42 protein-coding genes (1 of these 42 running past the window's edge) are annotated in these 43,462 nt (G+C 57.8%); 25 read left to right on the top strand and 17 right to left on the bottom strand.

Annotation, left to right across the window (positions count from 1 at the left end):
• Window positions 1-107: 107 nt before the first annotated feature.
• From ACSSVV_RS17635 to ACSSVV_RS17595, 9 genes are all read right to left on the bottom strand, one after another.
• Entirely contained in the window at window positions 108-860 is a 753-nt protein-coding gene (locus tag ACSSVV_RS17635; protein ID WP_014421941.1) for a response regulator, read from the bottom strand.
• A gap of 148 nt (window positions 861-1,008) precedes the next feature.
• Window positions 1,009-1,689, bottom strand: a complete 681-nt coding sequence (locus ACSSVV_RS17630) for a sensor histidine kinase (protein WP_014421940.1) — start codon at window positions 1,687-1,689, stop codon at window positions 1,009-1,011.
• A complete protein-coding gene (locus ACSSVV_RS17625) occupies window positions 1,686-3,326 on the bottom strand; it encodes a tetratricopeptide repeat protein (protein ID WP_014421939.1) in 1,641 nt (546 codons plus the stop codon). The genes ACSSVV_RS17630 and ACSSVV_RS17625 overlap by 4 nt, the downstream gene beginning before the upstream one ends.
• The gene (locus ACSSVV_RS17620; protein ID WP_454106662.1) at window positions 3,323-6,841 is read right to left on the bottom strand and encodes a PAS domain-containing hybrid sensor histidine kinase/response regulator; all 3,519 of its coding nucleotides are present in this window, start codon (window positions 6,839-6,841) and stop codon (window positions 3,323-3,325) included. The genes ACSSVV_RS17625 and ACSSVV_RS17620 overlap by 4 nt, the downstream gene beginning before the upstream one ends.
• A gap of 27 nt (window positions 6,842-6,868) precedes the next feature.
• A complete protein-coding gene (locus ACSSVV_RS17615) occupies window positions 6,869-7,375 on the bottom strand; it encodes a hypothetical protein (protein WP_014421937.1) in 507 nt (168 codons plus the stop codon).
• Between the two features lie 97 nt (window positions 7,376-7,472).
• Window positions 7,473-9,239, bottom strand: coding sequence for a sodium:solute symporter family protein (locus tag ACSSVV_RS17610; protein WP_022991676.1), 1,767 nt, complete (start codon window positions 9,237-9,239; stop codon window positions 7,473-7,475).
• A 6-nt stretch (window positions 9,240-9,245) separates the two neighbouring features.
• The gene (locus tag ACSSVV_RS17605; RefSeq protein ID WP_011784417.1) at window positions 9,246-9,509 is read right to left on the bottom strand and encodes a DUF4212 domain-containing protein; all 264 of its coding nucleotides are present in this window, start codon (window positions 9,507-9,509) and stop codon (window positions 9,246-9,248) included.
• A 210-nt stretch (window positions 9,510-9,719) separates the two neighbouring features.
• Entirely contained in the window at window positions 9,720-10,427 is a 708-nt protein-coding gene (locus tag ACSSVV_RS17600) for a 3'-5' exonuclease (RefSeq protein WP_454106661.1), read from the bottom strand.
• A gap of 15 nt (window positions 10,428-10,442) precedes the next feature.
• A complete protein-coding gene (locus tag ACSSVV_RS17595) occupies window positions 10,443-12,359 on the bottom strand; it encodes a putative nucleotidyltransferase substrate binding domain-containing protein (RefSeq protein WP_014421935.1) in 1,917 nt (638 codons plus the stop codon).
• 182 nt (window positions 12,360-12,541) lie between these two features.
• Between ACSSVV_RS17595 and smrA the strand changes: the two genes are divergently transcribed.
• The 8 genes from smrA (at window position 12,542) to ACSSVV_RS17555 (ending at window position 19,150) form a co-directional block, all read left to right on the top strand.
• Window positions 12,542-13,123 (top strand): DNA endonuclease SmrA, encoded by a 582-nt coding sequence (gene smrA / locus ACSSVV_RS17590; RefSeq protein WP_014421934.1) that lies wholly within the window; start codon window positions 12,542-12,544, stop codon window positions 13,121-13,123.
• A 53-nt stretch (window positions 13,124-13,176) separates the two neighbouring features.
• Complete coding sequence (locus ACSSVV_RS17585) at window positions 13,177-13,368, top strand: hypothetical protein (protein ID WP_023011386.1); 192 nt, start codon at window positions 13,177-13,179, stop codon at window positions 13,366-13,368.
• 59 nt (window positions 13,369-13,427) lie between these two features.
• A complete protein-coding gene (locus tag ACSSVV_RS17580; protein WP_121208672.1) occupies window positions 13,428-13,916 on the top strand; it encodes a (2Fe-2S)-binding protein in 489 nt (162 codons plus the stop codon).
• A 1-nt stretch (window position 13,917) separates the two neighbouring features.
• The gene (locus ACSSVV_RS17575) at window positions 13,918-16,116 is read left to right on the top strand and encodes a xanthine dehydrogenase family protein molybdopterin-binding subunit (protein WP_121208673.1); all 2,199 of its coding nucleotides are present in this window, start codon (window positions 13,918-13,920) and stop codon (window positions 16,114-16,116) included.
• A gap of 89 nt (window positions 16,117-16,205) precedes the next feature.
• A complete protein-coding gene (locus ACSSVV_RS17570) occupies window positions 16,206-16,832 on the top strand; it encodes a methylthioribulose 1-phosphate dehydratase (RefSeq protein WP_022991682.1) in 627 nt (208 codons plus the stop codon).
• Window positions 16,829-17,386, top strand: coding sequence for a 1,2-dihydroxy-3-keto-5-methylthiopentene dioxygenase (locus ACSSVV_RS17565; protein ID WP_454106660.1), 558 nt, complete (start codon window positions 16,829-16,831; stop codon window positions 17,384-17,386). Before ACSSVV_RS17570 ends, ACSSVV_RS17565 begins: the two co-directional genes overlap by 4 nt.
• The gene (mtnC, locus tag ACSSVV_RS17560; RefSeq protein ID WP_183581344.1) at window positions 17,386-18,078 is read left to right on the top strand and encodes an acireductone synthase; all 693 of its coding nucleotides are present in this window, start codon (window positions 17,386-17,388) and stop codon (window positions 18,076-18,078) included. Before ACSSVV_RS17565 ends, mtnC begins: the two co-directional genes overlap by 1 nt.
• A 10-nt stretch (window positions 18,079-18,088) precedes the next feature.
• Window positions 18,089-19,150, top strand: coding sequence for a DUF3080 domain-containing protein (locus ACSSVV_RS17555; RefSeq protein WP_023011381.1), 1,062 nt, complete (start codon window positions 18,089-18,091; stop codon window positions 19,148-19,150).
• A 13-nt stretch (window positions 19,151-19,163) separates the two neighbouring features.
• Here ACSSVV_RS17555 and ACSSVV_RS17550 read toward each other — a convergent pair whose 3' ends face one another.
• Genes ACSSVV_RS17550 through arsC form a run of 4 tightly spaced genes read right to left on the bottom strand, consistent with a single transcriptional unit; the run spans window position 19,164 to window position 22,372 of the window.
• Window positions 19,164-20,957 carry a GspE/PulE family protein gene (locus ACSSVV_RS17550; RefSeq protein ID WP_413771517.1) on the bottom strand — a complete coding sequence of 598 codons (1,794 nt, stop codon included), beginning with the start codon at window positions 20,955-20,957 and terminating at the stop codon, window positions 19,164-19,166.
• Window positions 20,958-20,995: 38 nt separating this feature from the next.
• Window positions 20,996-21,355: a DUF2069 domain-containing protein gene (locus ACSSVV_RS17545; RefSeq protein ID WP_014421925.1), complete on the bottom strand. Its 360-nt coding sequence runs from the start codon at window positions 21,353-21,355 to the stop codon at window positions 20,996-20,998.
• Between the two features lie 42 nt (window positions 21,356-21,397).
• Window positions 21,398-22,003 carry an NAD(P)H:quinone oxidoreductase gene (wrbA, locus tag ACSSVV_RS17540; RefSeq protein ID WP_454106659.1) on the bottom strand — a complete coding sequence of 202 codons (606 nt, stop codon included), beginning with the start codon at window positions 22,001-22,003 and terminating at the stop codon, window positions 21,398-21,400.
• A gap of 15 nt (window positions 22,004-22,018) precedes the next feature.
• Entirely contained in the window at window positions 22,019-22,372 is a 354-nt protein-coding gene (gene arsC, locus ACSSVV_RS17535) for an arsenate reductase (glutaredoxin) (protein WP_023011378.1), read from the bottom strand.
• Window positions 22,373-22,439: 67 nt separating this feature from the next.
• On the opposite strand from arsC, the gene ACSSVV_RS17530 reads away from it, so the two are divergent.
• The 17 genes from ACSSVV_RS17530 (at window position 22,440) to ACSSVV_RS17450 (ending at window position 41,199) form a co-directional block, all read left to right on the top strand.
• Complete coding sequence (locus ACSSVV_RS17530) at window positions 22,440-22,916, top strand: TlpA family protein disulfide reductase (RefSeq protein WP_141067926.1); 477 nt, start codon at window positions 22,440-22,442, stop codon at window positions 22,914-22,916.
• Between the two features lie 2 nt (window positions 22,917-22,918).
• A complete protein-coding gene (gene dnaE, locus ACSSVV_RS17525) occupies window positions 22,919-26,401 on the top strand; it encodes a DNA polymerase III subunit alpha (protein ID WP_454106658.1) in 3,483 nt (1,160 codons plus the stop codon).
• Window positions 26,402-26,503: 102 nt separating this feature from the next.
• Window positions 26,504-27,457: an acetyl-CoA carboxylase carboxyl transferase subunit alpha gene (gene accA / locus ACSSVV_RS17520; protein ID WP_011784433.1), complete on the top strand. Its 954-nt coding sequence runs from the start codon at window positions 26,504-26,506 to the stop codon at window positions 27,455-27,457.
• A complete protein-coding gene (gene tilS / locus ACSSVV_RS17515; RefSeq protein WP_454106657.1) occupies window positions 27,441-28,778 on the top strand; it encodes a tRNA lysidine(34) synthetase TilS in 1,338 nt (445 codons plus the stop codon). Before accA ends, tilS begins: the two co-directional genes overlap by 17 nt.
• Before the next feature lie 88 nt (window positions 28,779-28,866).
• Window positions 28,867-30,495, top strand: a complete 1,629-nt coding sequence (locus ACSSVV_RS17510; RefSeq protein ID WP_011784435.1) for a CTP synthase — start codon at window positions 28,867-28,869, stop codon at window positions 30,493-30,495.
• A gap of 2 nt (window positions 30,496-30,497) precedes the next feature.
• Window positions 30,498-31,343 (top strand): 3-deoxy-8-phosphooctulonate synthase, encoded by an 846-nt coding sequence (gene kdsA / locus ACSSVV_RS17505; RefSeq protein WP_114435083.1) that lies wholly within the window; start codon window positions 30,498-30,500, stop codon window positions 31,341-31,343.
• 218 nt (window positions 31,344-31,561) lie between these two features.
• Complete coding sequence (gene eno, locus ACSSVV_RS17500) at window positions 31,562-32,857, top strand: phosphopyruvate hydratase (RefSeq protein ID WP_454106656.1); 1,296 nt, start codon at window positions 31,562-31,564, stop codon at window positions 32,855-32,857.
• A gap of 199 nt (window positions 32,858-33,056) precedes the next feature.
• Window positions 33,057-33,329: a septum formation initiator family protein gene (locus tag ACSSVV_RS17495; protein WP_011784438.1), complete on the top strand. Its 273-nt coding sequence runs from the start codon at window positions 33,057-33,059 to the stop codon at window positions 33,327-33,329.
• 144 nt (window positions 33,330-33,473) lie between these two features.
• Window positions 33,474-34,175 carry a 2-C-methyl-D-erythritol 4-phosphate cytidylyltransferase gene (gene ispD / locus ACSSVV_RS17490; protein WP_114435082.1) on the top strand — a complete coding sequence of 234 codons (702 nt, stop codon included), beginning with the start codon at window positions 33,474-33,476 and terminating at the stop codon, window positions 34,173-34,175.
• Between the two features lie 34 nt (window positions 34,176-34,209).
• Window positions 34,210-34,689: a 2-C-methyl-D-erythritol 2,4-cyclodiphosphate synthase gene (gene ispF / locus ACSSVV_RS17485; RefSeq protein ID WP_222448260.1), complete on the top strand. Its 480-nt coding sequence runs from the start codon at window positions 34,210-34,212 to the stop codon at window positions 34,687-34,689.
• Entirely contained in the window at window positions 34,686-35,741 is a 1,056-nt protein-coding gene (gene truD, locus ACSSVV_RS17480; RefSeq protein ID WP_014421916.1) for a tRNA pseudouridine(13) synthase TruD, read from the top strand. Before ispF ends, truD begins: the two co-directional genes overlap by 4 nt.
• Window positions 35,742-35,761: 20 nt before the next feature.
• On the top strand, window positions 35,762-36,532 hold the full coding sequence (gene surE / locus ACSSVV_RS17475; protein ID WP_014421915.1) for a 5'/3'-nucleotidase SurE: 771 nt from the start codon (window positions 35,762-35,764) through the stop codon (window positions 36,530-36,532).
• A complete protein-coding gene (locus tag ACSSVV_RS17470; protein ID WP_014421914.1) occupies window positions 36,529-37,185 on the top strand; it encodes a protein-L-isoaspartate(D-aspartate) O-methyltransferase in 657 nt (218 codons plus the stop codon). Before surE ends, ACSSVV_RS17470 begins: the two co-directional genes overlap by 4 nt.
• Window positions 37,185-38,174 carry a DUF368 domain-containing protein gene (locus tag ACSSVV_RS17465; RefSeq protein ID WP_023011373.1) on the top strand — a complete coding sequence of 330 codons (990 nt, stop codon included), beginning with the start codon at window positions 37,185-37,187 and terminating at the stop codon, window positions 38,172-38,174. The genes ACSSVV_RS17470 and ACSSVV_RS17465 overlap by 1 nt, the downstream gene beginning before the upstream one ends.
• Before the next feature lie 275 nt (window positions 38,175-38,449).
• Window positions 38,450-39,235: a peptidoglycan DD-metalloendopeptidase family protein gene (locus ACSSVV_RS17460; RefSeq protein WP_023011372.1), complete on the top strand. Its 786-nt coding sequence runs from the start codon at window positions 38,450-38,452 to the stop codon at window positions 39,233-39,235.
• Window positions 39,236-39,429: 194 nt separating this feature from the next.
• Window positions 39,430-40,428, top strand: coding sequence for an RNA polymerase sigma factor RpoS (gene rpoS, locus ACSSVV_RS17455; protein WP_011784446.1), 999 nt, complete (start codon window positions 39,430-39,432; stop codon window positions 40,426-40,428).
• 195 nt (window positions 40,429-40,623) lie between these two features.
• Window positions 40,624-41,199: a chalcone isomerase family protein gene (locus ACSSVV_RS17450; protein WP_011784447.1), complete on the top strand. Its 576-nt coding sequence runs from the start codon at window positions 40,624-40,626 to the stop codon at window positions 41,197-41,199.
• A gap of 71 nt (window positions 41,200-41,270) precedes the next feature.
• Here the strand turns inward: ACSSVV_RS17450 and nth are convergent, their stop codons facing one another.
• The 4 genes in view from nth to rsxD are tightly spaced (at most 16 nt apart) and all read right to left on the bottom strand, a layout consistent with a single transcriptional unit that may run on beyond the window.
• On the bottom strand, window positions 41,271-41,909 hold the full coding sequence (gene nth / locus ACSSVV_RS17445; RefSeq protein WP_014421910.1) for an endonuclease III: 639 nt from the start codon (window positions 41,907-41,909) through the stop codon (window positions 41,271-41,273).
• Between the two features lie 16 nt (window positions 41,910-41,925).
• Entirely contained in the window at window positions 41,926-42,642 is a 717-nt protein-coding gene (locus ACSSVV_RS17440) for an electron transport complex subunit E (protein ID WP_022991700.1), read from the bottom strand.
• A gap of 2 nt (window positions 42,643-42,644) precedes the next feature.
• Window positions 42,645-43,346, bottom strand: a complete 702-nt coding sequence (gene rsxG, locus ACSSVV_RS17435; RefSeq protein ID WP_031211407.1) for an electron transport complex subunit RsxG — start codon at window positions 43,344-43,346, stop codon at window positions 42,645-42,647.
• Between the two features lie 2 nt (window positions 43,347-43,348).
• Window positions 43,349-43,462 carry the 3' portion of an electron transport complex subunit RsxD gene (gene rsxD, locus ACSSVV_RS17430; RefSeq protein ID WP_031211406.1) on the bottom strand. 939 nt of this gene lie beyond the right edge of the window, so 114 of the gene's 1,053 nt are visible here — the last part of the coding sequence; its start codon lies off the right edge, out of view — the gene reads right to left on this strand; the stop codon is at window positions 43,349-43,351.

Raw genomic sequence — 43,462 nt, 5'->3', positions numbered from 1 at the left:
TAGTGTGGCGTTGCCCATGTGAGAGTAGGTCATCGTCAGGCGCCTAATGCCTAAAAACCCCCGACAGCTTCGCTGCCGGGGGTTTTTTATTTCTGCCTTTATGGTCACTAGCGACCGATTAATTCAATAACGCCGCCAACAATGCTGTGCAGCAAACTGAATTGTTCATCGGTGCGCGCAATATACTCGTCCAGAACCCCTCCCTGCCATGTGACAAGCCAAACCAGTGCCACCAAACCCGCAATGGATAAGCCGCCGAGCCAGCGCATTTGCCGTTGTTGCTGGTCTAACTTCTGAACCTGTTGTAGCTGACATTCGGTAAAGGCAGCGCGCAACTCACGGATTTCTTCCTCCAGCTCTTCATAGGCAATTTCCAGCGTGGACAGGCGCCCGGTCATGCCCCGGGAGTTCTGTTCCGTTGCTTCCAACCCGTGATGTCCTCCTTCCTCAACGGCCAGGCGGATGGCTTCACTTTGTTCCTGATCAGGCACGTTAGACAGAATGATATCCAGAGTTCGCATCAGCTGGTCCCGGTCAACCTGCTTGCGAATGACGCCGGCAGCACCGAGGGCTCTGGCTTCCTGTAGGTAACGCTCTGCGTTCTGGGAGGTATACATGAATACCGGGATGTCCCGCGTCTCCGGCTGCTGCTTGAGTCTCTCCAGTGCCTGAAAGCCATTCATACCCGGGAGGAGATGATCAAGGAAGATAAGGTCGAAATGTTCCTGCTGAAGCAGGGGAAAGGCCTGCTCTGCAGTGGCAACCCCTTTGGTAGAGATATCCGCCCGTTCAAGCAGCCGGGACAACAGAATACGGGCCGTTGACGAGTCTTCGATGATCAGTGCGTGCCCTCGCGGCATGAGAGAGCTCCTCCCTGGAAGTGACAGACGTTGTTACGCCGTGATGAATCAGTCCGAAAGACTCGGGCACTATAAGTGCAGCTCAGAAAATATGCAGTGGGTTGGCGGGCCCGGGTTCCGTTTTTGAGACTCCCATTTCATTTTTGCGTCAGGGCAGCCAGATTTCGAATACACCCCCACCCAGGCTGCCGCCGTTGTGCAGTTTGATGGAGCCGGTTCGCTCGCCTTCGCTATGCAGTGCGGCCACAGACGAGGCGAAGAACAGCCCCAGGCTGGTACTGCCGGTATTGAAGTCCAGCGACTTGAAACTCAGGGTACCAGTATGTTGCATGCTTTCCGGGTAGCCCTGGCCATCATCTTCAACCCCCAGCACCAGATAACCGTCTTCTTCGCGCGCAATAAGCCGTATCTGGCTTTTGGTATAACGGATGGCGTTGTTGATGGTGTTGTTGAGTACACCGGTCAACAGGTCCTCGTCGAAAAAACCATTGATGTCATCTGCGGCAATTGAATATTTGAGGCCGAGTCCCTGCAACAAAGGGATGTGCCTGGCGAGGTGCTCCTCCAGGAAATCTGGCACAAAATGCTCGTCAATGTGCGCAGAGAGATTGTTTTCTCCCAGGCGATAGATACCGAGTAACTGAACCAGATCGTTATGCATACGCTCGGCTTCGTACTGGAGCATGTTGAATTTGTCGGAGCCAGCAAGGGATTGCTCATGTTCACCACGAAGTTCGTCGAGGCTGTTCAGTAACATGCCGAGAGAATTTTTCATGTCGTGCACGGCAGAGGCCAGCACCATCGAAAAGTCGATGTTTGGGTCGGTCATGCGGTCAGTCCTTTCAGTTTTCGGGTGAGGGCCAGGTATCGACGGTGTTGACGATGCTGCTCTGGCAGCTTGCTCAGACGGTCCAGGCGCTGTTGGCAGGCAGCCAGTAACGCAGGCTCCGGGTTCTGGTCATATTGCTTCATCAACACCTGAACCAGGTTCAGGTTCAGGGCAGCATGGTCCGGAACGATCGCCAGGGCTTTGTTGAAGGCTTCCACTGCAGCGTCGAGGTCGCCTGCCTCAAACGCTTTGATGCCATCCCGGTTCATGCTGCGTGCTTCCAGTTTCTGACGGAAGCCAACGGGCTCGTCCAGGAGGTTTTCAATTTTCTGCAAGGTGTCGGGGTCGTTATCAAATCGTGAGGCCAGATCGCCGAGGATTCTCTTTGCCTGATCTTCCCGGCCCATCCGGAACAGGGTTTTTGCGAAATCCAGCCCCATATCGGCCGGGAGTTCCTCCAGGCTCTCCAGCTCCGAGCTGACCGCGGTAAGAATCTTTTCGGCCTCCCGGTGGCGGCCTTGTCCGGCATGGAGACGGCACTGCACGATCCGGCTTTTGAGCCCGATGGTTTCATCGTTGTCGAAGCGTTTCTCCATTTTCGTAAGCACAGAGAGGGCTTCTGACGAGCGCGCCGCGCCTTCTTCGTCCAGATCGCCCTCGCTCAGATCGGACAGGCTCTGGGCGAGCGACAGGTAATGCTCTGCATTGTCGTGTATGGAATAGGTGCCCAGAGACACCGTCTGTCGCCACGCCTGGGAGGCGGTGTCAATATCCTGGTTTGCGCCGGCCAGTTCAGCGAGATGCTTCTGGCGGAGCAGAGCGTTGGGGGAATGTTCAGCCGCTTTCTCAAGAACCTGTTGGGCCTGGGCCGATCGTCCCTGTTTCTGAAGGCCTTCGGCCAGCAGGTCGTAGGCTTCCATATAGTCCGGGTGTTTTTCAATCAGAGCTTTGAGGCCGTCGACGGCCTGATCAAAGTTCCGGTTGGCCAGCAACACCTTGCACCGGCCTAGCCGGGCCCAGGACAGCTCCCGCTGATTCAGAACATCATCGTAGACTTTCTGGGCGTGGGCCAGGTCGCCGACCATGAAGTAGAGTTCTCCGAGTGTCTTCATCAGCCAGGTTTTGTAGCGCGGCTGTTTGGGCAGCGTTTGCAGGCAAAGACTGATGGCTTCCGGGTAGTTTTCCCGGTCGATCTCCCGGGTGATGGGGAGCAGGGCGTTGCGCTGTTTGATCAGACTGCCCAGACGTTGCTCCAGCATGGCACGGTTAATGGGCTTTGTCAGATAGCCGTCAGGCTGATATTCCCGTGCCCCCATGACCATTTCCTTGGAGGTTTCCGCGGTTACCATCAGGAACAGCGATGAGCGTTTGAGGAGTTTCTTGTGCCTCAGCTCTTCCAGTACGTGCTGGCCGTTTTTGCCTTCCCCCAGGTTGTAATCGCACAGCACGACATCGACGTGATTGTAGGTACAGTACTGGATGGCGGGCGTGGCGTGAGCAACCAGCTCAATCTTGTCGGCACCACAACTGCGGAGCATCTGCCGCATGGATAGCCGAAAGTTCTCGAAGTCGTCGACAACAAGAAAAGTAAGCTTGCCAAACGGATTTACTGCGTCTTTCCGGTCGGATGGATTCATGGCCGCTTCTGTTTAAGTAGTTTGTTTACGAGCGCTCGCAGGGCTGCAGGCTTCACTGGCTTGTACAGTACCTGGTAGCCCCGGTTGCCTGCGTCGTCACGTACCTCCGGCGCCATATAGCCGGTAATGAGGATGCCGGGAATGTCGCTTCCCAGATGTTCCCTTATGCTGTCCATGGCATCCAGTCCATTGCGGTTATCATCCAGCTGATAATCAGCAAGTATAATATCGGGCCTGCGTCCGTCCAGTTTGTCCAGGGCATCGTCCAGGCTTTCGGCGGCAGTGACATCACACTGCCAGTTGCCCAGCAACGCGACCATGCCTTGCAGAATGGCTGCGTCATTGTCGATGCACAGAACGTGCAGGCCCCCGAGATTGGAGACCCGCCTTGAACTGCTGCCGCTTTTCTGGGAATCCAGCCGGCTTTGATCGGCCGGGGCGACCGGAACCGTGATCCCGAATACGCTGCCTTTGCCCTGGATGGAGTGCACGGTGACGGGGTGGTTAAGCATGCCGCTGATACGATCAACAATGGCCAGGCCAAGCCCCAGCCCCTTCTTGTCGCGACCATGCTGGAATCGGCGAAACTCCTCAAAGATGTGATTAAGCTGGTCATCTGACATACCTGGTCCGGTGTCCCAGACTTCAATGCGCAGATAGCCTTTCAGGCGTCGGCAGCCCATCAGAATCTTGCCGCTTGCGGTGTAGCGGATGGCATTGGAAAGGAAGTTCTGTACCACACGACGCAGAAGTTTCGCATCGGAACGGACCCAGGCGGTACTGGGGACCACATGCAGTTCCAGCCCCTGATCCTTGGCGATGGCTGAAAACTCGGTGGCCAGATGCCTGAGCAACTCGTTGACCGGAAACACGCCGATATCCGGCTCAAGTGCCCCGGCATCAAGCTTTGAAATGTCCAGCAGTGTACTGATGATCTCCTCAGCCGCGCCCAGCGAGCTGTCGATGTGGTCTACCAGATCTCGGGTTTCGCCCTCGTTCACTTTGCCGGACAACGCGGAGGTAAAGAGTCTTGCTGCGTTCAGGGGTTGCAGCAGGTCGTGGCTTGCAGAGGCAAGGAAGCGGGTTTTACTCTGGTTCGCCTGCTCGGCTACCGACTTGGCCTTGAGCATCTGCTCATTGATCACCTGCAGTTCCTGGGTGCGCTCGCGGACCCTTTGTTCCAGATAGATGTTGGTTTCCTTCAGGGCCTGCTCGGTCCTGCGCATGGCGGTAATGTCCTGGAATGTAGTGACATAGCCGCCGCCTGGAATCGGACTGCCATCCACCCGGACGACCGTGCCATCGGGCCGCTGACGCTCGTAAGACATGGGTTTGCCTTCGCGCATGCTGTTGCAGCGGTTCTCGACGATGTCGTCAATTCGCCGGGCAGACAGGTTGGCGTTGGTGAGGTTGTAGCGCATCAGGTCTTCAACCGGCCGGCCAACCCGCACAAACCCCTTGGGATAGTTGAACAGTTCAAGATAACGATGGTTCCAGACGACAAGTTGCTGCTGATGGTTGACCACGGACACGCCCAGGCTGATGTTCTCGATGGCAGACTGCAGTAACTCTCGGCTGAAGGTCATGGCCTGGGAGGCTTCATCGACAATGCTGACCACGTCCTCAATCTGCATATCGCGGCCAGTCAGGGTCGACTCCAGAACCACGCGGGCGGTGGAGGCTCCAATCACCGATGCCAGCTGGCGCTCTATGTACTTCATCAGGTGGGTGGAAGCTGGCCGCTGAGGATAGAGCCGGATGGCATTACGTCGTTCGTAGTTCCTGAAAATGCTTTCGGAACGTTCTTCCCCCATGAACCGGTCGGTCAGGGCCTGCAGGTCGGAGGTAAGAATCTCACCCTGCCAGCTCTGGTGCTGGGCATTCTCGGCTTTGGGCTGCGCATCGTGGAAGAACGCGGCAATCTGAATCTTCTCCCGAATACGTTGCCGGGTAATCAGGGAGAGCAGAATATAGGCCCCGGTGTTTACCCCCAGACTCCAAAGAATGCCATGGCTAATCTGATCCAGATCGGAACCGAACAGGGCTGTTGGTCGGGTCCAGTTCCAGCCAAACAGGCCGTGCTCAATCAGGGTATCCGCAACCCACCCGGTGGACACCAGCGCGGGCAACAGCAAGGTGTAACACCACATCAGGAAGCCCAGCCCAAGGCCCCAGGCAGCTCCGGTGAAGTTACCCTGGCGCCAGAGAATACCGCCTACGAGCGCGGGACCAAACTGGGCCGCTGCGGCAAAGGACAGTAAGCCAAACGCCGTCAGGCTGTAGTCTTCGCCAGCCATGCGGTAGAAGCCGTAGGCGGTCAGCAGTACTACAAAGATGGCAACCCGCCGGATCTTCAGCAGCAGGAAGCTGAGATCAGTTCGTCGGTTCATGCCTGGTCGGAAGAACTTGAGCAGGCCTGGCATGATGATTTCATTACTCACCATGGTGGCTATGGCGACGGAACAGACAATCACCATGGCGGCCGCCGCTGATCCACCGCCCAGAAACGCCAGTACGGCAAGCCAGTGTTCCCCTGCCATGATCGGCAGTTGCAGGATGACGATGTCCGGATCGCTGCCCGCCAGGTGAGTGCTCAACAGTCCGGCGGCGGCAATGGGAATGACGAATGCGCTGGCGATGATCAGATAGATCGGCATCGCCCAGCGAGCGACCTCAAAATCCCGGTGATCGGTGTTCTCCACCACCATCACGTGAAATTGCCGTGGCAGGCAGATGATGGCCAGCATGGCAACCAGCGTCTGTGTGAGGAACGCAGGGGCTTCCAGCGACTCTGTGGTAAGCGTGCCCATCAGGTCAGCTTCGCGGACTCGGGTAAACAGGTCCCCGAAGCCATCGTACAGCCCGTAGCCAACAAACAGCCCCACCGCCACAAAGGCGATGAGCTTGATCAGTGATTCAAAGGCAACGGCCTGGATCATGCCCCGATGATGTTCTGTGGACTCCAGGTGCCGGGTTCCGAACAGCACGGTAAAGACCGCCAGAGCCAGGGTGATGTACCAGGCAGAGTCGTTCCAGGCCGCTGTACTCAACTCCTGATAACTGTCACCGGTGCCCGAGAGGACATTAAACCCCAGGGCAATGGCTTTGAGCTGAAGGGCAATGTAGGGAACGCTGCCGATCAGGGCAAAGATGGCCACCATGGCCGCCAGCACCTGGGATTTGCCGTAACGCGAGGCAATAAAGTCGGCAATGGAGGTGCTGTTGTTGCGTTTACTGATGTAGATGATGCGCCGGAGCAGCGGCGCAAAGAAAATGAATACCAGTAACGGGCCCAGGTAGATGGGGAGAAATGCCAGACCTTCCTGGGTGGCCCGACCAACTGCGCCATAGAAGGTCCAGGACGTGAAATAGACGGCCAGGGACAAACCGTAAATATGGGTTCTGGCCAGACGGCGCTTGTAGAGCCCCGGGTGCCGGTCACCTGCCCAGGCGATCAGGAACAGCAGTGAAATGTAAGTGATCGATATAAGGACAAGCAGCCAGGCGCTAATCATGGGGTCTTGTTATCCGCTCCTGTGGTCTCAGCTTCTGCAAATGATGGTATAGAGTGGATCGTCGCTCTCCAGCAACTTCATGTTATCTACTCTCGGCGCCCCGTCGGAACCCAGTGGTACCAGCTCCCGGCTGCCACAGTTAATGAGATGAATCCGGTGCGAAACCGCATCGGTGACCGTCTGCTCGAAACGATAAAGGGTGAAGCGAACAATGTTCTGATCACCGGTATCACGGCTGATACTTTCCTTGTCGACCGCAGAGAATGAGGTCACGTAGGGAAACACAAAGGTCCAGGGGCGAAAGAAAATTCTCTCCTGTTCGGTGGCCACAACCACAGCTTCTTCCGGCAGCATGGCTCGTTTGTGGTCATACCAGGTGTATTCTCCATAGATCAGATAACCCAGCATGCCCGCACCGGCAAAGACCGGAATCAGCCACTTCGGGGCTTTTTTGGCGGTGGCCGCGCGAATACCCATGGCAATGCCAGCGGCACCAAGACCGCAAAAAACGGTGGCTACAAAAGTCCAGAACATACAACGGTTTCCTCAAAAAAGAACGGGCTCCCTCACTGAGGAAGCCCGTTCGGTTTCAACCTGTCATCAGGTGCGATGAATCAGATTGTCTTTCGCTTCAGTGATCCTGGGCAGTACCGGCACCACGCGGGTAGCGGACGCTTTCAACCAGTTCCTGAATTTCAACGGGCGGCTCTGCAGTCACCTTGGATACTGCGAAGGCTACCGCAAAGTTGACGATCGCACCAATGGCACCGATAGACAGCGGGGAAATACCCAGCACCCAGTTCTCGGGAGTGTCTGCCAGATTGTTGGTGCCCGGGATGAAGAACCAGCCTTTGTACACGAAGATGTACACCAGAGTGAAGATCAGGCCGGACAGCATGCCCAGGGTCGCGCCCACGTTGTTTACGCGTTTGGAGAAGATACCCATCATCAGTGCCGGGAACAGCGAGGCAGCCGCAATACCGAAGGCAAGGGCAACCACCTGAGCCGCGAACCCTGGCGGGTTTGCACCGAGATAGGTGGCGACCACAATGGCAACGGCCATGGATATCCGGGCAGCCATCAGTTCGCCCTTATCACTGATACTGGGGTTGAATCGTCCCTTGATAAGGTCGTGACTCACCGCCGAGGAAATCGCCAGCAGCAGGCCGGCGGCTGTCGACAGCGCGGCTGCAAGACCACCGGCTGCGATCAGGCCAATGACCCAGCCTGGCAGGTTGGCGATTTCGGGGTTGGCCAGTACCAGGATGTCACGGTTAACCACCAGTTCGTTGCCGTTCCAGCCGCGGGCCTGGGCTTCAGCTTCAAACGCAGGTACGTCGTTGTAAAGCTGGATACGGCCGTCTTCGTTTTTGTCGGTAAACTGAATCAGACCCGTTACTTCCCATTCCTTGACCCAGTTCGGGCGCTCATCATATTCGATGGGAGCGGCCTGGGTTCCGTCCGGGTAGATAGTGGTCATCAGGTTCAGGCGAGCCATGGAAGCGACAGCAGGAGCCGTCAGGTACAGCAGGGCAATGAAGACCAGAGCCCAGCCGCCAGACCAGCGCGCGTCAGCCACCTTGGGCACAGTGAAGAAACGAATGATAACGTGTGGCAGACCGGCAGTACCGATCATCAGGGACAGTGTGAACAGAACCATGTTCAGTTTGTTGTCCACATCAGCGGTATACTCGTTGAAACCGAGATCAGTGATGACCTGGTTCAGCTTCTCAAGCAGCGGCAAGCCAGAGTCGGTATGGGTAGAGAACATGCCCAGGCCCGGAATCGGGTTGCCTGTCAGTTGAATGGAAATGAATACTGCGGGAATCGTGTAAGCGACAATCAGTACACAGTACTGTGCTACCTGGGTGTAGGTAATGCCTTTCATGCCACCGAGTACCGCATAGACGAATACAACAACTGCTGCGATGATCAGACCGGTGGTGGCATCCACTTCCAGGAAGCGGGAGAAGGCCACACCAGCGCCAGCCATCTGGCCGATAACGTAGGTTACCGAGGCAACGATCAGACAGATAACGGCTACCAGTCGCGCGTTTGCGCTGTAGTATCGATCCCCGATGAACTCAGGAACCGTAAACTTACCGAACTTCCTCAGGTAAGGAGCCAGCAGCATGGCCAACAGGACGTAGCCACCGGTCCAGCCCATAAGGAACGTGGAGTTGGCATAGCCACCGGCCGCGATCAGACCAGCCATGGAGATAAACGAAGCGGCAGACATCCAGTCAGCACCGATTGCGGCGCCGTTGGTGATAGGATGCACACCACCGCCCGCAACGTAGAAATCGCTGGTACTGCCGGCCTTGGCCCAGACAGCGATGGCGATGTAGAGGAGGAACGAGCCCCCTACGAACATAATGTTGATTGCAAATTGGCTCATTTGTCCTTACTCCTCATGCACGCCGAATTTTTCGTCGATCTTGTTCATGCGCCATGCATAGTGAAAGATCAGAACAATGAAGGTAAGGATGGAGCCTTGCTGGGCAAACCAGAAGCCCAGATCGGTGCCGCCTACGGGGATTCCCGCCAGCATCGGGCGTAACAGAATAGCGAAGCCGTAAGATACCAGGGCCCAGATAATCAGGCTCCCGAATATCAGGCGTAGATTCGCCTTCCAGTAGTTTTCAGCGTCGTAGCTATGACCTGACATACAATCACTCCTGTATTGTTGTTGTGGAGATTGGGTGTTTTTTTGGTGAGGTGTTGCGGATAGAGAATTTATTATTCATGTAGTACTTCTCCGACTTGTTGTCTCCTCCGACTTTACCGGTCAATGGATTTATGGATATTGGCAAATGGTCTAACTCTCAGTAACTTGCCTTGTATTTGGTCAAGGACATCGCCAGTAGATCCTGTTCCGCTAATAGCGGTGCATATGCTGTAAACGGCGTTGATAATGCAGCTTTTCACTGAGTTCTTTGAGAGTTTTGACGTCGTTTTTCCGGGCTTTATTGAGGGCTATCAGTGCCAGTTCTGCGGTAACCAGCGCGTCGGCTGCGGCGTGATGGCGTTCACTGATTTCCAGGCCAAATACATCCGCCCAGTCGTCCAGACCGCGCCCTTTGTTCGTTGCTTTCGGGAAGAACGCCGGCATCAGCTCGGCAACATCCATCCAGACGTGGGGCAGGGTGTAGCCCAACTGGCTTTTCAGTGTCTTTTCGAGGAACTTCTGGTCGAAGGCGGAGTGGTAGGCAAGAATCGGGTCCCCGTTCATCCATTCCAGAAGGTAGAGCAGTGCATCCTGGGTTTCGTAGCCCTGAGTAAGGGCTTCTGGGCCGATGCCATGGATCAGCACGGTTTCCCGAATGTCCAGTTCAGGGCGACGCAGTATCAGGTCAAACTGGTCATTCAGGTGGATGACACCACCTTCGATGGCAACCGCTCCGATGGCAATCACTTCATCTTTGGACGCGTTCAGGCCGGTGGTCTCAAGGTCAAGGACAATCAGCCGGCTCCGGGACAAGGGCTGGTCGCCAACCGTTTTCGGGCTGGGCAGATTGGCGGCATCGTGTTCGCCGACCGTTCCACCGCGCCTTCTGGCCAGCCACTGTTTGATGTATTCCAGCATGTTCTGTGCGCAGACCTATAGTTGATACGTAACTTCGAGTTTCTGCTGGAGCCGCTGGGCCTGGCGGAAAGACTCGCGAAGTATGCGCCGGTCCAGAGGATTCAGGTCGTCCGGATCGATGTAATTGGTCAGCTCCTCGCCCCGGTCGAGCATTTCCTGATGAGCACGCATACGGATGGCCTGAATCAGGCTGTAGGCTTCCTTCCAGGCGTTGGCGTCCTTGGCGTCAAAGATGTCTTTTCTGGCCAGGGCGTCAATGCGCTCCAGGGTATTGGCGGCTTCCACCCCATGGGCCAGTGCGAACACCCTTACGGATTCCACAAATGGCGCCAGGCCCTGACGTTTCAGATCCAGCGAGTGTTTCTTCTCGTCGTTCAGATAGCGGAAGTTCCGGAACATGGTCAGGGGCGGTTTTCTCTGCAGCGCGTTGCCAGCGAGCATTTTCTGGAACAGGGCGTTCTTGCGGATGCGTTGGAGCACCTTCTCCAGCAGACGATGGAGTGGCTCAGTGGGGCCGAAGACCGCTCTCATATCCAGGAATATCGACGAGTAGACCAGGTTCTGGGGGGTTGAGGCATCAATAAAGCGGATAAACCAGTCGTCCCATTCCCGGTCACTCAGGCAGAGTTTGGGGTTGCTGGCCATAATGTTGCCTTTGCACAGGGTGAACCCGCACTCCGCCAGTTCGTCGTTGACCTTGCGGGCAAAGGGCAGCAGTTTCTCACGCACCTGGTCTTCGGTCATGCCCTCTGGTGTCTCGAACAAAATGCCGTTGTCCTGGTCGGTCAGCAGGGTTTGCTCCTGGCGGCCTTCACTGCCAAAGGTAAGCCAGGTAAACGGAATGCCAGGGTCGTTTTTCTTGAGGTTAAGTTCGAGTACCCTGCGCACGGTGACATCGTTCAGGGTGGTAATGATCTTCACCACCTGGCCAGAATCCGCGCCGTGGGCCAGCATGGCGTCGACCAGCCTTGAGACATCGGAGCGAAGGCTGACCAGGGTGCGCAAGTGGGTGGCAGTGCCAATGGTTCGAGCCAGGTTCACCAGGTCTACCCGCTGAAGAGAGAACAGATCCCGCTCGGATACCACGCCAATCAGGCGGTCCTCTTCGTCGACCACACACAGATGGGCAAAGTGGTGTTCCGCCATCAGCATTGCCGCCTCAAAGGCGTCCGCTGTGGCGGGCAGGCGACAGGGATTGCCTGTCATCACCTGGCGAATGGGCGTGTCGAGGGGGCCTTTTTCCTCAGCGATCATGGTGCGCAGGTCGCGCAGCGTGAAAATGCCGGTGGGATGACGATTGTCATCGGTGATAATGATGCTGCCCACATTATTCTCGTGCATCCGGGCTACGGCCTTGCGAACCGGCAGATCCGGTGAGCACACAATCGGGTTGCGCAGCGCGTAGCGCTCCAGGGGGGTGTCCAGGCTGTTGCTGGAGCCAATGGAAGCCATGGCCTTGGACTGGATGCGCTGATTGACCTGATCCAGCAGGCTGCTCACGCCCCGCAGGCAGAAATCGCGAAAGGATTCGCTTTCGGAAAACAGGGTGATGAAGGCGTTCTGTTCAATACTGAGGCAGAAGGTATCGCCGGAAGCCCTGTGTAGCGTTCGGGTCGGGCGCTCGCCAATCAGTGCCGCAAGCGGAAAGCACTCACCCTGGCTGATTTCAAAGGTGGTTTCTGCCCGGTCTTCTTTTTCATTGTGGCGCTCACCCCGGATACGTCCCTGCTTGACCACATAAAACCGTTTGACCACTCCATCGTCGGGCGAGAGCACTTCGTCGCCATCGGCGTAAAACCTCAGGGTCGCATGCTCGGCAAAATGGGCCAGATGGGTGTCGTCCATGCTGGAGAACGGGGCATGTTCCCTCAGGAATGACATAATCGCTCGGGTGTTCTGAGGGCGGGTAGTGTCCTGATTTGCTGCGGCCATATCGCGATCCGTAAGCTTGGGAGCCAGGTTCAGGAGAGCTCCATCGTTATTATTCTCCGCTTGCAGTGTAGTTCAGCGGAACCCGGAGGGGCTCTACGATTTTCGTCGCAGAGCTTTTCTTTATGGTAGACCGGTGCGGTGATAGAGTTCTGATACTCGTCAAACCGGAATCAGTTAGTGTCATGACCAGTAAAGATGAACGCCTTGCCTTCCTCGAAGAAATGAAGGATGTGCAGCGGATACGCAAACCCAATCGGGCCGAGGTATCGGTGCCCAAGGAGCTGACGCCCGGGCACCTTGAACGCCAGAGGGCGGCGGTTGAAAAACCGGTGCGAGACCTGAACCCGCTGACATCCGATATGGTAGAGCCGCTAACGGCACACGACATTCTCAGCTGGCAACGCCCAGGCGTTCAGCACGGGGTTTTCCGCAAGCTGCGTCTTGGTCAGTACCCGATCGAGGCCCGGCTGGATCTGCATCGCATGACGGTGGAAGAAGCCCGGCGGGAAGTGTTCGGTTTTATCAACGACTGCGTACATTACGGTTTACGCTCGGTGATCATCCTGCACGGCAAGGGAGAACGCAATCCTGATGGCATCGCCCAGCTCAAGAGCTACCTGGCGAAGTGGTTGCCAGAGCTGGACAACGTTTTGGCTTTCCATTCGGCAAAGAAACACCACGGTGGCACCGGCGCGGTTTACGTAATGGTCAGGAAAAACGATCGGGAAAAACAGCATAATCGGGAGATCCATGGTTCCAGATAAGGAATCGTCTGGATCATTCGCTACGACGGAAACATCGAATCGGGAGAATTAAGATGCGTTTGATTTTTGTGGCTTTGATTTCTGTACTGACATTGGCCGGCTGTAAAGACCGGGTAATCTGGAACGATAACGGCAAAGTGGAAAGTGCCACCCAGAACCGTGAAGTGTGGGATTCCAACGGCAAGCTGGAAACCGGTGAGCGCAAAATCTGGGTAAACAAGGATGGTGAAGACGTCGTCAAGTAAAGGCGTGGCGGTAAAACGCGCCGAACCTGCCAAAACAATAACATGATGAGGAGCACGGAATGGCTTTCACGCTGACTGTGAACGGTCGCCAGCATTCGCTGGATGTCGAACCCGATACCCCGTTGTTATGGGTGCTGCGGGATGAACTTGGGCTCAAAGGGACCAAGTTTGGCTGCGGTGCAGGCCTCTGTGGCGCCTGCACTGTGCACCTGAACGGTCAGCCCGCCCGTTCCTGCTCTACGCCGGTGGAGATGGCTGAAGGTGCCGAAATCACCACCATCGAAGGCCTGTCCGCTGATGGCGAGTTGCATCCGTTACAGAAAGCCTGGGTGGAACAGGGGGTGCCCCAGTGTGGTTATTGCCAGTCTGGCCAGATCATGACGGCCGCGCACCTGCTGGCCAACAACCCCTCTCCGGATCGCGAACAGATCGTCACCGCCATGACCGGCAACCTGTGTCGCTGCGGCACCTATCCTCGCATTGTGGCTGCGGTTGAGTCCGTCGCCGGTGGTGTGGGTCAGTACCAGCCGGCCGGGGAGGATGCGTAATATGGCGATGAATCGACGGGATTTCCTGAAGGTCAGCACCTCGGCTTCCGGTGGACTGCTATTGGCGCTGAATCTGCCTGGTTGTGCCTCTGTGCAAACCGGCTATGAGCCTGAAACCGGTGAATGGAAACCGAACGCCTGGCTGGAACTCACCCGGGACAACGACATTATTTTCACCCTCGATCGGGTTGAGATGGGCCAGGGCACCTACACCGGTCTTACCACTTTGATAGCGGAGGAGCTGGATGTAGCGCCGGAGGCCATTCGCGTGGAATTTGCCCCGGTTGCTCCGGAGTATCGTAACCCGTTGTTCGGGCTTCAGCTTACCGGTGGCAGCACCAGTGTCGCCTCCAGTTGGCAGCCCCTGCGGGAGGCCGGAGCTTCGGCGCGACTGATGCTGGTGATGGCCGCCGCCCGGGTTTGGCGGGTCGAGCCGGGACAATGCAAAACGGAGGGCGGGTACGTACGCCACCCCAACGGCCTGGATTCCATGCCCTATGGCAAACTGGTGGAGTTGGCGGACAAAGAGGTGATTCGTGGTGATGTGCCACTGAAACCCCGTTCCCAGTGGAAATACATCGGCCGACAGGCCGGAAGGCTGGATGCCGAGGCCAAGTCCACCGGCCAGGCGATGTACGGGATAGACGTAGAGCTGCCGGATATGGTCTATGCCGTTATGACCCGGAGCCCCCGCTATGGCGGACTGGCGGTCAGTTTCAACCGCGATCAGGTTCGGGCCATGCCGGGCGTGCTTGATGCCTTCATCACCGAGCGCGGTGTGGCCGTAGTGGCAGATCGCTACTGGCGAGCCCGCAAGGCTCAGGAAGCGCTGGCGGTTGAGTGGGATTTTTCCGAGGCCGTCGGGTTATCCAATCCGGACGTGTTCAAACACTATCGTCAGGCCGCCGGTGACGATCCCGGCGAGGACGAACGGGTGGACGGTGACCCCGAGGCTGTTCTGGAGAAAGCGGGTACCCTGGTGGAGGCTGAATATGAGCAGCCGTACCTGGCCCACGCCACCATGGAACCAATGAATGCGACCGCCTGGTATCGGGACGGTGGCATGGAAGTCTGGGCGCCGACCCAGGCGCCGGATCTGGGCCGCATAGCCGCCGCGCGACACACCGATCTCTCTCCGGATGACGTGACTATCCACACGACCTTTCTTGGCGGTGGCTTCGGCCGCAGGTTGACTCAGGACTACATTGAGGAAGCGGCCCTGGTCGCCTACCGGGTGAAAGTGCCGGTCAAACTGATCTGGTCCCGGGAAGAAGACACCCGCCATGGCTTTTTCCGCCCGGCCATGTTGCATCGTATGGCGGCCAGTCTGGAGGATGGGCAGTTGACGGGCTGGGATCATCAGATTGTTGGCCCGCAGATACTTGACTGGTACGTCCGGAACGCTGCACCAGCCCAGTACCCCTGGGCACCAAAATTACTGTACGGAACATTGGGCAGGGTTGGCCTGATGGTTGAAGGTATCGCAACCCCGAAAGACATTTCGGCCATTGAGGGGGCTATTGGCTATCCCTACGCGGTACCCAATGTCCGGGTTCGGCATACCCATACTGACCCGGGCGTGCCAATTACCTGGTGGCGATCCGTGGGCTATTCCCACAATGGTTTCGCGGTCGAGACCTTTATGGATGAACTCGCCAGCCAGGCCAACGAAGATCCGGTCAGTTTCCGGCTGAAACTGCTGGAGAGTGAGCCCCGTCATCGGCGGGTTCTGGAGCGGGCTGCCGAGCTGGCGGGCTGGAACCAGCCGGTGCCAGAGGGCAGGGCGCGCGGAGTGGCTTTGTTCAAGAGCTTTGGTACCTATGTTGCCCAGGTGGTGGAAGCCAGTATTGAGCAGGGCGGAATTCGCGTTCACAAGGTCACCTGCAGCGTGGACTGTGGTCAGGTGGTTAACCCGCGAATTGTCGAGGATCAGATGACCGGCGGCATTGTCTTTGGCCTGACGGCGGCGCTGAACGGGGAAATTACCCTGGACGGCGGCGAGGTGCAGCAAAGTAACTTCCACGATTATCGTCTGCTGCACATGCATCAGGTACCGGAGATGGTGGTGGATATTGTCGACAGCGAAGAGCCGCCCACCGGCGTTGGGGAACCTGGCGTCCCGCCGGTGATTCCGGCCCTGGGCAACGCCTTGTTTGCGCTGACCGGCAAGCGCCAGCGCCGTCTGCCCCTTAAAGCCTGAGCGGAATCGGTTTTACCCGGGCTGGGGTGGTTCTATAATGGCGCCAGATTCGCGCCCGGGCAGGGCTCGTACCAACCCGGAGGATGCCTGTGTTTGATGTAACCCGCTACGCCACCGCCGCCCAATCCATCGTCGAGGCCGGCCGCTTTCTTTACGACCGCGGCTGGTCGCCCGCCACCAGCAGTAATTATTCGGCTCGTATCGATGGCGACCATGTGGCGATAACGGTATCTGGCCGGCACAAGGGCCAGTTGGGCGCAGGCGACGTCATGGTGGTGGATCTGCATGGCCAGGCGGTACAAAGCGATTGCCGCTCGTCGGCAGAAACCCTTCTGCACACGGTGATCTATCAGCTTTATCCCGAGGTTGGCGCCGTTCTGCATACCCACTCGGTCAAGGCTACCGTGCTTAGCCGCCTGATCCCGGCGGGGCAGGCACTGGAGCTTGAAGGCTATGAATTACAGAAAGCCTTCAATGGCGTGCAAACCCATGAGGGTAAGCTGATTGTTCCCGTGTTCGACAACACCCAGGATATTCCGGCACTGGCTGAGGAAACCCGGGACTGGTTTGCGCGTCACCCGGAACAGCCTGGATACCTTATCCGCGGCCATGGTCTTTACACCTGGGGCCGCACCATGGCCGATTGCCTGCGCCATATTGAAGCGTTTGAATTTCTCTTTGAATGTGAACTCGAAACCATGAGGGTACGCCGATGACCACCCTGAGCATTTTTCATCAGAACCAGCCCGAGCAGGCCCAGACGGTCGTAACAGATCCGGACACCATCCGGAATAAACTGAGTGCCCACGGTGTGCATTTCGATCGTTGGGCAACCCGCGATCTGCCGGCCGACGCCACCCAGGAGGAGATTCTTGAGGCCTATGCCGACGAAGTGGCACGGCTCAAGCAGGATTGGGGGTTTCAGACCGCCGACGTGGTCAGCCTGACCGCGGATCACCCCCATAAAGACGCGTTCCGCCAGAAATTTCTGGATGAGCACACCCACAGCGAGGACGAAGTGCGCTTCTTCGTTCGTGGTCAGGGGTTGTTTTACCTGCACTTCGGTGACCAGGTATACGCGCTGCTGTGCGAGAAGAATGACCTGATCAGTGTGCCTGACGGCACCCGGCACTGGTTTGATATGGGGCCGGAGCCTGAGTTCACCTGTATCCGGTTATTCAGCAACCCGGAAGGCTGGGTTGCGAGCTTTACCGGTGAGGATATCGCTTCCCGGCTGCCACGTTATGAGAGCCTGGCGGGAGGGGCCTGATGATTCGAGTGATCCTGACGGACATCGAGGGCACCACCAGTTCGATCTCCTTTGTACACGATGTCCTGTTTCCCTACGCCAGCGAGCACTTGCCGGAGTTTATCCGGGCCAACCATCACACCTTGCCGGCGGTGGCGGAACAGCTGGCTCGGGTGGCAGAGATCAGCGGTACCGACCGGAAAGACATCGATGGCCTCATCGATGTACTGCAAGGGTGGATTGCCGAAGACCGCAAGGAGGGTTCACTAAAGGCGCTGCAGGGCATGGTCTGGGAGCAGGGGTATCACAGCGGTGAACTGAAAGGCCATATCTATCCGGATGCCGCGGATTATCTCCAGCGCTGGCATGATCGGGGCCTGAGACTGTTCGTATATTCTTCCGGGTCCGTCAAGGCCCAGAAGCTGATCTTCGGTCATAGCAATGAAGGCGACTTCACGGTTTTCTTCTCTGGTTATTTCGACACGGCCGTCGGGGGCAAAAAGGAGTCCCAGTCCTATCGCAACATTCTTGCGGAGCTGGGGGTAGACGCGGGCACAGTGCTGTTTCTGTCCGATGTTGAGGAAGAGCTGCGTGCGGCCGAGGAAGCGGGCCTGAAAACCGCCTGGCTGGTACGAGAGGGCGAACTGCCGGATACCGCTCGGGTCGTGGCCAGGGATTTTTCGGAGGTTGATGCGCTGTTGCGCAAACGATAGGAGGTGATTCATGCCCGGGCGCCGCTGGTATTCATGGCTGTTACCGGCTGTGTGTACACTCAGCCTGCTCGGGTGCAATCCCTTTTCAGACGCTGAATCCCTCACTGATGAGTACCTGGAACGTTTGGCCCGGGTACTCGATACCGCGGCCGTTCCCAGGGCCGAGCTGCCCGCCGGCTCCATTCCCCCCAGGCGGCGAGAGCGGATACTTGCCCTGCCGGAGCTGGATCTGGGCATGCTGGATTTTCTGTCGCTTTACGGCTGCGAGCTCCAGTATGTGGTGGGCGAACGCAATTCCGTGATGGGCAAGGTGATGCAGCCCATCAATCAGTTACGCTACGAGATTCGTTTTATCCGAGCTGCGGAGGCCTGTCTGCCCGAGGTGGATGACGAGGAGCTCACAGACGCTCTGGAATCCGCCATTGAAAGCAAACGGGGCAGTCTGCCGCTGGCGGTCTGGAATGCCACCTGGGGGACCGAAGAGGTGGAGCGCCAGTTCACACTGTCCAAAGGCTATTATCCGGTGGCGGAAACGGGCAATCCCGCGTCGGATCTGGTCCGGGATCTGCAGCAGTTGAACCGCCAGGTGGAAGCCTTACTGGCTCAGAAGCTCGAGATCTCCCTGGAGAATCTCGGCCAGATCCATCAGCGCTGGCAGGCGGATGTGCTGGCGGGCCAGACTATTAACAGCGCGCGCTTGCTGATCAGCACCCTGAATGCCGGCACCGAGCTGCTCGGCACTCGATTGGAGGGCAGGCCGCTGTGTCTCAACGGCCAGCCCAATAACCAGTCGGAAATTGTTCAGAACTTCTTCTTCAGTATCTATATCGGAAAAATCCAGCCGTACATGAGTGACGTCAGCCGGGCACGGGATTCGCTGATTGCGGGCTTTGAGGAACTCGCCAGACAGCAGCAAGCCGTGATGCCAGAGAGTTTTACGCCCTGGTACCAGCGTCATCTGGCGGCTGATACCCAGAATAGCCTCTGGCAGGAACTGGATCAGGCCATGATGCGCCATACCCGGCACTGGCAGGATCTGTTGGGGCAGTGCGGGCTTCGTCCGGGCGCCTGATTGTCCGTTTTACTCAACGTTGGCTTTCCGGCGTTACCCTCAGAATTTCCTCCACCGTGGTCAGTCCCGCGGCCACTTTCTGGGCGCCATTGAGCCGCAGTGACTTCATGCCTTCTTTGTAGGCATCCAGCCGAAGCTGTTCCAGCTCGCAGTGATCGGTGATCTGGCGGGTGAGTTTGTCTGACAGTGCCATAATCTCGTATACCCCGGCTCGGCCCATGTAACCGGTGTTCCGGCATTCCAGGCAGCCGACCGGCTGGTAGAACTGCCGGGGCAGCAGTGCCTTCCACGGCCGGGTCAGCGTCTGCCAGGCGTGAGCATCCGACTCCCCGGGCTGCTTGCAGTGCGGGCAGAGCGTACGCGCCAGTCGCTGGGCCATCACGCCGAGTACCGTGGCCCGGATCAGATAGGGCGGAATGCCCAGCTCCATCAGGCGGGTGATGGCGCTGGGGGCATCGTTGGTATGCAGTGTTGAGAGAACCAGATGCCCGGTTAGCGCTGCCTGCACTGCCATTTCAGCCGTTTCCAGATCCCGGATCTCACCGATCATGATGATGTCCGGGTCCTGCCGCAGCAGGGCACGCACACCGTGGGCAAAGGTCAGGTCGATATTGGTTTGCACCTGCATCTGGTTGAATGCGGGCTCCACCATCTCGATCGGATCCTCAATGGTGCAGATGTTGAGCTCCGGAGATGCCAGTTGTTTGAGCGTGGAATACAGCGTGGTGGTTTTACCGGAACCGGTGGGCCCGGTTACCAGCACGATACCGTGGGGCCGCGAGGTCATGGTTTGCCAGCGTTCCCGGTCTTCCTTGCTGAAGCCCAGTTGCTCGAAGGATTTGAGCAGTACCTCCGGGTCAAAAATCCGCATCACCATTTTTTCGCCGAACGCCGTTGGCATGGTGGCCAGGCGCAGCTCCACTTCGCTGTTGTCGGGTTTGCGGGTTTTGATGCGGCCGTCCTGGGGCCGACGTTTTTCGGCCACGTTCAGGCGCCCGAGGATTTTCAGGCGGCTGGTCACGGCCACCCCAACATGTTCCGGGAATTCGTAGACGTTGTGCAGTACCCCGTCGATCCGGAACCGCACCTGGGTAACCGTACGCCGGGGCTCTATATGAATGTCGGAGGCTCGTTGCTCGAAGGCATATTGCAGCAGCCAGTCAACAATTTTGACTACATGCTGGTCGTTGGCGTCCGGATTCTCGCTGGCGCCGAGGTCCAGCAACTGTTCGAAATTCTGATTGCCGGTACCGCTTGACGACTGGCCGCCACTGGCCTTGCTGACCGAGCTTGCCAGTTGATAGAACTCGACCGTGTAACGGCGGATATCCTCTGGATTGGCGACCACCCGGCGAATGTCCTTGCGTACCGCCTGGCGGAGGTTGCTTTCCCATTCCCGCTTGAAAGGTTCGGTGCTTGCAATCACTACTTCATCCGGGGTGATCTCCACCGCGAGAATGCCATGGCGCTGGGCGAAGGCGTAGGACATCACCCGCGCGATGGCCGGCGTGTCGATCTTGAGCGGATCGATATGGTAGTAGTCCTGTCCACCCCAATGGGCAAGCCAATGGGTCAGCCGCTCCAGATCAAGAGTTCGGCCGTCCCGCTGGCTGGTCAGTGCGGCAATTGCCACCAGCTCGAGAGGATGTCGTTGTGGCGTATGGCCGCCACCCGAGGCGGCACCGAGATTGGCCGTCAGTACTTTTTCAGCATCTCGCTGGGCGATCTCGCCGCTTTCCACCAGCGCTGAACAGATGTCCCTCAGGGTCAGGGTCTGGCGATGCGGCGGTGCCGGCATGGTCACGATGTCATTCGCCATCTATGTGCCTCCGGGAGCCATCAGCATCAGTTTGCGACTGGTCTATTGACCTTGAGGTGCACCATGGCAACGGTAAACAACAGGAATGTCAGAATAGTCAGTGTCACCGGGCCAGCCGCGCCCTCCGACAGCCAGGCCGAAACCACGGCCTGAGTGAAGTAGAAGATCACCACAAAGGCCAGCCATATATAACCCCGATTGTGACCCCGGAAAACCGGTACCGCGAACGCTAGCAGCGGCAGGAGTTTGACGGTCAGCATCAGGGGTATGGAAACACCCTCCACCGGTGCGGGCCAGAACGTAGTGACCAGCAGGGTGGCGAGCACGGCGAGGTAAAGGGCGATGGTCAGGCGTGCGGTATTTCTGGCTTTGTCGTTGTGGAGCATGGAGCAGTCCGCATTAAGGGTTGTTTGAAAGTTTGGTCCAGTTTAGTTGGCCAGTTTCAGGGCCAGTCTGGCGAGGCGTTCACCGAAGGCCTGGCACAGGGTTTTCTCATGGTCACTCAGGGCCTGCTGTTCACCGGTGCCGGCCCAGTGGGAGGGGCCATACGGTGTGCCTCCGGTGGCGGTCTCGTTGAGCGCGCTTTCGGAATAGGGCAGGCCACACAGTACCATGCCGTGATGCAGTAACGGCATCATCATGGTCAGCAGGGTGGTTTCCTGGCCACCGTGCAGGCTGCCGGAGGAGGTAAAGGCACCAGCCGGTTTGCCGGCCAGTTTACCGTTGAGCCAGAGGTCACCGGTACCGTCCAGGAAGTGCTTGAGCGGTGCCGCCATGTTACCGAAGCGGGTCGGGCTACCCAGGGCGAGACCTGCGCAATCCGCCAAGTCGGCTTTGGTGGCATAGGGGGCTCCCGCATCCGGTACCGGGGGCAGGCTGGCGGCGGTATCCGGGGAAACCGGCGGAACCGTCCGGATTCTGGCTTCTATTCCTGCCACTCTGGCAACGCCGCGGCCGATCTGGGTGGCCATCTCGGCGGTCTGTCCGTTGCGGCTGTAGTAGAGCACCAGCACATAGGGAGTTGTTTCTGTCATGGGTAGCCCTGGTAGTCAGAGAATGTCCAGTACGTTTTCTGGAGGCCGGCCGACCGCAGCCTTGCCATTGGCCAGTACGATCGGGCGCTCGATCAGCTTCGGTGTGTTTGCCATGGCACGTATCAGGGCTTCGCGGCTGAGATCCGGGTTGTCCAGCCCTTGTTCCCGGTATTCGGCTTCCTTGGTTCGCATGAGCTCCCTGGGTTCGCAACCAAGCAGATCCAGAATGTGTAGAAGTTCCTGCTCTGTCGGTGGCGTCTCAAGGTAGCGTATAATCTCCGGTTCGATGCCCTTTTGCTGCAACAGTTCCAGGGTCTGGCGTGATTTTGAGCACCTGGGGTTATGGAAAATACGGGTAGCTTCTGTCATGGTCGTGGCCGTTTAACCTATTGATTGCAGACTTTTCCGGGGCGTTAGTCTAACAGGAGGATAACCCTTGCAGTACCCTCAGTCCGGGCTCTTTTGTAGTGGCGCACGTTGGCTGGCATGGCCGGTACTCATGCTGATGCTGTTGTTGGTCTCAGGGTGTGAAAAGATCGAGCTGGAACGGGCCGACGGCACCCTGGCCAACTGGGACAAGTACCGCGGCCAATGGGTACTGGTGAATTACTGGGCGGAGTGGTGCAAACCCTGCCTTGAGGAAATCCCCGAGCTGAACGAGTTGGACAAGGCTCCGGATATTGCGGTGCTTGGGGTTAATTTTGATGGCGTTACGGGTGTGCCGCTGGTTGAACTCGGCGAACGTATGGGGATTGAATTTACCATGCTGGCCTCTGATCCGGGGCCCGGGTTCGGTTGGCAGGTGCCGATGGCGCTGCCTGCCACCTTCGTCGTGGATCCTGAAGGCACCCTGATTGAGGCCCGGTTCGGGCCCCAGACCGAAGAAGACATCCGAGCACTGATTGGCGAATGACCATGGCAAACACCTTTGTACACCTGCGCGTTCACTCCGAATACTCCATGGTGGATGGCCTGGTTCGGGTCAAACCGTTGATCGGCCGGGTCGCGGAACTGGGTATGCCGGCGGTTGGCCTGACCGAACAGTCCAATATGTGTTCTCTGGTACGTTTCTACAAGGCCGCCTTGGGCGCGGGCGTCAAACCCATTATCGGCGCTGATATCTGGCTGGAGAATCCGGATGAGCCCGAAAACCCGTTCCGGCTGACCTTGCTGGCCCGAGACAACGATGGCTACCTGAACCTGACGGAGATCATTTCCCAGGGCTATACCGAAGGTCAGCGCTACGGCAAGCCGATTGTCCAGAAAACCTGGTTGGAATCCCGTGCCAAGGGGTTGATTGTGCTGTCCGGCGCCAAGATGGGTGACGTTGGCAAGGCCTTGCTGGCCGGGAAGCCGGAACTGGCCAGGGAGCGTGCGGACTACTGGCGAAACCTCTATCCCGACAGTTATTACCTGGAGTTGCAGCGCACAGGGCGGGCCGGTGACGAGGATTGTCTGCACATGAGTGTGGAATTGGCGGCTGAACTCGGTTTGCCGGTGGTGGCGACCAATGACGTTCACTTCCTTGAGGCGGATGATTTTGAAGCCCACGAAGCCCGGGTCTGCATCGGCGAAAGCCGGACTCTGGACGATCCCAGGCGGGATCGTCGGTTCAGCGACCAGCAATATCTGCGCAGCGCCGAGGAAATGATCGAGCTGTTCTCGGACATTCCGGAAGCCGTGGAAAACACCGTGGAAATCGCCAGGCGCTGTTCGGTGAAGGTCCGGATGGGCGAATACTTTCTGCCGAATTACCCCATTCCGGACGGTATGACCATGGACGAGTATTTTCGCCATGTGTCGGAAGAAGGACTGGAAGCCCGGCTGGCGAAGACCCTGAGCAGGGACGATCCGGAGTATGATCAAAAGCGTGAAGCCTATTACAAGCGCCTGAAGTTCGAGCTGGATATCATTATCCAGATGGGGTTCCCCGGCTACTTCCTGATCGTAATGGACTTCATCAAGTGGGCCAAGAACAACGGCGTTCCGGTGGGGCCGGGCCGGGGGTCCGGTGCCGGCTCGCTGGTGGCGTATGCGTTGCTGATTACAGACCTGGATCCGTTGGAATACGATCTGCTGTTCGAGCGGTTCCTGAACCCGGAGCGGGTCTCCATGCCCGACTTCGACGTCGACTTCTGCATGGAAGGCCGGGACCGCGTCATCGACTACACCGCCCAGAAATACGGCCGGGAAGCGGTTTCCCAGATTATTACCTTCGGTACCATGGCCGCCAAGGCGGTGGTCCGTGATGTGGCCCGGGTGCAGGGAAAATCCTATGGTCTGGCAGACAAACTCTCCAAACTGATCCCCTTTGAAGTGGGCATGACCCTGAACAAGGCGATCGAGCAGGAGCCCCAGCTCAAGGAATTCCTGGAGCAGGATGAAGAAGCCCAGGAAATCTGGGAGATGGCTCTGAAGCTGGAAGGCGTGTGCCGTAACGCCGGCAAGCACGCCGGGGGCGTGGTGATCGCACCCACCAAGATCACCGATTTTTCGCCGCTTTACTGTGATGACGAGGGCGGCAGTCTGGTGACCCAGTTCGACAAGGGCGATGTAGAAGACGCCGGCCTGGTGAAATTTGACTTTCTGGGTCTGCGAACCCTGACCATCATCAAATGGGCACTGAACATGATCAACCCGCGCCGGCAGCAGCGCGGGGAAGGAGAGCTGGACATCAGCGCGATTCCGCTGGACGACAAGCCCTCTTTTGACATGCTCAAGAAGGCAGAGACCACGGCGGTATTCCAGTTGGAATCCCGGGGTATGAAAGATCTTATCCGCCGCCTGCAACCGGATTCGCTGGAAGACATGATCGCCCTGGTCGCCCTGTTCCGGCCCGGTCCGCTGCAGTCCGGCATGGTGGACGACTTTATCGACCGGAAGCACGGTAGGCAGCCGTTGTCTTATCCGCATCCCGATTACCAGTATCAGGGCCTGAAGCCGGTTCTGGAGCCCACCTACGGGGTTATCCTGTACCAGGAGCAGGTCATGCAGATCGCTCAGGTGATGGCGGGCTATACCCTTGGTGGCGCCGACATGCTGCGCCGGGCCATGGGTAAGAAAAAGCCGGAAGAAATGGCCAAGCAGAAGGCCATCTTCCTGGACGGTTGTGAAAACAACGGCATCGACAAGACGCTGGCGGAAAACATTTTTGACCTGGTGGAGAAGTTCGCCGGTTACGGCTTCAACAAGTCCCACTCCGCCGCTTACGCGCTGGTGTCTTACCAGACTCTGTGGCTGAAAGCCCACTACCCGGCCGAATTCATGGCTGCGGTTCTCACCGCCGATATGCAGAACACCGACAAGGTGGTGACGCTGGTGGAAGAGTGCCGCAATATGAAGCTGGACTTGCTGGTGCCGGACGTCAGCCGATCCGCTTATACCTTTACCGTTAACGATCAGGGCCAGATTGTCTACGGCCTGGGCGCAATCAAGGGCCTGGGTGAAGGTCCCATCGAGAGCATTGTAGAAGCGGCCAAAGAAGGCCCTTTTCAGGATATCTTTGATTTCTGCCGCCGGGTGGATCTGAAAAAGGTCAACAAGCGGGCCATGGAAGCCCTGATTCGCTCTGGCGCCATGGATAAACTGGGCGCCGACCGCGCCAAGTTGATGGCCAGTATCGACAAGGCCATTCAGCAGGCGGATCAGCAGTCCCGCAACGATGCCGCCGGCATGGTGGACATGTTCGGAGAAATGCTTGAGGGCGGTGGCGACGATGAAGACACCTATGCGGACGTTGCCCACGTTCGGGAGTGGCCGGAGAAAGAGCGCCTGAAAGGCGAAAAGGACACTCTGGGCCTGTACCTTACCGGCCATCCCTTTGATGAATACGAACGGGAAGTGCGTCGGTTTGTCCGTTGCTCAATCGCCGATCTGAAGCCCAACAAATCGCCCCAGCGGGTGGCCGGGCTGGTGGTGGCCCAGCGCACCATGAAGACCAGGACCGGCTCTACCATGTGCTTCATTACTCTGGATGATCGCAGCGCCCGGATTGAGGCTACCCTGTTTTCCGAGGCCTTCTTCGAGAACCGGGAGTTACTGCAGTCGGATCAGGTAATTGTGGTGGAAGGACAGGTCAGCCATGATGATTACTCCGGCCAGATGAAAATGCGGGTCAGCAGCGTGATGGATGTGGCGACCGCCCGTCAGCAGTTCAGCCGGGGTATCAAACTGGCGTTGCGTTCAGAGCAGTTGCAGAATGGACTTCTGGACAAGCTGGACGATACCCTCAGGCCGTTTCGCAGTGAAGGCAGTCCGGTCTGGATTGAGTACCGCAGTGCCGAGGCCAGCACCCGTATTGAGCTGGGTGAAAGCTGGCGGGTACAGCCAGACGACACACTGTTGTTCGAGCTCAAGCACCTCGTGGGCGACCAGTCGGTGGAACTGGTCTATGATTAAGACCAATGTCCGCTTTAGCCTTGCCGGCAGCGCTGCTATCTTTGTCCCAAATTCTGGTTTTGGCGGGTTTCGGTCCGCCTGGCAATAAAATGATGGAACATCATGAACCCTAACTACCTGGATTTCGAACAGCCGATCGCCGACCTGGAAGCCAAGATTGAAGAGCTTCGCATGGTGGGTAACGACACCGATATCAATATCACCGACGAAATCAGCCGCCTGAAAAAGAAGAGCATCAGTCTGACCGAGTCGATCTTCTCCGACCTTAAGTCCTGGGACATTGCCCGTCTGGCCCGGCACCCGCGCCGGCCCTATACCCAGGATTATATTGACCTGATCTTCGAGGATTTTGACGAACTGCATGGTGACCGACGCTACGCCGATGATCTGTCGATCATTGGCGGCACCGCTCGCCTCGATAACACGCCGGTCATGATTATCGGCCACCAGAAGGGTCGTGAAGTGCGGGACAAGGTCAAGCGCAACTTCGGGATGCCTCGTCCGGAAGGTTATCGCAAGGCTCTGCGCCTGATGGAAATGGCTGAACGTTTCAAAATGCCGATTCTGACCTTTATCGATACCCCGGGCGCTTATCCCGGTATCGGTGCCGAAGAGCGCGGACAGAGTGAAGCCATCGCATTCAACCTCGCGGTGATGTCGAGACTGAAAACTCCGATTATCTCTACCGTGATCGGCGAGGGTGGTTCCGGTGGCGCACTGGCGATCGGTGTCTGCGACCAGCTCAACATGTTGCAGTACTCCACCTACGCCGTTATTTCTCCGGAAGGCTGCGCCTCCATCCTCTGGAAGAGCGCCGAGTACGCTGCTCAGGCGGCTGAGGCCATGGGCGTTACCGCCGATCGTCTGAAAGAGCTGGGTGTGGCGGATCACGTGATCGATGAGCCGCTGGGCGGCGCTCACCGTAATCCGGAAAAAATGGCGGAAACCCTGAAAACGTCGCTGGCTCAGGGCGTGGCTGAGCTGAGCCGATTGCCGCTGGATGAACTGGTTTCCCGCCGGTACGAGCGTCTTACCCGCTATGACGGCGGGCGGTAACACCGCTCGCCGGGATACCTGGCCCGAAGACCTGATCGGGCCGGTTCAGAAACTTCCCGCCTGTGATGAACTCTGGGTCGCCTTGAGCGGCGGCCTGGACTCATCCCTGCTTTTGCGTGTCGTTGCGGCCGCCCATCCGCGCGTCAGAGCGTTGCATATCAATCATCAGTTACAGTCCAATCACGATCAGACGGAGCGCGCCTGTATCGATCTCTGTGCTGGACTGGGCGTCGAACTCCAGGTGCGTCGAGTGAATGTAGCTACGGGCGCGGGGAGCCTCGAAGAGTCAGCAAGAGCGGCGCGCTACGAGGTCTTCAGGGAGGTTCTGGGAGACAACGACCTTCTCCTGATGGCGCACCATGCAGACGACCAGGCAGAAACGGTTCTGTTCCGGCTGCTGCGTGGTACTGGCGTAAACGGTCTGGCCGGAATGCCTGCTGCCCGGTCGCTTGGGCTGGGGCATCTCTACCGTCCCTGGCTTGACGTATCCCGCAGTCGATTGGAGCAGGTGGCGCGTGAGCAGGGGGTAAGCTGGGTAGAAGATCCCAGCAACCAGAGTGAAGTACACGACCGCAATTATCTGCGGCACTCGGTAATGCCGGGCCTTAAACAGCGTTGGCCGGGTTTGTTGAGGCGCCTTGCTCACAGTGCCCGGGCCTGCGCCGAGAGTGAAACCCTGAGTCAGAGGCTGGCGGAGTTGCAATGGCAGAGTTGCGGCGACGATAAAGGTCGAATCCGCCTGGCCCCGTTCTCGGCACTTGGGCAGATCGAGCGCCGGAACCTGGTGCGCTGGTGGATTCATGGCCGGGGATTGCCGGTTCCGGCGCTGTCAGATTGGTGCTCAGCACTCGACCAGTTGATTCACGCAGGTTCGGATCGAACTCCGGAAATTCGTGGAGACGGATTCTGTATCCGCCGTTATCGGGATCATCTTTACCTGGTGCCCCAGGTCGCAATCCCTGCGGGTCCCAGGCCCTTGTTGCCGGGCCAGGTCATGGAGTGGGGGTGGTGGACCCTTCGGCTTGAGCCTGCATCGCAGAGCGCTACAACGGAAGCCTCCTGTCCGGAAATAAGGGTATCTACGAGGCAGGGCGGCGAGCGAATCCGGTTCGGCAGCAATTTACCCTCCCGATCGCTGAAAACCTGGATGCAGGAGCAGGGCGTGCCACCTTGGGAGAGAGCGGCTCTGCCGCTGGTTTACGAGGTCTCGGCGGCTGGAGAGGCATGGATTGCCATTGGCGATTTGTGGTGTTCTGAACAATACTCCGGAGGCGCCCATGCCGCCGGCTGGCGGCTGATTGTGGAGCGGGATTGTGATTGAGTAGAGAGGGGCTTTCTGGTAGTCTGGCGTCCCATCTTGAGATGAATAATCTCCCTCCTTCACCGAACCAGATAATCACGGAATCTGCATGACGCGTTATATTTTCGTCACCGGCGGTGTCGTGTCCTCATTGGGGAAAGGTATTGCGTCTGCCTCACTGGCAGCCATCCTTGAGGCACGCGGCCTGAAGGTCACCATTCTCAAGCTGGACCCGTACATCAACGTGGACCCCGGCACCATGAGCCCGTTCCAGCACGGTGAGGTTTTCGTCACCGAAGATGGCGCGGAAACCGACCTCGACCTTGGCCACTACGAGCGTTTCATTCGCACTCCAATGACCAAACGCAATAACTTCACCACCGGCCGGGTGTACGAAGAGGTTATTCGCAAGGAGCGTCGGGGCGATTATCTGGGTGGTACCGTTCAGGTCATTCCGCACATCACCGACGAAATCAAACGCCGTGTGGTGGAAGGCGCAGCGGGTGCCGACGTGGCACTGATTGAAGTCGGTGGCACGGTAGGTGACATCGAATCCCTGCCGTTCCTGGAAGCCTGCCGTCAGCTGAAGGTGGAAGTAGGCTCCCAGCGTGCACTGTTCATGCACCTGACGCTGGTTCCTTACATTGCTACCGCCGGCGAGATCAAAACCAAGCCGACCCAGCATTCCGTGAAAGAAATGCGCTCCATCGGCCTGCAGCCGGATATCCTGCTGTGCCGGTCTGAGCACGAAGTGGACGCCAGCTCCCGTCGCAAGATTGCCCTGTTCACCAACGTGGAAGAGCGTGCGGTCATCCCGATGCAGGATGCCAGGTCCATCTACGCCATTCCGCGCATGCTGCACGAATACGGTCTGGACCAGTTGGTTATCGAACGCTTCGGCCTGGATGCCCGTGAAGCAGACCTGAGCGAATGGGACGCGGTTGTGGATTCACTGATGAATCCGCAGGACGAAGTCACCATCGCCATGGTCGGCAAATACATGGAGCTGCTGGACGCCTACAAGTCCCTGATCGAATCCCTGCTGCACGCCGGCATCAAGACCCGCACCAAGGTCAACATCAACTACATCGATTCCGAAGACATCGAACGCGACGGCACCTCCGTGCTGGAATCCGCGGATGCTATTCTGGTGCCCGGTGGCTTTGGTGAGCGTGGCGTGGAAGGCAAGATCCGCACCGTACAGTACGCCCGTGAAAACAAGGTGCCGTATCTGGGCATCTGCCTGGGTATGCAGGTGGCGGTTATCGAATACGCCCGCAACGTGGCCGGCCTGAAAGACGCCCACAGCACGGAATTCCGTGAACACACACCGGAGCCGGTTGTCGGCCTGATCACCGAATGGCTTGATGCCACCGGTGAAAAAGAAGAGCGCACCGAAGAATCCGACCTCGGCGGCACCATGCGTCTGGGTGCCCAGGATTGTGTACTGACCGAAGGCTCCACCATCGTTGGCTGTTACGGCAAGAAGACCATTCGTGAGCGCCATCGTCACCGTTACGAAGTCAACAACCATTTCCTGCCCAGGCTGGAAGAAGCAGGCCTGCAAATTTCCGGCCGCTCTGCCGATGGCAAGCTGGTTGAGGTGGTGGAAGCGCCCGATCATCCCTGGTTTGTTGCCTGCCAGTTCCACCCGGAATTTACCTCAACACCTCGCGACGGCCATCCGCTGTTCAAGGGCTTTGTTGAAGCCGCGCTGGCGAACAAGAAAGGATCCTGATTATGGCGCGCAGCAACCTGAACGTCTCGGGCATTGAGATCGCCAACGATAAGCCGTTTGTGCTGTTCGGCGGCATGAACGTGCTTGAGTCCAGGGAACTGGCGTTTGAAGTGGCGGAAAAGTATGTGGATGTCTGCACTCGTCTGGGCATCCCGTACGTATTCAAGGCGTCCTTCGACAAAGCCAACCGCTCATCCGTCAACTCCTTCCGCGGCCCCGGCCTCGACAAGGGGTTGCAGATCCTGGCTGATATCAAGAGCAAGTATGGCGTACCGATCATCTCGGACGTGCACGAGCCCGGCCAGGCTGCCCCGGCGGCGGAAGTCTGCGACATCATACAGTTGCCTGCTTTCCTGAGTCGCCAGACTGACCTGGTGGTGGCCATGGCCAAAACCGGTGCGGTCATCAACATCAAGAAAGCCCAGTTCCTGGCACCCCAGGAAATGAAGCATATCATCACCAAGTGCGAAGAAGCCGGCAACGACCAGATCATCCTCTGCGAGCGCGGCACCAGCTTCGGCTACAACAATCTGGTGGTGGACATGCTCGGATTTGGCATCATGAAACAGATGAATGTGCCGGTGTTCTTCGACGTCACCCACGCTCTGCAGATGCCGGGGGGGCGGGCAGACTCCGCCGGCGGGCGTCGCGCTCAGGTCACCGACCTGGCCCTGGCGGGAATGTCTCAGGGCCTGGCTGGCCTGTTCCTTGAGGCTCACCCAGACCCGGATAACGCCAAATGCGATGGCCCCTGCGCATTGCGCCTGAGCCAGCTGGAACCGTTCCTTGAGCGAGTGAAAGCTGTCGACGATCTGGTAAAAAGTTTTAAACCTATCGACACCGCCTGATTGGCGGTGTTGGTGTTTAAGCGACTGCATACTGAATAGTTTGGGAGCGAGCGACTGGAACGACTTTGCGAAAATTTTGAGGGCCATGGATGGCCCGAAATAAGCGCACATGGATGTGCTTGTAGCGGTTTTCGCAAAGTCGTTCCAGTTGATCGCTCTGGCACCAGCTTGATAGACAACTTAGTGTTTAGATACTGAAAATCTGGAGAAATTTTCGAATGACCAAGATTGCCAACATCAAAGCCCGTGAGGTTCTGGATTCACGTGGTAACCCCACCGTGGAAGCAGACGTCATCCTGGAAGACGGCACACTGGGCCGCGCTTGCGCGCCGTCCGGCGCCTCTACCGGTTCCCGCGAAGCTCTGGAACTGCGCGATGGTGACGCCTCCCGTTACCTCGGTAAAGGTGTTCGCAAAGCCGTTGAAGCCATCAACGGTCAGATTCGTGACGCCCTGCTGGGTAAAGATGCCGCAGACCAGCGCAGTCTGGACCAGATCATGATCGACCTGGACGGCACCGAAAACAAAGCCAACCTGGGCGCCAACGCCATCCTGGCCGTATCCCTGGCTGCTGCCAAAGCCGCAGCTGTCTCCCTGGGCAAGCCTCTGTATGAGCACATCGCCGATGTAAACGGCACCTCCGGAAAATTCTCCATGCCGGTGCCGATGATGAACATCCTCAACGGTGGTGAGCACGCCGACAACAACGTCGACATCCAGGAGTTCATGGTCCAGCCGGTCTCCGTGAACAGCTTCGGTGAAGCCCTGCGCGTGGGTGCCGAAATCTTCCACAGCCTGAAGAAAGTACTGAAGGCCCAGGGCCTGAACACCGCCGTAGGCGATGAAGGTGGCTTTGCCCCCAACCTGCCGTCCAACGAAGCGGCCCTGGCGGCGATCAAGGAAGCCGTCGAGAAAGCCGGTTATGAACTGGGCAAAGACGTCACTCTGGCGCTGGATTGTGCCTCTTCCGAATTCTACAAAGACGGTCAGTACCAGCTGTCTGGCGAAGGTAAGAGCTTCGACTCCGAAGGCTTTGCCGAATACCTGTCCGGCCTGTGCGATCGTTACCCGATTGTGTCCATCGAAGATGGTATGGACGAGAGCGACTGGGACGGCTGGAAAGTGCTGACCGACAAACTGGGCAGCAAGGTTCAGCTGGTCGGGGATGACCTTTTTGTCACCAATACCAAGATTCTGAAGCAGGGTATTGAGAAGGGCATTGGTAATTCCATTCTGATCAAGTTCAATCAGATCGGTAGCCTGACCGAGACTCTGGATGCCATCAAGATGGCTCAGGATGCTGGCTACACAGCGGTCATTTCTCACCGCTCCGGTGAAACCGAAGATACCACCATTGCGGATCTGGCCGTGGCTACCTGTGCTGGCCAGATCAAGACTGGTTCTCTGTGTCGTTCCGACCGGGTTGCCAAGTACAACCAGCTGCTGCGTATTGAAGAGGCGCTGGAAGGCAAGGCACCGTACCGTGGCCTGAGTGAGATTAAAGGTCAGGGTTGAGGATTAGCGATATTTTCTGACCTGCCGAGCTGTTCCGGCAGGTAACAAAATGTTAAGGCCATCGCGTTCTGAATGAAAATTCAGACACGATGGCCTTTTTGTACAGTGACTTACAGAAAATTGTTGCTAATCTACTATAAGGTCTATACTTGACCTTCGACTCGTTTATTTTGTTGTTCATTTTCTGTACGGATTCGGCATGAAATCGCTTTGGGCCATTCTGGTAGTGCTGATACTCCTGCTGCAGGTTCGCCTGTGGATCGGGGAGGGCAGTTTTGCGCAGGTGTGGGCCCTGGAGCAGTCGATTGCCGAGCAGCGGGAAGAGAATGCCGAGTTGGCGGCCCGGAATGACCGGCTTTATGCGGAGGTGCGGAATCTTCGCAATGAGCAGGGCGCCGTTGAGGAGCGGGCCCGGATGAATCTTGGCCTGATTCGTGAGGATGAGACGTTCTTTCTGGTCGTCGAGAATTAACTTCGGTGCATAGAGCATCATGGGCCTTCTTTCCGGGAACCGCTACAAGCACTTCCCTGTGCGCTTCTCTCCGGCCATCCATGGCCTCCGAAATTCCCGGAAAGAAGGCCCATGATACTCTCCGTACCTTGTGCAGAGCCGTCTATGAGTACCCCAGATCTCTGGCTTATCGTCCCCGCCGCCGGTATCGGCCAGCGCATGAAAGCCGAATGCCCCAAGCAATACCTCAGGATCAATAACCGTTTTATTCTTGATATCACCCTGTCCCGTTTGTTGGACAACGCCCCGTTTAAAGGTTGTATGGTGCCGCTGAATCCGAAGGACCACTGGTGGCCGGAGAGTGAGTCGGCGAGGGATGATCGGGTGCAGACCTGTACTGGGGGCAAAGAACGGGCGGATTCGGTGTTGTCGGCGCTGGTGGCTCTGGAGGGGCAGGCGGCGGATGACGACTGGGTGCTGGTACATGATGCGGCGCGGCCCTGTGTTCATTCTGAAGATCTGTCCCGTCTGATTGAGACGTTGTCTGAGCATCCGGTGGGTGGTTTGCTGGCGGCGCCGGTGGCGGATACGTTGAAGCTTGCCGAGGCCGGATCATTGCCGGTGGTGAGTGAGACCATTGACCGGAGCAGGTTGTGGCGGGCGTTGACGCCGCAGATGTTCCGGTTCGGAGCGTTAAAACAGGCGTTGTCATTGTGTCTGGAACGTGGCCAGGCGATTACGGATGAGTCCTCTGCCATGGAGTTTTCCGGTAACATGCCGGTTCTGGTGGAAGGGCGCCCGGATAATCTGAAGATTACGGTCCCCTCGGATCTGGCGCTGGCGGAGTTTATCCTCGGACGTCAGTGATTCCCTGCATTCTGTTCTGTTTTCGGAGATGATCATGCGCATTGGTCAGGGCTTTGATGTCCATGCCTTCTGTGAGGGCGATTCTGTCATTCTTGGGGGTGTGACAATTCCCCATAGCCACGGTCTCATGGCGCACTCGGACGGGGATGTTCTGTTGCATGCGCTTGCGGATGCGCTGTTGGGCGCGGTGGCGCTGGGTGATATTGGCCATTTCTTTCCGGATTCCAGCGAGGAGTGGGCCGGCGCAGACAGCCGGGATTTGTTGCGGCGGGTGATGCAGCGGGTGCTGGATGAGGGCTACGCGGTTACCAATATTGATTCCACAATCATTGCCCAGGCGCCGAAAATGGCGCCCCATATAGAGGCGATGCGGATGAATATTGCCGAGGATCTGGGGGTGCCTGCTAATCGGGTGAGCGTGAAAGCCACCACCACAGAAAAGCTGGGTTTTACCGGGCGAGGGGAAGGTATTGCCTGTCAGGCGGTGTGTCTGCTTGAGGCGGTTTCCCAGTGAGTGAGGATTCTCAGTGGCTGTTGGACTGGCCGGTGTCTGGCGGAGCCCGGGTTGGTCGTGCTGAACTGAAAACGTCGCCAGAGGATTTCCGGGTTACGGAGTTGCTCTGGCCGGAGCGGGAGGACGATGCCGCGGCGCCAGGTCCGGTTGAGGTATCCGGCGACGGTGAGCACCTTTGCCTGCGGCTGGAGAAAACCGGTGACAATACCGAGTACGTCGCCCGGGAGCTGGCGGCACTGGCGGGCTGTCGTTCTTTCGATGTTGGTTTCTGTGGCCTGAAAGATCGGCATGCGGTGACGGTTCAGTGGTTCAGTCTTTATCGGCCTGGCCAGGAAGCGGACGATCAGGCGTTGATGGCAGAGGTTGGCCAGCGTTGGCCGGTTCGGGCCGCGGTTCGCCATTCCCGCAAACTGAGGCGCGGCGATCATCAGGCCAATGGTTTTGAGATTGTGCTGCGCAATGTGACGGGCCAGCGCGAGCTTGTGGAAGCCGGGCTTGCGCGGTTGGCGAGTCAGGGCGCCCCCAATTATTTTGGCCCCCAGCGGTTCGGTTTTCAGGGAGCGAATCTCGACCGTGCTGTACAGATTGATCCCTCACGGCTCAATCGCAAGCGCGGACGCGCTGGCAGAAGCGCGTCGAAAAACGTATTGTACTTTTCGGCGGCACGTTCCTGGCTGTTCAATCAGGTACTTGCGGAGCGGGTCAGCAATCGAACCTGGACTGAGGTGTTGCCGGGAGAGCCGGAACCCTCAGGTGCCGGGCCAACCGGACCACTGTGGGGCGATGGCGGTACGCTGGCCTCGGGCGAGCAGGAATCCCTTGAGCGTGGCGTGGTGGATGCCTGCCCGGAGTTGACCAGGTTGTTCCAGTCCACCCGCATGAAACCGGAGCGTCGCCCCCTGGTAGCCCGCCCGGGAGAGTTCAAATGGCAGTGGCTGGATACCACCACCCTGCGGATTCAGTTTGTGTTGTTGCCCGGGCAATATGCCACAACGGTATTGGGTGACCTTTTCGAGCTTGAGGACCTGAGCCTCAGCCGTGATAACAAGTAGTATGGCTAGCGGAGATAATTGTGCGAATTCTGTTGTCCAACGACGATGGCGTTCATTCGCCGGGTCTGGTGGCGCTGTATGAGGGTCTGAAGGGCCTGGGGGAGCTGGAAGTTGTTGCCCCGGACCGGGATCACAGTGGTGCCAGTAATGCCCTGACACTGAACCGACCTCTTACAGTAGAGCAGCACCCCAATGGTTTCCGGTCTGTCGACGGAACGCCGACAGATTGCGTACACCTGGCCGTTAACGGTTTGTTCGACACGGCGTTTGATCGGGTGGTGTCGGGCATCAATACCCACGCCAATCTTGGTGATGACATCATCTACTCGGGCACAGTGGCTGCTGCTACAGAAGGGCGCCATCTGGGGCTGCCTGCCATTGCTGTATCGCTGGTCAACAATGGCCACTTCCATTACGACACGGCTGCCCGGGTAGTGCGGCTGTTGCTGGAGTACAAGCAGGCCCTGAAACTGGGCCCCCGTTCCATTCTCAATGTAAATGTGCCGGATCTGCCCTGGGAACAGCTTAGCGGGTTCCGCGTGACCCGTCTGGGACACCGTGAACGGGCCGAGGGTGCGGTGCCGATGACCTGCCCGAGAGGCAAGCAGAGATACTGGATAGGGGCAGCGGGGCAGGGCGGAGATGCAGGCCCGGGTACGGATTTTCATGCGGTGCGTGAGGGCTATGTGTCCATCACCCCGGTGCACATCGATATGACCCGGCACGAAGCCTTGTCCGGCCTCAGGGAATGGGTTGACGGTCTGGATATGACTACCGGAGGTCAGTCATGACGGCCCAGCTCGAAGGCATCGGCATGACCTCACGGCGCACGCGCATGCGTCTGGTGCAGCGTCTGCGTGAGGGGGGAATAGAGTCTGACCGGGTGCTTGAGGTGATTGGCCAGGTGCCCCGGCATATCTTTCTGGATGAAGCGTTGTCACACCGGGCCTACGAGGATACCTCGCTGCCCATCGGGCATGGCCAGACTCTTTCCCAACCCTACATCGTCGCCCGGATGACTGAGCTGTTGCTGGCCCATGCGCCGCAACGGGTGCTGGAACTGGGGACCGGCTCCGGCTACCAGACGGCCGTGCTTTCGCAACTGTTCCCCGAGATCTACAGTGTTGAGCGTATCCGCCCGCTCCAGGATCGTGCCCGGGACCGGCTGCGCCAGTTAAACGTGCGCAATGTCCTGCTTAAACATGCGGATGGTGGTATGGGCTGGCCAGAACGAGGGCCCTTCGATGGCATCATCGTAACGGCAGCCCCGGTGGAAGTTCCCAGAGAACTGCTGGATCAGCTGGCCGATGGTGGCGTGCTGATAGCCCCGGTGGGGGAAGAGAATCAGGTGTTGGTTGAGATTATCCGCAAAGGCAATCGCTTTGAGCGCCACAACCTTGAACCGGTGCATTTTGTGCCTTTGTTGGGGGGAGTTATCCGTTAATGTCAGAACCGTCGGTGTCGGAAACAGACCAAAACCAGACTGAGTATCATCACCGCCTGCCTGCGATATTTCTGAGGGGCATGGCGATGGGTGCCGCGGATATTGTGCCAGGTGTTTCCGGTGGCACCATTGCCTTCATCACCGGTATCTACTTCCGCTTGCTGGAGGCCATCAGTGCCGCGCCCGTAGCCTTTGTGCGCCAACTGGTGCGGGGTAATGTGGCCGGCTTCTGGCGAGCCATCGACGGAACATTTCTGGTGTGCCTGCTGGCGGGGATTGTCTCGAGTGTTGCCAGTCTGGCCTCTGTTATTACCTGGTTGCTCGAAACCCAGCCGGTTCTGATATGGAGCTTCTTTTTCGGTTTGATCGTGGCCTCGGTCTGGCATGTTGGTCAGCAGATCCAGCGCCCTCGGGCCGGTTTGCTCGTGCCGTTTGTGGCGGGGGCTGTCTTTGCCTGGTGGGTGACGACCTTGCCGGCCAGTGAACTTGCGCCCACGGGTATTGCCTTCCTTGGAGCTGGCGCGCTGGCCATCTGCGCCATGATTCTGCCCGGAATCTCTGGCAGCTTCCTGCTGTTGATTATCGGCATGTACGCCCCCGTTCTTGCCGCGATCAAAAATCTTGAACTGATCCATCTGGGGCTGTTTGTGCTGGGTTGCCTGATTGGGTTGTTGTCGGTTGCGCGCCTGATTACGCTGGCCTTTCGGCATTTTCACGACACTGTGTTAGCGCTGCTCACCGGCTTTATGGTGGGCGCCTTGAGTAAGGTTTGGCCCTGGCAGGAAACCCTCAGCTGGCGTACCAACAGTGCCGGGCATCAGGTACCGTTGAGCCAGACCCCGGTGACACCGGAAACCTGGACAACGCTTTACGGGCAGGATCCCCAGATTCTGCTGGCGGTGTTAATGGCGGCGCTCGGGCTGGCGTTGGTATTAGTGATTGAATTGGTCGGCAAAAAGGCAACGCCTGCGGAGAGTGGTTCTGCCTGAGCAAGAGAAAGCGTTACCTGGCGCACAAAAAGACTGTTCCCGAGGGTAACAATCCTGTGCACAGGGTAACTTGGAATTGCCCGATAATCGTGCAATATATTAGTAAGTTAGTCCTGAATGATAAGAAACTGGATAAAATCAGGGCTATTCTTAAGACGGATTTTTCATAACCGGGCAGCTTTTAATACGTGACTCTTTTTAACGGGCGCATTCAATTTGAGCATTTCCCCGTTTGGTGGTCTGAAGTCCCGGCTTCTGAGCGCCGGAGCCCTCCATTGTTCCGGGCCCTCATGACGGCGCTTCTGGTCGTCGCCGTGCTTGTGCTCTCTGGCTGCAATACCAGTGCAATCTATCAGGACGATCTGTATAACCCCCCGGTTTACTGGGGCTCCCATGTGGTCAAAAAGGGCGAAACCCTGTATCGGATCGCCTGGCAGTACGGCCGGGACTATCGGGAGCTGGGTAATGCCAATGGCATCGGGCCGCCCTGGAATATTCGTCCGGGGCAGGTGCTTCGACTCGATCGCAAGGGCACGATCCCCCGGACCGCGCGGACGACCGCGCCCTCCAGGCCCGCGGCATCACCACCCCCTTCCCGTTCAGGTGCCCGCGCGACGGTGTCGAAACCGGCTGCCAAACCCGCGACCTCCGCTCCGACGGCCAGGTCATCCGTTAGTCAGGTGGTGGCCAATGTGCGGTGGCACTGGCCGCATTCTGGCACTGTAATTGCAAACTTTTCTTCGTCTGGCAAAGTCAATAAAGGCATTGATATCGCCGGCAATCCCGGTGATGCTGTCAAGGCGGCGGCTGATGGAAGCGTGGTATACGCAGGAAACGGGTTGCTAGGTTATGGCAATCTGATTATCGTGAACCATAACGAACATTATTTGAGCGCCTACGCACACAATCGGAAAATTCTCGTAAAGGAAGGGGAGGGTGTGAAAGCTGGACAGGTAATCGCCGAACTGGGCAATACCGGAACCGACAAACCGAAGTTGCATTTCGAGATACGCAAGAATGGCAACCCGGTAGATCCATCCAGGTATTTGCCAAGGCGCTGAAAAACGCGCACGGGCCCGAGGCCCGGAGGGTATTACCCAACAGCCTGACTGAAACCGCGAAACAGAAGAACAAAAACGGCAACGGTAATTGCCAGCCAACAAGTAAATGTCCTGAAGAAAACCAAAACTGAAACACTCCCGGAATAAAAAGAAGTAGCGGGTGACAACAGGATTATTGAGAGGCGGGGTAAACAATGTCAGTAGAACAGGAAGATATCATCATTGATCGCGTAGCAGATCTGGAAGACGCCGACGATCAACTGTTAGCCGAAGACAAGCCTGAAAAAGCTTCTGCTGAAGACGAAACTGCAGAAGTCGAAGACGGATTTCCCGCACAGGGAAAGTACTACTCCAACCAGAAGCAGCTGGATGCCACTCAGCTGTACCTCAACGAAATTGGTTTTTCTCCCCTGCTTACTCCGGAAGAAGAGGTGTACTTCGCGCGGCTTGCCCGTAAAGGCGAAGAGAGCGGCCGTAAGCGCATGATCGAGAGTAATCTCCGGTTGGTGGTCAAGATTGCGCGCCGCTACGTCAACCGTGGGCTGACACTGCTTGATCTGATCGAGGAAGGCAACCTGGGGCTGATTCGGGCGGTTGAGAAGTTCGATCCCGAGCGTGGATTCCGTTTCTCCACCTACGCTACCTGGTGGATTCGCCAGACCATCGAACGAGCCATCATGAACCAGACCCGCACCATCCGTCTGCCGATTCATGTGGTCAAGGAATTGAACCTGTACCTGCGGGCCGCCCGTGAGCTGACCCAGAAACTGGACCATGAACCGACCGCGGAAGAAATTGCCCGCATGGTCGACAAGCCGGTTGACGACGTAAAACGCATGCTCGGCCTCAACGAGCGCGTTGCCTCCATGGACACTCCGATCGGGGCTGGCAGTGACAAGTCCCTGATGGATACCGTGGCCGATGAGGGCGCGTCGGATCCTGCGGATCTGCTGCAGGACAACAACATGTGTTCATGCCTGGAGAAGTGGATTGATCAGCTCAGCGACAAACAGCAGGAAGTGCTTTCCCGCCGTTTCGGGCTGAGGGGCTATCCCATCAGTACCCTGGAAGAGGTTGGCCAGGAGATTGGCCTGACCCGGGAAAGGGTGCGGCAGATTCAGGTGGAAGCCTTGCGTCGCCTGCGGGAGATCCTTGAGAAAGAGGGATTGTCCGGAAGTCTGCTGTTCAAATAGACTGGATTGACGAGATCAGTGAAAAAGCCGGCCATGGAAACATGGTCGGCTTTTTTGTTAAATGTGGCGGCAAATGAGAACCAGGTGGCGATCAGCCCGCAAAGTTCGTTGTTAGAATGGGCCACCGGGCAGATCTAGGGAGTCGCCCTGGTGTCGAATGAAACACTCAATAATAACGATCGAAAGGAAAGGACTATGAAGAAGGCTCTTACTGCAGGATTTGCATCCCTTTTGCTAACCGGTGTTCTGTCAGCCCCGGCTTCCGCCCTGACCGTAGGGGACGTCGATGTGCCCGATACCTATTCTGCCATGGGGCAGGAACTCAAGCTCAATGGCGCCGGCACCCGTTCCAAGTGGTTTATGGATCTTTATGTGGGTGGTCTCTATGTACCTGAACAGGTGAGCGATGGCGAAGCGGTTATCAACGCTGATGAGCCCCAGGCCATCACGCTGCACATTACCTCGGGGATGATCACCAGCGAGCGCATGACCGAGGCGACCATGGACGGCTTCAAGGCATCCACCGATGGTGACCTGTCTGCTATCCAGTCGGATGTGGACCAGTTCATGGCGGTATTCCAGGAAGAGATCACCGAAGGTGATGTGTTTGATCTGGTTTACCTGCCCGGCGAAGGCGTTCGCGTACTCAAGAACGGCGAGCAGAAAGATACCGTTGGTGGCCTGGAGTTCAAGAAGGCGCTGTTTGGTATCTGGCTGTCAGACAAGCCCGCCCAGGAAGACCTGAAAGAGAAAATGCTGGGCCAGCGTTGATCGCAACCCAGATCTGAAAAAGCCGGCATTCGCCGGCTTTTTTGTTCCTGTCAGTTCGCTTTCAAGACAGTTTACTGGTAGTCCCGCTTTTGCTTGAATTCGCACAGATCCTCAATTATGCAGGCGCCACATTTCGGCTTTCGGGCTGTGCAGGTATACCGGCCGTGCAGGATCAGCCAGTGGTGAGCGTCCATCAGGAACTCTTTCGGCACCAGCCTGACCAAGCGTTTCTCGACTTCCAGTACATTCTTGCCCGGCGCGATACCGGTACGGTTGGAGACCCGGAAAATGTGGGTGTCCACGGCCATGGCTGGCTGCCGGAACGCTGTGTTCAGCACCACATTAGCCGTTTTACGGCCGACGCCGGGCAAGGCTTCCAGGTCTTCCCGCCGGGCCGGGACTTCACTGCCGTGTTTCTCGATCAGAATGCGGCAGGTCTTGATCACATTCTCGGCCTTGCTGTTAAACAGGCCGATGGTCTTGATGTATTCCTTCAGGCCGTCAACGCCCAGGGCAAGAATGGCCTCGGGCGTGTTCGCTACCGGGAACAGCTTGTCGGTGGCCTTGTTCACGCCTACGTCTGTGGCCTGAGCGGAGAGAATGACCGCAATCAGTAGCTCAAATGGCGTGCTGTAATTGAGCTCTGTGGTCGGATTGGGGTTAGCCTCCCGCAACCGGGAGAAAATCTCGGTACGTTTTTCTTTGTTCATGCTGGCCCGATCTGGTTCAGGAAATAGTGCCGGTTACGCGCACACGTTTGCTACCTGTGCTGGCCGGAGCGGGTTCGGCGGCTTTTCTGCGTTCTTTGACGTGATTGTCGATGCCATTCTTCAGGGCAATCAACAACCCGAGGCCCACAAAGGCGCCTGGTGGAAGCACCATGAACAGCATGTCGGGGTACTGTTCGAACGGCCGGATGACCCAGTCCGCCGCCATGGGGCCGAGGAGCAGGTGCATGTCGGCGAACAACGTGCCCTGGCCGACCAGTTCCCTCATGGCGCCCAGCGTTATCAATACCGCCAGGAAGCCGATCCCCATCATGGCGCCGTCCAGAATGGCCGGTAACGGTGGATTCTTGGAAGCAAAGGCATCGGCACGGCCAAGAATGGCGCAATTGGTAACGATCAGCGGGATGAAGATGCCGAGAATCTGGTACAGCTCATAGGTAAACGCCTGCATCAGCAGTTCGGCGCAGGTTACGAACGAGGCAATGATCATGACGAACGCCGGCAGTCGAACGGATTCGCTGACGAAGTTCCGGATAAGAGAGACCGACAGGTTTGAGCCCATCAACACCAATAGTGTGGCCAGGCCCAGGCCGATGGCGTTGACGACCGTGCTGGTGACGGCAAGCAGCGGACACAACCCGAGAACCTGTACCAGGGCAGGGTTGTTGTGCCAGAGGCCATCCTTGATGATTTCGCTGGACGTTTTCGTGCTCATGATCAGGAGTGCTCCGCTGGTTGAGTATCGGCGGCAATGGCTTCCGGAGACAGGCGGCGTTTACCGGGCTCCGGGGGCGCGTTCACCCGTTCGCGGATGATCTCACGGTTCTGGCGAAAATAGACCAGGGTTTTCTGTACCGCTTTCACCACCGCTCTCGGAGTGATGGTGGCACCGGTGAACTGGTCGAAGATGCCACCGTTCTTCTTCACGTTCCAGGCGTTGGGGGCAGGATTACCGAGAGACTTACCGTCAAACCCATAGATCCAGTCAGACTTGCGGGTCTCGATACGATCGCCGAGCCCCGGTGTTTCCTTATGACTGGTGACCCGAACGCCCAACACCCGGCCTTGAAGATCCAGGCCAACCAACAGGCGGATATTCCCGGAGTAGCCGTCTGGCGCCACGGTGGGCAGTATCATGCCGATAGGTCGGCCGTCTTTTCGGGCAACCCAGGCCCGCAAGGGGCCTTCAACGGGTAGCCGCTCGCTGGCGGGCAGGGCGACCACATCTTTCAGCAGGTCATTATCATGCTGGCTTTCCGGAATAATCTCGAACAGTGCCCTGGCCTCGGCGCGGGCAGCCTGCTCCTGAATCCGGTCTTTGGTCAGCCCCTGAGTCAGGGCAATGGTGCCGCCGGTAATAATGGCAAACAGGCCCAGGCCGATGGCGCTTCGACGGATGGCGGTGGTTACTGCACTCATGGTCAACCTCCACTCCGGCCCGGGACACCCCGGCGGGCCTTGTGATGGCCGTAAGTGCGGGGTGGTGTGTAATGGTCGATAAACGGGACCGCGAAGTTCATCAGTAGCACGCTGAA

This window comes from Marinobacter sp. MBR-105, from assembly GCF_053628895.1.
This window is presented reverse-complemented; position numbering and strand designations above follow the sequence as displayed.

Excerpts from the sequence above, each read along its gene's own strand:
- ACSSVV_RS17585 (WP_023011386.1), top strand. The coding sequence starts at position 13,177 with ATGCGTTTGATTTTTGTGGCTTTGATTTCTGTACTGACATTGGCCGGC.
- ACSSVV_RS17610 (WP_022991676.1), bottom strand. The coding sequence starts at position 9,239 with ATGAGCCAATTTGCAATCAACATTATGTTCGTAGGGGGCTCGTTCCTC.
- rsxG (WP_031211407.1), bottom strand. The coding sequence starts at position 43,346 with ATGAGTGCAGTAACCACCGCCATCCGTCGAAGCGCCATCGGCCTGGGC.
- eno (WP_454106656.1), top strand. The coding sequence starts at position 31,562 with ATGACCAAGATTGCCAACATCAAAGCCCGTGAGGTTCTGGATTCACGT.
- arsC (WP_023011378.1), bottom strand. The coding sequence starts at position 22,372 with ATGACAGAAGCTACCCGTATTTTCCATAACCCCAGGTGCTCAAAATCA.
- ispF (WP_222448260.1), top strand. The coding sequence starts at position 34,210 with ATGCGCATTGGTCAGGGCTTTGATGTCCATGCCTTCTGTGAGGGCGAT.
- ACSSVV_RS17625 (WP_014421939.1), bottom strand. The coding sequence starts at position 3,326 with ATGAATCCATCCGACCGGAAAGACGCAGTAAATCCGTTTGGCAAGCTT.
- ACSSVV_RS17635 (WP_014421941.1), bottom strand. The coding sequence starts at position 860 with ATGCCGCGAGGGCACGCACTGATCATCGAAGACTCGTCAACGGCCCGT.
- wrbA (WP_454106659.1), bottom strand. The coding sequence starts at position 22,003 with ATGACAGAAACAACTCCCTATGTGCTGGTGCTCTACTACAGCCGCAAC.
- ACSSVV_RS17580 (WP_121208672.1), top strand. The coding sequence starts at position 13,428 with ATGGCTTTCACGCTGACTGTGAACGGTCGCCAGCATTCGCTGGATGTC.
- mtnC (WP_183581344.1), top strand. The coding sequence starts at position 17,386 with ATGATTCGAGTGATCCTGACGGACATCGAGGGCACCACCAGTTCGATC.
- ACSSVV_RS17450 (WP_011784447.1), top strand. The coding sequence starts at position 40,624 with ATGAAGAAGGCTCTTACTGCAGGATTTGCATCCCTTTTGCTAACCGGT.
- ACSSVV_RS17510 (WP_011784435.1), top strand. The coding sequence starts at position 28,867 with ATGACGCGTTATATTTTCGTCACCGGCGGTGTCGTGTCCTCATTGGGG.
- ACSSVV_RS17615 (WP_014421937.1), bottom strand. The coding sequence starts at position 7,375 with ATGTTCTGGACTTTTGTAGCCACCGTTTTTTGCGGTCTTGGTGCCGCT.
- ACSSVV_RS17575 (WP_121208673.1), top strand. The coding sequence starts at position 13,918 with ATGGCGATGAATCGACGGGATTTCCTGAAGGTCAGCACCTCGGCTTCC.
- ACSSVV_RS17555 (WP_023011381.1), top strand. The coding sequence starts at position 18,089 with ATGCCCGGGCGCCGCTGGTATTCATGGCTGTTACCGGCTGTGTGTACA.
- rpoS (WP_011784446.1), top strand. The coding sequence starts at position 39,430 with ATGTCAGTAGAACAGGAAGATATCATCATTGATCGCGTAGCAGATCTG.
- tilS (WP_454106657.1), top strand. The coding sequence starts at position 27,441 with ATGACGGCGGGCGGTAACACCGCTCGCCGGGATACCTGGCCCGAAGAC.
- ispD (WP_114435082.1), top strand. The coding sequence starts at position 33,474 with ATGAGTACCCCAGATCTCTGGCTTATCGTCCCCGCCGCCGGTATCGGC.
- smrA (WP_014421934.1), top strand. The coding sequence starts at position 12,542 with ATGACCAGTAAAGATGAACGCCTTGCCTTCCTCGAAGAAATGAAGGAT.
- ACSSVV_RS17545 (WP_014421925.1), bottom strand. The coding sequence starts at position 21,355 with ATGCTCCACAACGACAAAGCCAGAAATACCGCACGCCTGACCATCGCC.
- ACSSVV_RS17465 (WP_023011373.1), top strand. The coding sequence starts at position 37,185 with ATGTCAGAACCGTCGGTGTCGGAAACAGACCAAAACCAGACTGAGTAT.
- ACSSVV_RS17565 (WP_454106660.1), top strand. The coding sequence starts at position 16,829 with ATGACCACCCTGAGCATTTTTCATCAGAACCAGCCCGAGCAGGCCCAG.
- nth (WP_014421910.1), bottom strand. The coding sequence starts at position 41,909 with ATGAACAAAGAAAAACGTACCGAGATTTTCTCCCGGTTGCGGGAGGCT.
- accA (WP_011784433.1), top strand. The coding sequence starts at position 26,504 with ATGAACCCTAACTACCTGGATTTCGAACAGCCGATCGCCGACCTGGAA.
- ACSSVV_RS17600 (WP_454106661.1), bottom strand. The coding sequence starts at position 10,427 with ATGCTGGAATACATCAAACAGTGGCTGGCCAGAAGGCGCGGTGGAACG.
- ACSSVV_RS17620 (WP_454106662.1), bottom strand. The coding sequence starts at position 6,841 with ATGATTAGCGCCTGGCTGCTTGTCCTTATATCGATCACTTACATTTCA.
- ACSSVV_RS17595 (WP_014421935.1), bottom strand. The coding sequence starts at position 12,359 with ATGGCCGCAGCAAATCAGGACACTACCCGCCCTCAGAACACCCGAGCG.
- ACSSVV_RS17630 (WP_014421940.1), bottom strand. The coding sequence starts at position 1,689 with ATGACCGACCCAAACATCGACTTTTCGATGGTGCTGGCCTCTGCCGTG.
- ACSSVV_RS17605 (WP_011784417.1), bottom strand. The coding sequence starts at position 9,509 with ATGTCAGGTCATAGCTACGACGCTGAAAACTACTGGAAGGCGAATCTA.
- ACSSVV_RS17470 (WP_014421914.1), top strand. The coding sequence starts at position 36,529 with ATGACGGCCCAGCTCGAAGGCATCGGCATGACCTCACGGCGCACGCGC.
- dnaE (WP_454106658.1), top strand. The coding sequence starts at position 22,919 with ATGGCAAACACCTTTGTACACCTGCGCGTTCACTCCGAATACTCCATG.
- ACSSVV_RS17440 (WP_022991700.1), bottom strand. The coding sequence starts at position 42,642 with ATGAGCACGAAAACGTCCAGCGAAATCATCAAGGATGGCCTCTGGCAC.
- ACSSVV_RS17495 (WP_011784438.1), top strand. The coding sequence starts at position 33,057 with ATGAAATCGCTTTGGGCCATTCTGGTAGTGCTGATACTCCTGCTGCAG.
- kdsA (WP_114435083.1), top strand. The coding sequence starts at position 30,498 with ATGGCGCGCAGCAACCTGAACGTCTCGGGCATTGAGATCGCCAACGAT.